This is a genomic window from Serratia sp. MMO-28, assembly GCF_037199905.1.
GTDB classification, from domain to species: Bacteria; Pseudomonadota; Gammaproteobacteria; order Enterobacterales; family Enterobacteriaceae; genus Chania; species Chania oryzae.
In genome coordinates, this window is the sequence record NZ_JBBCVB010000001.1 from 288,358 (window position 1) to 346,028 (window position 57,671).

The window sequence follows — 57,671 nt, forward strand, 5'->3', positions numbered from 1 at the left end:
TGGCTACCGCCCGAATGTTGGTATCGTAATCTGTAATCGTCAGGGGCAGGTCCTATGGGCCCGCCGTTACGGTCAGCACTCCTGGCAGTTTCCCCAAGGGGGAATAAACCCTGGCGAAACCCCCGAGCAAGCGATGTACCGTGAGCTGTTCGAAGAAGTGGGGTTGAACAAAAAGGATGTGCGTATCCTGGCTTCAACCCGTAACTGGTTGCGCTATAAATTGCCAAAACGTTTGGTGCGTTGGGACACAAAGCCGGTTTGTATCGGCCAAAAGCAGAAATGGTTTCTGTTGCAACTCATGTGCAATGATGCGGATATCAATATGCAGCGCAGCAGCACGCCGGAGTTTGACGGTTGGCGCTGGGTGAGCTTCTGGTATCCGGTGCGCCAGGTGGTGTCGTTCAAACGTGACGTGTATCGCCGGGTTATGAAAGAATTTGCCGTGACCGTCATGCCAATGCAGGAACTGGCGGCGCAGCGGCAGGTTCCCGCTTATCGCCGAAAGAGAGGTTAAGTCAAGCAGACTATGCTCACGCGCTTGCGAGAAATTGTTGAGAAAGTGGCCGCAGCGGCCAATCTGACAGACGCGCTGGATCTTTTGGTCAATGAAACCTGTCTGGCGATGGATACCGAAGTCTGTTCTATTTATCTGGCAGATAACGATCGCCGCTGCTACTACCTGATGGCGACGCGTGGGTTGAAAAAGCCGCGCGGGCGCACCATCGCGCTGGCTTTTGATGAGGGCGTGGTCGGGCTGGTGGGGCGTAGAGCGGAGCCGATCAACCTGGCAGATGCCCAGAGCCACCCCAGTTTCAAATATGTTCCGCAGGTGAAAGAGGACAAGTTCCGCTCTTTCCTCGGTGTGCCGATTATCCACCGCCGTCAACTGCTGGGTGTGCTGGTGGTACAGCAGCGGGAACTGCGCCAGTTCGACGAGAGTGAAGAGTCGTTTCTGGTGACCCTGGCCACGCAAATGGCCGGGATCCTTTCTCAATCACAGCTGAATGCTATTTTTGGTCAGTATCGCCAGACGCGTATCCGCGCGCTGGCCGCTTCCCCCGGGGTGGCCGTCGCCGAAGGCTGGCTGGACAGCAGCCAGCCTTCACTCGATCAGGTCTACAAAGCCTCAACGCTGGATACGGTCAGTGAGCGTGAACGCCTGATGCAGGCTCTCGAAGAGGCGGGAGCGGAATTCCGCCGTTTCAGCAAGCGCTTTTCTGCCAGTTCGCAGAAAGAGAGCGCGGCGATTTTCGATCTCTATTCCCACTTGCTGAACGACGCCCGCCTCAAGCGCGAGCTGTTTGCCGAAATCGATGCCGGTTCGGTAGCCGAATGGGCGGTCAAACAGGTGATTGAAGCCTTTGCCGCACAGTTTGCCACCTTACAGGATACCTATATGCGTGAGCGCGCCAGCGATCTGCGTGCGCTCGGCCAGCGCCTGTTATTTCACCTCGACGATACCACCCAGAGCACCACCCAGTGGCCTGCACGCTTTGTGCTGGTGACCGATGAACTGACTGCCACCCTGTTGGCAGAAGTGCCGCCGGATCGCCTGGCGGGCGTGGTGGTGCGCGATGGCGCGGCTAACTCCCACGCGGCGATCCTGGTGCGTGCGATGGGCGTACCGACGGTGATGGGGGCAGACATCCAGCCAGCACTGCTGGCGCAGCGGATGCTGATTGTTGACGGTTATCGTGGTGAACTGCTGGTAGATCCTGAACCGGTTCTGGTGCAGGAGTATCAGCGCCTGATCAGCGAAGAGCTGGAGCTCAGCAAGCTGGCGGAAGATGACGTTGAGCAACCGGCACAGTTGAAAACCGGTGAGCGCATTCAGGTCATGCTGAACGCAGGTCTGAGTCCAGAGCATGAACAACTGCTCGGCGGGCGCGTGGATGGCGTGGGTCTGTATCGGACCGAGATCCCGTTCATGCTGCAAAGCGGTTTCCCGTCGGAAGAGGAGCAGGTGTCACAATATCAAGGCATGTTGCAGCTTTACCCGAACAAACCGGTCACGCTGCGCACGCTGGATATTGGCTCAGATAAACAGCTGCCTTATATGCCGATCAGCGAAGAAAACCCCTGCCTGGGGTGGCGCGGCATCCGCGTGACGCTGGATCAGCCGGAAATTTTTCTCGTTCAGGTGCGTGCCATGCTGCGTGCAAATGCCAGCAGCGGTAATCTGGGGATTCTGCTGCCGATGATCTCCAGTCTGGAAGAGGTTGACGAGGCAAAACGCCTGATCGATCGCGCCGGGCGCGAAGTGGAAGAGGTGTTGGGATATGACATTCCCAAACCGCGGATCGGCGTGATGCTGGAAGTGCCGTCGATGATTTTCCTGATCCCTTACCTGGCTGGGCGTGTTGATTTTATCTCGGTAGGCACCAACGATCTGACTCAGTATCTGTTGGCGGTAGATCGCAATAATACTCGGGTGGCGTTGCTCTACGACAGCTTGCACCCCGCCATGCTGCAGGTGTTGAAGCTGATCATCGATCAGGGTTCGGCCGCCGGGCTGCAGGTTGGCCTGTGTGGCGAACTGGCAGGCGATCCGATGGGTGCTCTGCTGCTGGTGGGGATGGGATACCGTAATCTGAGCATGAATGGGCGCAGCGTAGCGCGGATTAAATACCTGCTGCGTAATATCGAGCTGTCCGATGCCGAAGGCTTGGTTCAGCGAGTGCTGGGTGCCCAGATGACCACTGAAGTGCGCCATCAGGTGGCGGCCTTTATGGAGCGGCGTGGTATGGGCGGGCTGATTCGCGGTGGCCGTTGAGTTGCGTTTTTACAGAACTTTTCCCTGTAGCCAAGCCCGGACGCCGTTAACCCTATGTTATGATGCGTGACTTGGCTGCAACTCGACATTCATCGGGAACCCTCCGATGCCGCGTTTGGCACCTGCCGCCCCCAGATGGGGAAGAATAACAGACATGTTGTGGTGATAGATGAGCAATAGCTATCTGGCGTTTCCTAAATTTGATCCGGTGATTTTTTCCATCGGCCCGGTATCCTTGCACTGGTACGGTCTGATGTACCTGGTAGGCTTTATTTTTGCCATGTGGCTGGCGGTACGCCGCGCCAACAAGCCCGGCAGCGGCTGGACCAAGGACGAAGCGGAAAACATGTTGTATGCCGGTTTCCTCGGCGTATTTATCGGTGGCCGCGTAGGTTACGTGTTGTTCTATAATCTGCCGCTGTTTCTGGATAATCCGCTGTACTTATTCAAGGTCTGGGACGGTGGGATGTCATTCCACGGCGGCCTGTTGGGGGTGATCCTGACGATGCTGTGGTTCGCCCGCCGCACCAAACGCACCTTCTTCCAGGTCTCTGATTTTATTGCGCCCCTGATCCCGTTTGGCCTGGGTGCTGGCCGTTTGGGTAACTTCATCAACGGTGAGCTTTGGGGGCGAGTGACCACGGATACGCCTTGGGCCATGTTGTTCCCCGGCTCTCGTAATGAAGATATCGCCATTGCCGCCGCCGATCCGAGCCTGTTACCAATACTGAACCAGTATGGTGTGTTGCCGCGCCATCCGTCGCAACTGTATGAAATGGTGCTGGAAGGCGTGGTGCTGTTTATCATTCTGAACCTGTTTATCCGCAAACCACGTCCGATGGGGGCGGTTTCTGGCCTGTTCCTGATTGGCTATGGCGTATTCCGCATTATCGTCGAGGCGTTCCGCCAACCGGATGCCCAGCTTGGTCTGTTTGATGGCGTGATCAGCATGGGGCAAATACTGTCCATACCGATGGTGGTGGCCGGTGTGATTATGATGATCTGGGCGTACCGTCGTCGCCCGCAGCAACAACTGTCGTGAGGAAAAATGAAACAGTATCTGGATTTGATGAATAAAGTGCTCGCCGAGGGCACCCCTAAAGCCGATCGTACCGGCACGGGCACGGTGTCGATTTTCGGCCACCAGATGCGTTTCAACCTGCAGGAAGGGTTTCCGCTGGTAACCACTAAAAAATGTCACCTGCGTTCGATTATTCATGAACTGCTGTGGTTCCTGAATGGTGAAACCAACGTGGCCTATCTGCGTGAAAATAAAGTCACGATCTGGGATGAGTGGGCCGACGAGAATGGCGATCTTGGCCCGGTCTATGGCAAGCAATGGCGTGCCTGGGGCGCGGCAGATGGCCGCCAGATCGATCAGCTCAGCAACGTGTTGCACCAGTTGAAACAGGATCCGAATTCACGCCGTATCATCGTTTCTGCGTGGAACGTGGGTGAACTGGATCAGATGGCGTTGGCACCCTGCCATGCTTTCTTCCAGTTTTACGTGGCCGACGGCAAGCTCTCCTGCCAACTGTATCAGCGCTCTTGCGATGTGTTCCTGGGGCTGCCGTTCAACATTGCCAGCTACGCGTTGCTGGTGCATATGATGGCGCAACAGTGCGATCTTGACGTAGGCGACTTCGTCTGGACCGGCGGGGATACCCACCTGTACAGCAATCACATGGAGCAGACCCAACTGCAATTGACGCTTGAGCCGCGCGCGCTGCCTAAGCTGGTGATTAAGCGTAAGCCAGAGTCGTTGTTTGACTATCGTTTCGAAGACTTCGAGATTGAAGGCTATGACCCGCACCCGGCGATCAAGGCACCCGTTGCCATCTGATATCCTTTGATAGCTGAAAGGGCTCAGTTGATTGATGACTGAGCCCTTATTCTTTATATCACTCACTTCTTCTCTCCTTCCTTCGCCAGCAATGCGAAGCCGCGCGCGTTTTTCGCGGTTTTCTTGTTAAGTGCATAAAAACTTTGCGTGGCATTTTCCAGCCTGAGTAAACGCTTGTGCAGCCGACAGTGCGGCACATTACACTCGCCAGATGAACCGATATCCATACCGCTATGGCCACCGCCAGCAGGGCCTGTCGCTGATTGAACTGCTGGTAGTGATGTTACTGGCTGGCATGTTGACCTCGTGGGGTGTCGGCCAGTGGCAGCTTTATCAACAGGCATTGCGGCTGGAACAGACGGCCCAGCAACTGCTGGCTTTCCTGACGCGCCTGCAGGCTGATGCCAACTGGCACAACCGTAATGCCTTGCTGTGGTTCAGGCAGGGGGAGCCTTGGTGTGTTGGGAGTGGAACAACGGCAACGCGCTGCGATTCTGCGCCTGGACGGGTGTTTACTCCGGTCGACATTGATGTGCAACTACAGGATTTCACCCAAAAAGAGATGGGTTTTTATGGGTTACGTAACAACGCGCAGGCCGGGCATATCTTGTTGAGCAATGGGGCAGGCCGCATCCGCCTGGTGCTGTCTGCCAGAGGGCGCCTGCGGTTGTGCAGTGAAGACACGGTTATTCGAGGGATCGCCCTGTGCCAGCCTTAGAACAAGGTTTTACTTTGCCAGAAGTGATGCTGGCGATGACGTTTGGCAGCCTGATTGCGCTCGCTGCGGCCAAGGCTTTGCCGGTATTGCGCCAGCAAACCGCCGACGCGGGTCGCCATTACCGCTTGGAACTGGTCTTGCGTCAGTTGGCTTTCGGTATTGAAAAAGATCTGCGCCGTGCTGGGTTTTGTGCCGGGCAGTGCCAGGGGCAGGCGTTTTTGATCGGCAATGCGGAGGGCGAAGTTCCAAACAGTTGCGTGATTGTCGCTTATGACCTTAATCAAAATGGCCGTTGGGAAAATAGCGGTGATGCCGAGTATTTCGCTTATCGCCTGCGAGCCGGTGCGTTGGAGGGGCAGCGTGGTGTTACCCACTGCCGGGGTAACGGCTGGGAACGCTTGCACGATCCGGAAGAGGTGCGCATTAACACCTTTTCCATCAGTGAAACTGCCGGTCATGACGGCAAGTCGTTGGTGTTGTTCAGCCTTGGGGGGGCGGTCAAGCGTGCGGGAAGATATTCAGCAGCGCCTGGAGTGGGTGGTCAGTATGGAGGCTCTCTGAGCATGCAGACACAGCAAGGTGGTAGCACGCTGGCAGCCGTGATGCTGCTGTTGGTGATGGGATTGATGCTGCTCAATGCCCAGCAGCGGCAACTGGACAGCGCCCTGTTGCTGGCGGTTGATCAGCAGCGTTATTTACGCGCCTACAATCAGGCGGCTTCTGCCTTGAGCTGGGGGCTGGTGCAGCATTGGCCCCGTGAGCAGCTCACTGCCACCAGATGGCAATGTCGTCAACAGCCTACCGATGCGCTGCAAGCCTGTGCTCGGCGATCTTCCCGGGCCGGTATCGTGGTAGTACGCGGCGCGGGAGTGCTCCCCGATGCCGAACCGCTGTGGTTATACCAACTGGCTAGCGAAACCAGTGCGGCAGGAGACATCCAACTGCAGGCGGAAAAAGGGGGCTGGCTGGATTTCTGCCCGGAGAAAAAAGAGAGTGACTGTGCCGACTAAAATCCCCCATCTACAGGGGCAGCAGGGGTTTAGCCTGCCTGAAGTATTGATTGCGGCATTGTTATTCGCGGTGTCGCTGCTGGGGCTGTTACAATATCAGCAGGTTTTGTTGCAGTCCTTTCAGCGGCAATGGCAATACCGACAAGCTTGGTCGCTGGCGCATCACCAATTGGAAATGTTTAACGCCGGGGCGCTGACGCAGGATAATACCGTGCCTTTACCTCCGAACTGGCAGCGTGAAATTGAAACCCTGCGGGTGGAAGCTCCTTGCCAGCGGCGCACGGTAAAAATACAAACGCCACTGCGGCAGCAGGTTGAACTTAGCCGATGGTATTGCCTTGATCGGTAATCAGAACGCCTAATTTATTCGGTTTAAAGGAGCAGCATGTTTAGGGTTTATCACTCCAATCAGTTGGACTTACTGAAAACGCTGACCAGTACGTTGATAACCAGAGAGCCCTTGGCCGATCCTTTTCAGCAGGAAGTGGTGCTGGTACAAAGCCCCGGTATGGCGCAGTGGCTGCAAATGCAACTGGCAGAACAGTTGGGGATCGCGGCGAATATCACTTTCCCTCTGCCCGCAACCTTTATCTGGGATATGTTCACCAAGGTTTTACCGGGGATCCCCAAAGAGAGCGCCTTCAGCAAAGATGCCATGACCTGGAAACTGATGTGGCTGCTGCCAGAGATGCTGGTGCAGCCCGAGTTTGCACCCTTGCAGCATTACCTGACTGATGATGGCGATAAGCGCAAGATCCACCAGCTTGCTGGCAGAGTGGCAGATCTGTTTGACCAGTACCTGGTTTATCGCCCGCAGTGGCTGGAAAGCTGGCAGCGCCAAGAGCTTGTTGAAGGTTTGGCGGAGGCCCAGCAATGGCAGGCAGCCTTGTGGCGCAGATTGGTTGAGTACACGGATGAACTGGGGCAGGCTGAGTGGCACCGCGCCAATTTATATCGGCGCTTTATCAGCGCGTTGGAAAATGCTGAACAATGCCCGGCCGGTTTGCCACCCCGCGTGTTTATCTGCGGTATCTCAGCTTTGCCACCGGTCTATCTGGAAGCACTACAGGCGCTTGGCAAGCATATTGATATCCACCTGATGTTTACCAACCCCTGCCGTTATTACTGGGGGGATATTCAGGATTATGCGTTCCTTGCCCGCCTGCAAAGCCGCAAACGCCGCCACTACCATCAGGCGCGGGAACAAGGGTTATTCCGCCAGCCAGAGCAGGCTGCACAGTTGTTTGATGCCGAAGGTGAGCAGCAACTGAGTAATCCGCTGCTCGCTTCATGGGGCAAACTGGGGCGTGACCATCTGTATTTGCTGTCGCAGATGGATACCGTGCAGGAAATTGATGCTTTTGTCGATATTCCACCAGACGGCCTGCTGCACGCCATCCAGCACGACATGCTGGAGCTGGAAGACCACGCGGTGATCGGCACCACGTTGGAAACCTTTGAATACAGCGGCCATAAACGCCTGTTGGATCCGCAGGATCGTTCGATCAGCCTGCACGCCTGCCACAGCCCGCAGCGTGAAGTTGAAGTGTTGCACGATCACCTGCTGGCTATGCTGACCGAAGATCCGCAACTGACTGCGCGCGATATCATCGTGATGGTGGCGGATATCGACAGCTATACCCCCTATATTCAGGCCGTTTTCGGCAATGCCTCTGCCGAGCGCTATCTGCCGTTTGCCATCTCCGATCGCAAAGCCCGCCAGGCGCATCCTGCTTTACAGGCTGTTATCTCATTGCTCGATCTGCCGCAGAGCCGTTTTACTTCCGAGCAGGTGTTGGCACTGCTGGAGGTGCCAGCATTGGCGGCCCGTTTTTCGATTCAGGAAGAGGGGTTGCGCCTGCTGCGCCATTGGGTGGGGGAGGCCGGTGTGCGTTGGGGGCTGGATGATGACAACGTGCGTGAACTGGCATTGCCAGCAACCGGCCAACACACCTGGCGGTTTGGCATTACCCGCATGCTGTTGGGATATGCGATGGACAGTAACGCAGGTGATTGGCAAGGCGTGCTGCCGTATGACGAATCGAGCGGATTGGTTGCCGAACTGGCCGGGCAACTGGCCGATCTGCTGTCTCAGCTCAGTGACTGGCGAAAGATCCTGAGTGAAGAGCGCTCGTTGAGCGAATGGTTACCCCTGTGCCGGCGCTTGCTTGATAGCTTCTTCCAAACCGACAGAGAAACAGAAGAAGCACTAGCACGCATTGAAGAGGACTGGCTAAAGATTATCGGTTACGGGTTGTCGGCACGCTATCCCGATACGGTGCCGTTGACGCTGCTGCGTAATGAACTGGCGGCCCGGCTCGATCAACAACGTATTAGCCAACGTTTTCTGGCCGGGCAGATCAACTTCTGTACCCTGATGCCGATGCGTTCCATTCCGTTCAAGGTGGTTTGCCTGTTGGGGATGAACGATGGGGTTTATCCACGCACCCTGCCGCCGTTGGGGTTTGACCTGATGGCTCAACAGGTGAAGCGTGGCGATCGCAGCCGCCGTGACGATGACCGCTATCTGTTCCTTGAGGCGATCCTTTCAGCCCAGCAACGGCTTTACATCAGCTTTATCGGCCGTTCGATCCAGGATAACAGCGCACGCTATCCTTCGGTGCTGGTGACCGAACTGCTGGAATATCTGGAGCAGAGCTATTGTTTGCCGGGTGATGAAGCCTGCGATGCCGATGCCAGTGCGCACCGGGTGGGGGAACATTTGCTTAAGTGGCACAGCCGGATGCCGTTTGCTGCCGAAAACTTCCAGCCAGGGAGTGAAACACAAAGTTATGCTGCAGAGTGGCTGCCCGCGGCAGATGGCCGTGGGGCGGCCTATCCGGCATTTAATCAGCCGCTGCAGGTTGAAGATAACGTACCGATCTCGCTGGATGAGTTGCTGCGTTTTTACCGCCATCCAATACGAGCGTTTTTCCAGCTCCGTCTTGGCGTTAACTTTATGCTGGAAGAGATCGACCTGCCGGAAGAAGAGCCTTTTACTCTGGATAACCTCAGCCGCTATCAATTTAACAGCCAACTGCTGAATACCCTGATAGAGCAAGAGGATACAGCGCGGTTATTCCAGCGGGTACGCGCTGCCGGCGCTTTACCCTATGGGGCATTTGGCGAGATCTACTGGCAAACGCAGCAGGAAGAGATGCATGAACTGGCAGAACGGGTGCGCAGTGAGCGGCAGGAAAACAACAGCCTGGAACTGGATATTGAGGTTGCAGGCACGCGTATCAGCGGCTGGTTGCATCAAGTTCAACAGGATGGCCTGCTGCGTTGGCGGCCTGCCACGCTTTCAGCCGTAGACGGTATTTTGCTTTGGTTGGAGCACCTGGTGTATTGCTGCGCCGGTGGTACGGGAACCAGCCGCATGTTCGGGCGCAAGGACTCCACCTGGCGCTTTGCAGCGCTTTCCGCCGAAGAGGCCCATGATCGTTTGGTGGAGTTGGTTGCCGGTTATCAGCGTGGGTTATCACAGCCTTTGATGCTGCTGAACAAAAGCGGTTGGGCTTGGTTGAGCCAGTGTTACCAGGCGGAAACGCAGCAGATTGATTGGGCTGAAGAAGTGCAAATCAAAGCGCGCGCCAAGCTGTTGCAAACCTGGCAGGGGGATCAGCGGATACCGGGAGAAGGGGCCGATCCCTATATCCAGCGCGTTTTCCGGCAGATGGATAACAACTATCTTGATCAAATTCTCTGCGAAACAGAACGTTACCTGCTACCGCTGGCGCGTAATAACCTCGGATGATAATCCTTGGGTGGTACTGGTGCAGTGGAGATGATAAAAAATAGCTGAGTTTATATTCAACCATTAGGGTTGTTTCCGGTCTTACATGGCGTACAGGCATAGACTCGCCGTCTTTTAGGCCGTGTAACATGAAATTTATTGGGCATCACTTTTCGTTGTGTTGTTTTGCAGAGTGTCGTTAGCGTCAAGGGAGTTGGCGTAATGGCAAAAGAATAGGGGTTTATTTTGGATATGCGTAAACAGTTGGCCCGCATTACCGGGTTAGTGTTGTTGGTTATGTTTTGGGTACCGTTAAGCTGGGCCACTCAAGGATGGCAACCGCTGGCGGAAAAGATCCACAAAAGCGAGCACGATCCGCGCCATTACCAGGCCATCAAATTGGCGAATGGGATGACGGTGCTGCTGGTTTCCGACGCGCAGGCCCCCAAATCACTGGCAGCGCTGGCGTTACCGGTCGGGTCGCTGGAAAACCCAGCCAGCCAGCTTGGATTGGCTCATTACCTTGAGCATATGGTCTTGATGGGATCCAAACGCTATCCAGAAGCGGAAAATCTTGCTGAATTCCTGAAAAAACACGGCGGTAGCCACAATGCGAGCACTGCGTCTTACCGCACCGCGTATTATCTGGAGGTGGAGAATAACGCATTGGAGCCCGCGGTGGATCGTATGGCCGATGCCATTGCCGAACCGCTGTTGGATCCGGTGAATGCCGATCGTGAACGCAATGCGGTGAATGCTGAATTGACGATGGCACGTTCTCGCGACGGCATGCGTATGGCCCAGGTTGGCGCCGAAACGCTGAACCCTGAGCACCCCAGTGCCCGTTTTGCCGGTGGTAATCTTGAGACTCTGAAGGACAAGCCAGGCAGTAAATTGCACGATGAACTGACCCGTTTTTACCAGCGCTATTATTCTGCCAACCTGATGATGGGGGTGTTATACAGCAACCAGCCATTGGCGGAAATGGCGGAGCTGGCCGCCAGAACCTTTGGCCGTATACCGAATCGTGAGGCGCAGGTGCCGCCGATCACCGTTCCTGCTGTCACCCCTGAGCAGCAGGGCATCATTATTCATTACGTGCCCGCGCAGCCGCGTAAACAATTGAAAGTTGAGTTTCGCATTGACAATAACAGCGCGGAATTTCGCAGTAAAACCGATACCTATATCAGCTACCTGATTGGTAACCGCAGCAAGAATACGCTTTCAGATTGGTTGCAGAAACAGGGGCTGGCCGATGCGATCAACGCCGGTGCCGATCCCATGGTGGACCGCAACGGGGGGATTTTCTCCATTAGCGTTTCGCTGACTGACAAAGGTCTGCAGGAGCGTGACAAGGTGGTTGCGGCCATCTTCAGCTATCTGAGTATGTTGCGCAGCGAAGGGATCAAACACAGCTATTTTGATGAGATTGCCAATGTTCTGAATCTGGATTTCCGCTATCCGTCGATTACCCGCAATATGGATTATATCGAGTGGTTGGTGGATACCATGCTGCGTGTGCCGATCGAGCATACGCTGGATGCCCCGTATCTGGCGGATCGTTTTGATCCGAAAGCGATAGCAGAGCGTTTGGACCAGATGACGCCGCAGAATGCGCGTATCTGGTTTATCAGCCCGGACGAAAAGCATAACAAGACGGCTTACTTCGTTGAAGCCCCTTATCAGGTGGATAAAATTACGCCGGAGCGTTTCGAAAAGTGGCAGCGCTTGAGCCAAGGGATCGCGCTGTCTCTGCCAACGTTGAACCCCTATATCCCAGATGATTTTACTCTGAACGCTCCGTTGCATGAATTTACCAAGCCGGAAATGGTGGTGAATCAGCCGGGCCTGCGCGTGTTGTATATGCCGAGCCGTTACTTTGCCGATGAGCCCAAGGCCGATGTCACCGTGGCCTTACGCAATCCCAAAACCATGGATTCTGCGCGTAATCAGGTGCTGTTTTCCCTGATGGATTATTTGGCTGGTCTGTCGCTCGATCAGTTGAGCTATCAGGCCTCCGTTGGTGGGCTGAGTTTCTCTACTTCGCCAAACAACGGCCTGATGTTTAATGCCAGCGGCTTTACCCAGCGTTTACCGCAGTTGCTGACCTCGCTGATTCAAGGTTATTCCAGCTTCACGCCAACGGAAGAACAGCTGGCGCAGGCTAAATCCTGGTATCTGGAGCAGTTGGATGCAGCCGAGAAGGGCAAAGCGTTTGAATTGGCGATCCAACCGGTGCAGATGCTTTCGCGCGTGCCGTATACCGAGCGCAGTGAACGGCGGGAAGTGCTGAAAACGCTGACGCTGAAGGATGTGCTGACCTACCGCGACAGCTTGATGACTGAAGCCACGCCAGAACTGCTGGTGGTCGGCAACATGAGCAAACAGCAGGTAGATACGCTGGCCTCTACGCTGAAACAGCACCTGGGTTGTACCGGTGTCACCTGGTGGCATGGTGAAAATGTGGTGGTTGCCAAGAATCAGTTGGCAAATCTGCAACGCCCTGGCAGCAGCACCGACTCGGCGCTGGCGGCGGTATATGTGCCTATCGGTTACGATGAAGTAGCCAGCATGGCTTATAGCTCGTTGCTGGGGCAGATCATCCAGCCTTGGTTCTACAGCCAGTTGCGCACCCAGGAGCAGCTCGGTTATGCCGTGTTCGCTTTTGCCACCTCGGTCGGCCGTCAGTGGGGGGTTGGCTTCCTGCTGCAAAGCAACAGCAAGCAGCCCGATCATCTCTATCAGCGTTATCAGGATTTCTATCCCAAGGCTGAAAAACGTTTGCGTGAGATGAGTGAGGCTGATTTCGCCCAGTACAAGCAGGCAATGATCAATGAACTGAAACAGCGGCCACAAACTTTGTCCGAGGAGGCGGGGCGCTTCAGTAATGATTTTGATCGCGGTAATTTCGCCTTCGATACCCGTCAGAAGCTGATTGAACAGATCGCGGCACTGACGCCGGCCAAATTGGCGGACTATTTCCATCAGGCGGTTATTCAGCCGCAAGGGTTGGCCGTGTTGTCACAGGTGAGTGGCAGCAGCCAGGAAAAGGCCGATTTTGCCGTGCCGGGTGAAGGCTGGGTGACTTACCCTAATACCTCCACTCTGCAACAAACGCTGCCACGTCAGGTGACGACACCATGACGACCGTTGTTCCCCAGAGGCTTGATGCGCTGACGTTACCGCTGTTTGGTGAGCGGCTGATCGAAGCTTCGGCAGGAACCGGCAAAACCTTTACCATTGGGGCGCTTTATCTGCGTTTGCTGCTTGGCCTGGGCCAGGCAGCGGCTTTTCATCGCCCTCTGACGGTAGAAGAAATTCTGGTGGTGACCTTTACCGAGGCGGCTACCGAGGAGTTGCGTGGCCGCATCCGCAGCAATATTCATGCATTGCGAATTGCCTGCGTGCGCGGGCGAAGTGACGATCCGCTATTTTCTTCACTGATGGCAGAAATTGGCGATCTGTCTGATGCGGCAGCGCAACTGCTGGCGGCAGAACGGCAGATGGACGAAGCGGCGATCTACACCATTCACGGCTTCTGTCAGCGAATGCTCACTCACAATGCCTTCGAGTCCGGCATGTTGTTTGAACAAACGCTGATACAGGATGAGCTACCGCTGCGCCGCCAGGCCTGCGCGGATTTCTGGCGGCGTCATTGCTACCCTTTGCCGTTGAACGTGGCAAGAGCCGTAAGCCAGGAGTGGAGCGGCCCGGAGGCGTTATTAAGCGATCTTGCCGGTTATTTGCAGGGGGAAGCCCCGGCATTGCGTCAGCCGCCGAGAGATGATGAAACGCTCTTGGTGCGCCATGAACAGATAGTGGCACGTATTGATGCCATCAAAACGCTGTGGCAGGCCAATGCGGGGGAACTGGAGGCGTTCATCAGCCAGTCGGGTGTCGATAAGCGCAGCTATAGCAGTAAACACTTGCCCAATTGGCTGAATAAGGTCGGTGAATGGGCCGGGCAGGTCACGCAGGATTATCAGTTGCCTAAAGAGTTGGAGAAATTCCGTCAGTCAGTATTGCTGGAGAAAACCAAAAAAGGGGAAGCGCCACGCCACACGCTGTTTGTGGCGATTGATGAACTGTTTGCTGAACCCTTAACGCTGCGCGACCTGATTATGGCTCGTGCATTAAGTGAGATACGCACTTCTATTGCGCAAGAAAAACGTCAGCGTGCCGAGCTGGGGTTTGATGATCTGCTCAGCAAGCTGGACGCGGCGCTGCAAAGTGCCGGTAGTGAACAACTGGCTCAGGCGATTCGCCAGCGTTATCCGGTAGCGATGATCGATGAGTTTCAGGATACCGATCCCCAGCAATACCGTATCTTTCAAAAACTTTATCTTGGCCAGCCAGATTGCGGTTTGCTGCTGATTGGCGACCCCAAACAGGCGATTTACGCTTTCCGCGGCGCGGATATTTTCACCTATATGCGTGCTCGTTCAGAAGTAAGTGCCCACTATACGCTTGAAACCAACTGGCGTTCATCACCGGCGATGGTGGGCAGTGTGAACAAGCTGTTTGCTCAGGTGGAAAACCCTTTTCTGTTCAAACAGATCCCATTTATTGATGTGGCTGCCGCGCAAAAAAATCAGGGGCTGGTGTTTGAATGGCAGAACAAGCCACAACCGGCTATGCAGTTTTGGTTGCAGCAAGGGGAAGGGGTTGGAGTAAGCGATTACCAACAATTGATGGCGCGCTGGTGCGCGATGCAGATCCGCGACTGGCTCAGCGCCGGGCAGGCCGGAGAGGCCTGGTTGGTGCAGGGTGATAAGCGCCGTAGCGTACAGGCGTCGGATATCACTATTCTGGTGCGTAGCCGTGCCGAGGCGGCGTTGGTGCGCGATGCGCTCAGCGCGTTAGCCATTCCCTCGGTTTACCTTTCCAATCGCGACAGCGTATTTGATACACCAGAAGCCAAAGATTTGCTGTGGTTACTGCAGGCGGTGCTGGCACCCGAGCAGGAACGCACTTTGCGCAGCGCAATGGCGACCGGGTTGCTTGGGCTGGATGCGTTGGCGCTGGATAACCTGAATCAGAATGAGCAGGCTTGGGACGCGCTGGTCAACGAGTTTGATGCCTATCGCACCCACTGGCAGCGGCGCGGCGTTTTGCCGATGCTGCGTGAGGTTATGGCCCAGCGTCATCTGGCTGAAAACCTGTTGGCCAGCCCCGGCGGTGAGCGGCGTTTGACGGATGTGATGCATTTAGGCGAACTGTTGCAGGAAGCGGCGGCGCAGCAGGATAGTGAACATGCGTTGGTACGCTGGCTGGCACAACAGATCGCTCAGCCAAATCGCCAATCGGATAATCAGCAACTGCGGCTGGAAAGCGATCGCCATCTGGTGCAGGTGATTACCATCCACAAGTCAAAAGGGCTGGAGTTCGAGCTGGTATGGTTGCCTTTTGTCGGTAACTTCCGCCAACAGCAGCAGGCGTTGTACCACGATCGCCAAACTTTTCAGGCGCTGCTGGATCTCAACGCTGATGATGAGAGCATGGGCTGGGCCGAAGAAGAACGGCTGGCGGAAGACCTGCGCCTGCTGTACGTGGCGCTGACCCGCTCGGTATATCACTGCAGTATCGGTATCGCACCGCTGTTTTTGGGCACGCGCAAAAAACAGGGGGAGACGGATCTGCACCGCAGTGCGCTGGGGTATCTGGTGCAGGGCGGGCAGGCCGGTGATGCCGCCTACCTGAAAGAGTGTCTGCAACGGCTGGCGACGGATGGCATTAGACTCGCTCTGGTGGAGGTGCCCGATCAGCAGCCTTGGCAGCCTCAAACAACGGCAATGGCTGAATTGGCGGCAAAACACTTTTCGCGGCGGATGCAGGATTTCTGGCGCGTGACCAGCTATACCGGGTTGCAGCAGGGGGCGGCAGGCATGCAGGAACTGTTGCCGCGGTTGGACGTTGATGCTGCGGGTGAACAGGCGGCCGAACAGGCACCGCAACTGACCCCGCACACTTTCCCACGTGGTGCAGCGCCAGGAACCTTCTTGCACAGCCTGTTTGAAACCTTGGATTTTACGCAGCTGGTTGATGAAAAAACCTTGTTGGAACAGCTGCAGCAGCAGGGGTTTGAGGAGCGTTGGTTGCCGGTGTTGCAAGAGTGGATGCAGGTGTTGCTGAATACGCCGCTTAATGACAGCGGGGTCGCTCTTTCCGATCTCACTCCGCAATTCAAGCAGGCGGAAATGCAGTTTTACTTGCCGATCAACGGGCTGTTGCAGGCTCAAGATCTGGATCGACTGGTAAAGCGTTACGATCCGCTTTCTGCTCGTTGCCCTGAGCTGAACTTCCAGCAGGTGCAGGGCATGTTGAAAGGCTTTATCGACCTGGTGTTCTGCTGGCAGGGTAAATTCTATCTGCTGGATTACAAATCCAACTGGCTGGGTGAAGACAGCAGTGCTTATACCCAGCAGGCTATGGAACAGGCAATGGCGGAGCATCGCTACGATCTGCAGTATCAGCTTTATACTTTGGCGTTGCACCGCTATTTGGGGCATCGCTTGGCGGATTATGATTACGGCCGCCATTTTGGCGGCGTGATCTATCTGTTTCTACGCGGCGTTGATGCTGAACATCCAAGGAATGGGATTTTTACCTGTCGGCCGGAGGAAGCACTGGTGCAAGGGATGGATCGTCTGTTTAGCGGCACTGCCAGCAGCGTAGAGGAGGGGCAATGATTGAGATCCTGAATCAGGCGCTGATGTTGGGCGCATTGCGCCCGTTGGATGTGCATTTTGCCCAGATTGTTGCCGGTCATGATGAGCCGGAGCTCCTGCTGGCAGCGGCCTGTCTGAGCGCAGAGGCGGGAGCCGGTCACGTTTGCCTGCTGTTGGATCAGTTGTCACCGGAAAACCTGTTCAACGGCCGCCAGCCAGAGCTGGCATTGGCCGCATGGCAGGCCGCGGGGCAACCGGATTTGGCTCGTTGGCAACAACGCCTGGCGTCATCGGCAGCGGTAAGTGATGGCAACTCAGCCACGCCGATGGTGCTGCAGCAGCAACGGCTGTATTTACAGCGCATGTGGCAAAGCGAGGGGGAAGTTGCGGCTTTTATCAGTCGCGATGCGGTGCCACAAGCCGTTGAAGAGGGGCAGCTACGCGCGATCCTCGATCAGCTGTTTGGCGAGGCGGCAGATGAAGCGGACTGGCAGAAGATCGCTGCGGCCGTGGCGGCGACCCGCCGCATTGCCGTTATTTCTGGCGGGCCGGGTACCGGTAAAACTACCACCGTAGCCAAATTACTGGCGGCACTGGTACAACTTGGCGGCGATACGCGCTTGCGTATCCAGCTTGCTGCACCAACGGGTAAAGCGGCGGCACGGTTGACGGAATCATTGGGCACCGCCAGCCGCCAACTCCCTTTGACGCCGGAGCAGCGGGCACTTTTCCCTGTGGAAGCCGCCACTTTGCATCGTCTGCTGGGAGCGCAGCCCAACAGCCAGCGGATGCGCTATCACCGTGGGAATCCGCTGCATCTGGACGTATTGGTGGTGGATGAGGCATCAATGGTGGATTTACCGATGATGGCACGGCTGATTGCCGCTTTGCCACCTGAAGCGCGGGTGATATTCCTCGGTGACCGCGATCAGTTGGCTTCGGTGGAAGCAGGGGCGGTGCTAGGGGATATCTGTCGTTTTGCCGAACAGGGCTACAGCGCAGAGCGAGCCGCGCAGTTGGCTCGCTTGACGGGTTATGCGCTACAGGGGCAGCCTGTGGGGGCTGCCGTGCGCGACAGCCTGTGCCTGCTGCGCAAGAGCTATCGGTTTGATGCCAAATCCGGCATTGGCCAGTTAGCCTTGGCCGTGAATGCGGGGGATGGCAAGCAGGCGATGGCGGCGTTAAATGGCCGCTATGCGGATGTGGCTGGTTATCCACTGGCAGAAACCGAGGATTATCAGCAACTGCTGGATGCCTGTGTGGTGGGATACCGTGATTATCTCAAACGGGTCGCCGCAGGGGCTGATGCTGCGACAGTACTGGAAGCCTTTGGCCGTTTTCAGGTGCTGTGTGCTTTGCGTGAAGGGCCATTTGGCGTCGCCGGGTTGAATGAACGCATTGAAAGCGGGTTGCAGCGCGCGGGGTTGATCCGCCGTAACCCTGGCCCCGCAGGGCGTTGGTATTTGGGGCGGCCGGTGATGATTGGCCGTAACGATAGCGCACTGGGGTTGTTCAACGGTGATATCGGTATCGCCTTGCCCGGTGCTGAAGGTGAGCTGCGGGTGCATTTCCAGCTACCGGACGGCAGTATTAAATCGGTGCAGCCGAGCCGTTTACCGGCACATGAAACCGCGTATGCGATGACGGTGCATAAATCGCAGGGATCGGAGTTTGACCATACGCTGCTGGTGCTGCCGAATCATTATCTGCCAGTGCTGACCCGTGAGCTGGTGTATACCGCCATTACCCGTGCACGCCAGCAGCTTTCACTTTACGCTACGGACAAGGTTTTGCTGAGCGCCATTCGCACCCCGACGCAGCGCCGTAGCGGGCTGGCGGAACGGTTGCAGGCAGGAGAGTAGGGCGCTGTGATACAGCGCCCATAAAACGGTTACAGATCGGCCAGCAGGATCTTTGAACGGCGCTGATAGTTATACAGCGCCTGTTTCTGCATCGGCAGCACGTCCACTTCGGCTGGGGTAAAGCCACGTTCCTGGAACCAGTGAATGCTGCGCGTGGTCAACACAAATAACTTCTGCAAGCCCATTTGCCGCGCCTGGCTTTCCACCCTCTGCAGCAGTAATTCGCCGCGCGACGAGCTGCGGTAATCCGGGTGGACGGCCACGCAGGCCATCTCACCAATTTTTTCTTCTGGGAATGGATAGAGTGCCGCGCAGGCGATCGTCAGGTTATCGCGCTCGATAATCGTAAACTTGTCGATCTCCATCTCCAACTGTTCCCGCGAGCGGCGCACCAGAATACCTTGCTGTTCTAGCGGGCGGATCAGCTCGAGTATCCCGCCGATGTCGTTGATCGTTGCACGGCGCACCTGCTCGGCGCTCTCCATAACGATCTGAGTGCCGATACCGTCACGTGAAAACAGTTCCTGTACCAGCGCTCCGTCTTCCTGATAGCTGATCAGGTGGCTGCGGCGCACGCCACTGCGGCAGGCTTTGACCGCACCGCGCAGGAAGCGCACGGTGCCGGAATAGTAATCGCCGTTTGCTTCCAGTTGTTCAATGCGCTTTTGCGCATCGTTGGGGAACAGCTCGGGCGCGATTTCCCCCTCCGCATTGGTTACCCCCTGCGATGAGCAGAAACCGATCATTTTCTCTGCCTTCAGCTTGATGGCCAGCTGAGTTGCCACTTCTTCTGAGGTCAGATTGAAGCTTTCACCGGTGACAGAAACCGCCACCGGGCCAATCAGTACGATCGCATTGCTGTCGAGCTGGCGATGGATAGCCTCTTCGTCGATGCGGCGAATACGGCCGCTGTGGCAATAGTCAACGCCATCATCTACACCGAGCGGTTGGGCAATGATAAAGTTGCCACTGACCACATTGATGTGCGCCCCTTGCAGCGGCGTATTGTTCAGGCTCATCGAAAGCCGTGCGGTAATATCCAGTTGCAACAACCCTGCGGCCTGTTTGACAAGCTCCAGCGTGTGGGCGTCGGTAACGCGGGTATGCTTGTGGTAAATCGGCTCATAGTTGTGCTGTGCCAGATTGCTGTCAATCTGTGGGCGTGCGCCATACACCACTACCAAACGGATCCCCAAACTGTGCAATAGCCCTATATCGTTGACGATATTGGAGAAATTTGCATGTTCGATGGCTTCACCACCCAGCATGATGACAAACGTCTTGCCGCGGTGAGCATTAATATAGGGAACTGAGTGACGGAATCCTTGGACCAGCTCTGTGCTACGTTCCTTCACGGCAAAACCTCTTTTGCATATTTATACGGTATTTTTGTATTTTTATTCTTTTATTGCCCTGATGGCAAGCAGGAATTTGCGTCGAATTCTTGGCTAACTCAGTTAATTCATTAATAAATTGAAAAAACATAAAAAGATTTCCTGATGACAGCCCCGGATGTATTGGTTAAAGTTTTTGTCATTCTTACTTTTTGGTGTTTTTTTTAACTCGTTATACCCAAAATAATTCGAGTTGTTTGTAGGCGGCAAACGTGTAAATCCCTAGGAGCATAGCGAACTATGTGACTAGGTTGAGCACGTGCAGCCAACACCCAGGCAACTTGAAGTATGAAGGGGATATCATCGCTGGAGCCGTATGCCTAACGCTAATCACAATCTGGGTCGCCGTCGTTTGTTACAAGGGGTGGCCGCAACCTGGTTGCTGAGCGTGAGTCGCGTAGGTTTCGCTGCTGCTTCGCACGTGATTGCCGTTCGTATCTGGCCTTCTTCGACCTACACCCGCGTGACGTTGGAATCCAACGTGCCTCTCAAGTACCAACAGTTTGCATTGAGCGATCCCGATCGTATTGTGATCGACGTTGAAGGTGTTCACCTCAATAGCGTACTTAAAGGGCTGGTTCGGCAGGTACGCAAGGAGGATCCTTACCTGAAGCTGGTGCGCGTTGGCCAGTTTGATAGAAATACCGTCAGATTGGTGTTGGAACTTAAGCAAAGCGTCAGCCCAAATATGTTTACCCTGGCTCCGGTGGCTGAATACCGCAATAGGTTGGTGGTGGATCTCTATCCTACCCAAGGTGGGACGGGGGAAGAGTATGATCCGCTGCTGGCATTGCTGGAGGATTACAACAAAGGGGATCTGGAGCGATCGTTACCGGCGCAAGCCCCCCAGGCCGGTAAGGCGGGGCGCGATCGGCCGATGGTGATCATGCTGGATCCGGGGCATGGTGGCGAAGACCCTGGTGCTATCGGTAAGAATAAAACGCGTGAAAAGGATGTGGTGCTGCAGATTGCGCGCCGTCTCAGCACGCTGATCAAACGTGAGCCGAACATGAAAGTGTTTATGACGCGTAATGAAGACGTGTTTATTCCACTGAAAGTGCGGGTAGCGAAAGCGCGTAAGCAGCGCGCCGATCTGTTTGTTTCCATCCATGCCGATGCGTTTACCAACCGTACTGCGCGAGGCTCTTCGGTTTTCGCCCTGTCGACCAAAGGTGCGACCAGCAATACCGCCAAATTTCTGGCACAGACGCAAAACGCCGCCGATGAGATTGGTGGCGTAAGTAAGAGTGGGGATCGCTATCTGGATCATACGCTGTTTGATTTGCTGCAAACCGCCACCATTAATGACAGCCTTAAATTCGGCAAGGAAGTGCTCAGCCGAATGGGTAAAATTAACCCTTTGCATAAAAAAAGTGTCGATCAGGCCGGTTTTGCCGTGTTAAAGGCCCCGGATATCCCGTCAATCCTGGTTGAAACGGCGTTTATCAGCAACGTTGAGGAAGAGCGCAAACTGCGTACCAGCCATTTTCAACAGCAGGTTGCGGAATCTATTCTGGCAGGGATTAAGGCTTACTTTGCCAACGGTGGAGCGCAGGCTCGCCGTTAAGCCGCAGGCAAGGATGCCTACCTGATAGCGGTTTCACCAATTTTAGAAACAAAAAAACACCCGTTAAGGTGCTTGTTCGCTGTTATCAAGATTGGTTGCGGAGGCCGGATTTGAACCGACGACCTTCGGGTTATGAGCCCGACGAGCTACCAGGCTGCTCCACCCCGCGTCCGTCTTGATACTGGTATTATCGAAACCTACTTTCATATGATACCGCTGGTACAGTATCGGTTGGTTGCGGGGGCCGGATTTGAACCGACGACCTTCGGGTTATGAGCCCGACGAGCTACCAGGCTGCTCCACCCCGCGTCCGTATAATACCTGTTTTTCCATCGAATCCAACCTTTTATCTGATACCGCTGCTGCAGTATCGGTTGGTTGCGGAGGCCGGATTTGAACCGACGACCTTCGGGTTATGAGCCCGACGAGCTACCAGGCTGCTCCACCCCGCGTCCGATGGAAGCGCACTATACTCTCCATGCGTTTTGTTGCAACCCTTTTTGCAAATAATCCCCTTAAAGCCATTTTTATGCTGAATTAGTCCTCAAGTTGGTTTTTTTTTCATCATAGTTACTTGGCGGGGAATTTTAGGCGGCAAAGATTCCTTTATTGGTAGCCGTTTGTTATCGTTCTGGCGATAGAACATATCAGTCTGAGAGAGCTTGTAATGAAAGGACGTTGGGGCAAATATCTGCTGGGTGGATTAGTGATTGCCGTACTGGCGGGGTGTTCATCAAGGCCAACCGACCAGGGGCAGCAATATAAGGATGGCCGTCTGGATCAGGCGTTGGAACTGGTGGATCAACCTAATGCCAGAGGCGTTCCGGTCAATGCCAAAGATTACTCCGATCAGTTGATGCAGATTAAGAATGCTTCTCCCGCTCTGTTTAGCCGCAATACTACTACTTACCAAGCGGTACAAAACTGGATGGCCTCGGGGGCGGACACGCGTCAACTGAGCCAGTTCGGCCTCAGCGCCTACCAGATGGAAGGTATGGACAACTACGGTAACGTTCAGTTTACCGGTTATTACACCCCGGTTGTGCAAGCCCGCTATACCCAACAGGGTGAGTTCCGCTATCCGTTATACCGTATGCCAAACAAAGGCAAACGCCGCTTGCCGGATCGCGCGGCTATTTACTCCGGCGCGCTCGATAGCCGTTACATCATTGCTTACACCAATTCGCTGATGGATAACTTTATGATGGAAGTCCAAGGCAGCGGCTATGTCGATTTTGGTAACGGCCAACCGTTGGTGTTCTTTGGCTATAGCGGCAAAAATGGTCATGCTTATCGCAGTATCGGCAAGGTGCTGATCGATCGTGGCGAAGTCGCTAAAGCTGACATGTCGATGCAGGCTATCCGCCAATGGGCGGAGAATCACAGTGAAGCTGAAGTGCGCGAACTGCTGGAGCAAAACCCTTCCTTCGTGTTCTTCCATCCGCAACCTTTCGCCTTGGTGAAGGGGGCCAGTGCCGTACCGCTGGTGGCCAAAGCGTCGGTGGCATCTGACCGTTCGTTGATCCCCGCAGGTACTACGCTGCTGGCAGAAGTGCCGCTGCTGGACAACCGGGGTAAATTCACGGGAAAATATGAAATGCGTCTGATGGTCGCTCTGGATGTAGGCGGTGCGATTAAAGGCCAGCATTTCGACATGTATCAAGGCATCGGCCCTGAAGCGGGCCATTCGGCGGGTTACTATAACCACTATGGCCGCGTGTGGGTGCTGAAGGGAGCCAGCAGCGGTACGCCGCTGTTCAGCGCTTACCAGCAATCGTCTAATTCGGGCGGTTCCCAACTGGTCACGCGTTGAAAGTAAAGCGCGCAGAGTTTGACCCGCACGGGCCGGATCTTCCGGCCCTTATCATTTGCAAGATTAAGGTAAAGCGAGATGAGTACCCCCTATTCAGAGGCCTATTTGCAGCGTTTTGGCGGCACTGCGCGTTTGTACGGCCAGTCTGCGCTGGCGCTGTTTGCCCAGGCGCACGTTTGCGTGATCGGCATCGGCGGAGTAGGCTCCTGGGCGGCGGAGGCACTGGCCAGAACCGGCATCGGTGCCATCACGTTGATTGATCTGGATGATGTGTGCGTCACCAATACTAATCGTCAGATCCATGCGTTACGCCAGCATGTTGGCCAGTCAAAAACCGAGGTGATGGCGGAGCGCATTCTGGCCATTAACCCGGAGTGCCGGGTCACCTGTGTGGATGACTTCATTACGCCGGACAACGTCGCTGAGTTGCTGAACCACAATTTCAGCTATGTGATTGACGCCATTGACAGCGTGCGGCCAAAGGCGGCGCTGTTGGCCTATTGCCGCCGTTTCAAAATCCCGGTGGTGACGACCGGGGGGGCCGGTGGGCAGATCGATCCGACGCGGATTGAAGTGGCCGATCTGGCAAAGACCATTCAGGATCCGCTGGCGGCGAAGCTGCGTGAAAGGCTGAAAAATGACTTCAACGTGGTGAAAAACAGCAAAGGCAAGCTGGGGATTGACTGTGTGTTTTCCAGCGAACCGCTGGTTTATCCACAGCCGGACGGTACAGTCTGTGCTTCCCGCAGCACGGCGGAAGGGCCGAAGAAGATGGATTGCAGCGCAGGTTTTGGGGCGGCAACCATGGTTACCGCCACCTTCGGCTTCGTTGCCGTTTCACATGCATTGAAAAAGATGGTCGCCAAAGCGGCGCGTCAGGCGTAGCGTGCGGCAATATCTTTGACGGCGGCAGCCAGCGCTTGCAGGCCGCTGGCGCGAGTGGCGCTGAGTTGGCTACGCAGCGTCAGGCGATCGAACAACGCTAAGGGATCCTCAGCCAGGATCTGTTGCGGTGTTTTACCTTCCACGGCGGTCAGCAGGATCGCCAACAGACCACGAACGATACGGCCTTCGCTGTCGCCATAAAAGTGCAATCTACCCTCCTCCAGCATTTGGTGCCCTAGCCAGACTCGATTTTCGCAACCGCTCAGTTCCATTTCCGTTTGCCTGAGCGCTTCCGGCAATGGCGGCAACTGTTTTGCCAGCACGATCAACTGACGATAGCGATCTTCCCACTGTTTCAGCACGTTAAATTTAGCTGTCAGCATCTCGGCGGTAATGTCACTGCCAAAAGGATGGGGGGCAAGCAGGTTCATCTTATTCCGCCAGCAATTCGATGGCGCTTTCCAGCGCGTTGACCAAGGCGTCGACGTCTTCGGGCCGGTTGTAGGGCGCGAAGGAGGCGCGCAGCGTGCCGCTGACCCCCAAGGCGGCCATCAGTGGTTGAGCACAGTGCTGGCCTGCGCGTAGCGCGATGCCTTGTTCGGCCAGAAGAGTGACGATGTCGCTGTGGTGAATCCCGGCAATGTCAAACGCCAACAGGCTGGAGCCGGAGCAGCGGAAACTGCGGAACCCCGGTAAATGAGCCAGGCGCTGTTCGGCACTGTGCGCTAAATCGCGGCTATATTGTTCGGCGGTCAGCATATCTTGGGTGCTTATCCACGCCAGTGCCGCCGCTAGCCCAAGCACACCGGCGATATTGGGGGTACCCGCTTCAAAACAGTGCGGCGGTTGCTGCGCGGTAAAACCGCTGAAAGAAGCCTGCGTCAGCATTTTGCCACCGCCTTGCCATGGGCTCATTTCTGCCAGCAGCGCAGTGTTGCCATACAGTGCACCGATGCCGGTCGGGCCATAGAGTTTGTGCCCTGAGAACGCATAAAAATCGATATTGAGCCGCTGAACGTCCGCCGGGCAGTGGACGATGCCCTGCGCACCGTCGATCATCACCACGGCACCGGCGGCGTGTGCCTGCTCGATCGCCAGAGCCAGGTCCGGGCAACCTCCGGTTACGTTAGACATCTGCCCTAATGCCAGAACCCGCGTTCTGTCATTGAGCAGAGTGGGCAGCAGCGCCAAATCCGGCAACCGATCGCGGCCCAGCGGCAGTTTCACCACCTGAGCACCGGTTTGCTCTGCCACCATCAACCAGGGGATCAGGTTGGCATGGTGTTCAGCTTCGCTAACCAGAATCTGATCGCCAGGCTGCAGCCGCGGGCGGGCATAGCTCTGCGCGACCAGGTTGATCGCTTCCGTCGTGCCGCGAACCCAGACGATGTCGTCCGCTTGCGGAGCATTAATCAACGTCGCCACCTGTTGACGCGCCCGCTCGAAACGGGCCGTCAGATCCTGAGCTGCGCGGTGCTGGCTGCGATGAACCGTGGCGGCATCTGCACTGTAAAAGCGTTGTGTGGCATCGATTACTGCCTGTGGCTTGAGTGCGGTGGCGGCACTGTCCAGATAAATCCCTGCCTGTTTGAGAGCTGGAAACTGCTGGCGGAAATCGGTGGGGTTGAAAGTTGTCATAAGCGGGTTATCACTGGCTGCGTCAGGGCATGATCCTGTCCTATTTTTTCGGCTGAGACAAGTTATCCTGAATAATTCGATTTGCGAGGAATTGCGCAATGACGAGCAAAAAAAAGCACCGCAAATCTTGCGGTGCTGCATAAAATCACTATGGACAGACAGGGTAAATGTACAGGAAGTGAAAAAACAGTAGCTTAGCTACCATGTCTGGATTGCCAGACAATTTGCAAACACAACATCACAACCACAAAGCCAAAAGTTCATCGGCGTTTTAGACACCCAATTCCTTTTCGTTCCGGCTCAGGAAGTGGTGTCACTATAGGTATTTACTGGCGCAGGCTCAACGGACAATTTATAATGTCTCGGATTAAAAAAACTAATGAAAATGGTGCACTCCGGCAGGCTCATTGCGTTATAGATAACGCTGCCTGATTTCTTATGCCGAATCATTCGGAAAATTGTTACACAAAAGTAGCTAATTCATGTCTAAACGCTTACCACCGCTTAATGCGCTACGGGTTTTTGACGCGGCAGCCCGTCATCTGAGTTTTACCAAAGCGGCAGAGGAACTGTTTGTGACCCAGGCTGCGGTAAGCCACCAGATCAAATCGCTGGAGGATTTTCTTGGGCTGAAACTGTTTCGGCGGCGTAATCGTTCGCTGCTGTTGACTGAGGAAGGGCAAAGCTATTACCTCGATATCAAAGAGATTTTCTCTTCGATCAATGAGGCAACGCGTAAGCTTCAGGCGCGTAGCGCCAAGGGGGCCCTGACGGTGAGCCTGCCCCCCAGTTTTGCCATTCAGTGGCTGGTGCCGCGCCTTTCTGGCTTTAATTCAGCTTATCCGGGGATCGATGTCCGTATACAGGCCATTGACCGTGAAGAGGATAAACTGGCGGACGACGTTGATGTTGCGATCTTCTATGGCCGCGGCAACTGGCCGGGGGTACGTGCCGAGCGTCTGTATGCGGAATATCTGCTGCCGGTCTGTTCGCCAACGCTGCTGACGGGTGAACACGCGCTGAAAGTGCCGGACGATCTGGCTTATCATACGCTTCTGCATGATACTTCACGCCGCGACTGGCTGGCCTATACCCGGCAGTTAGGTTTGCAGCACATTAACGTGCAGCAGGGGCCCATTTTTAGCCACAGTGCGATGGTGGTGCAGGCGGCGGTGCACGGCCAAGGCATTGCGTTGGTCAATAACGTTATGGCGCAAACCGAAATCGAAGCCGGCCGTTTGGTGTGCCCGTTCAACGATGTGCTGGTCAGTAAAAATGCTTTTTATCTGGTATGTCATGACAGCCAGGCAGAACTGGGTAAAATAGCCGCCTTCCGCCAATGGATCCTGGCGCGTGCAGCCAGCGAGCAGGAAAAGTTCCGCTTTCGCTATGAACAGTAAGGCCGGTTAACCTTATACAAGGTGAATAACGATGAGTAGTCGTTCTATGCTGATTTTTGCCGCTATCAGCGGCTTTTTATTTGTTGCTTTGGGGGCGTTTGGTGCGCACGTATTGAGCAATACGTTAGGGGCCAACGAAATGGCCTGGATACGCACCGGGCTTGAATATCAGGGCTTCCACACCTTGGCCATTCTGGCTTTGGCTGTTGCGATGTTGCGCCAGGTCAGCCTGTGGTTTTACTGGAGTGGCGCGCTGTTGGCGTTAGGTATTCTGTTTTTCAGCGGCAGCTTGTATTGCCTGGCGCTATCTCACCTGAAGTTTTGGGTTTATGTTACCCCGGTTGGTGGCATGTGTTTTCTGATCGGTTGGGTATTGATGTTGATCGGCGCTTTGCGTCTGAGGAAAAAGGCCGAGCGCCATGAATAAGATTGCGTTGTACTGCCGCCCCGGCTTTGAAAAAGAGTGTGCGGCAGAAATTACCGATAAGGCCGCCCAGTTGGAAGTCTTCGGCTTTGCGCGGGTCAAAGAGAACAGTGGTTATGTGCTGTTTGAATGCTATCAGCCGGACGATGCCGATCGTCTTGCCAGAGAGATCGTATTCCGTGAGCTGATTTTTGCCCGTCAGATGATCGTAGTGGGTGAACTGCTGCGTGATTTACCGCCGGAGGATCGTGTCTCTCCGATTGTTGGCATGCTGATGGGCGTGGTCGATCGCGGTGGTGAACTGCGGGTGGAAGTGCCAGACACTAACGAAAGCAAAGAGCTGATGAAGTTTTGCCGCAAACTGACGGTGCCGCTGCGTGCCGCCATGCGTGAGCAAAAGGTGCTGATGGCGCGTGAAAACCCGACTCGCCCGGTGGTGCACGTATTCTTTATCGCTCCGGGCTGCTGCTATGTGGGCTATTCCTACAGCAACAACAACTCCCCATTCTATATGGGCATCCCGCGCCTGAAGTTCCCGGCAGATGCGCCGAGCCGTTCTACGCTGAAGCTGGAAGAAGCCTTCCACGTATTTATTCCTGCCGACGAATGGGATGAGCGTTTAGCCAGCGGTATGCATGCGGTCGATCTGGGCGCCTGCCCTGGAGGCTGGACCTACCAACTGGTGAAACGCAGCATGATGGTGCATTCGGTCGATAATGGCCCGATGGCGCCAAGCCTGATGGAGACCGGGCAGGTGACCCATCACCGCGCTGACGGTTTTAAATTTGAACCGACCAGCAGCAAAATCTACTGGCTGGTGTGCGATATGGTGGAAAAACCGGCGCGTGTCACCAGCCTGATGATCAACTGGCTGCTCAAAGGCTGGTGCCGCGAGGCGATCTTCAACCTGAAGCTGCCGATGAAGAAGCGCTATGAAGAGGTTTCTCAGAACCTGCAGAGCATTCGGGAAGCCTTAGCTGCCGCGGATATCAGCGCAGAAGTTCATGCCAAGCAGCTGTACCACGATCGGGAAGAGATCACCGTACACGTGCGCCGCATGTGGTCGGCGATTCCGGGCCGCCGCGACGAGCGTTGATTGCACTTCTCCCCTTGGCTGTCTGTTGCGCCAAGGGGCTTAACGTACCGGTAACCGCAGTTGCTGCAGGTTGCCGGCCAAGATCAGGTCGGTGCGCAATGTGGCTACCTGTTTACTGATATAAGCCATCTCGCGGTGCTGTTGCAGTTTGTCGCGCCATTTCTCTGGCACCTGTTGCAGGTTGGCGAACAGGGCGTCGAGGCTACCTGCCTGTTGTAACAGCAAGACCGCCGTTTTAGGCCCGATGCCTGCAACGCCGGGGATCTTGCTGCTGCTGATCCCCGCCAATCCCCAATAGTCTGGTAGCTGCTGCGGCAGCACGCCGAACTCATGTTGCACAAACGGCAGATCCAGCCAGCGTTTCTGAAAGTAATCACGGATTTGTATATTTGGCGCCAGTAACTGGCAATAGCCTTTATCGGTAGAAACGATAGTGACCTGATAGCCGCCGTTTGCCACCTTGGTTGCCAGCGTGGCGGCCAGATCGTCAGCCTCATTACCTGCCGAATGCCAGCAAGCGACGCCTAATGCGGCAAACGCCTGGCGCAGCAACGGCATTTCCTGCTGCAGGTTTTCCGGCATCGCTGAACGCCCGGCCTTGTAATCGGGCAGGGCTTGGTGACGCCAGCTTTCATGGCGATCGTCTTCGTCGAACACGGCGACCGCATGGGTGGGCTGGCTGTGCTGGAGCAGTTGCTGCAATGCGTTCTGACAGGCATTCAGGCATGGGGAACCCTGAGCTGCATGGATACGGCGAATCAGGTTCAGTGCGTCAACGATCAGTAAGTGTATTGGCATGGAGAGTAACAACGTCAGGAAAAAGAAGGGCGGCTGTCACACCGCCCAGGATTGATGATCAGGCCACAATCTCGTAGCAGGGAACATAAGCCGTTCCCGGCAGCTTCATGCGGTGCTGAGCGACAAAGCCCTGCAGCAGGCTATCCATCTGCTTCATCATCTGCGTATCACCGTGCAGCTTGTAGGGGCCAAACTGCTCAATGGCATGAATGCCATTTTCCTTCACATTACCTGCCACGATCCCGGAGAACGCCCGGCGCAGCGCGGCAGCCAGCTGTTCTGCGGGTTGATTCGGATACAGGTTAAGGTTGGCCATGTTTTCATGGGTTGGCTCAAACGGCAGTTGCAGATCCGGTGCAATACGGATCGACCAGTTGAAGCTGTAAGCATCACCGCTATTACGGCGGTTCTCTTTCACCAGCGGCATCGCTTTCTTCATCTGGCGGGCAACTTCGGCCGGATCGTCAATGATGATGGTGTAATGACGGCGCGCTTCATCACCCAGCGTGTTCATAATGAACTCGTCGAGCACGCGGAAGTAGTCGGCGCTTTCTTTCGGCCCGGTGAGGATCAGCGGCAGCACTTGCTCGCTGTTTTCCGGGTTCATCAGAATACCCAGCAGATACAGCAGTTCTTCCGCGGTGCCGACCCCGCCAGGGAAGATGATGATGCCGTGGGCGATACGCACAAAGGCTTCCAGACGTTTCTCGATGTCCGGCATGATCACCAGCTCGTTGACCAGTGGATTAGGCGGCTCTGCGGCGATGATGGAAGGCTCGGTCATACCGATAAAGCGGCTGTTACGGTAACGCTGTTGCGCGTGGCCGACGGCGGCCCCTTTCATCGGTGCCTCCATGGCTCCCGGCCCACAGCCGGTGCAGATATTCAGCTCGCGCAGGCCCAATTGGCTGCCGACCTTGCGGGCATACAGGTACTCATTTTCGTTGATCGAGTGACCTCCCCAACACACTACCAGGTTGGGATCTTCATCAAGGTGCAGCGTGCGGGCATTACGCAGAATAGAGAACACCAGGTTGGTGATATGGATGGAGTCTTCCTGAAAATGCTTGGCGCTGACGAGTTGACCATGCACGAACAGAATGTCGCGCAAAACGGCAAACAGGTTAGCCTGCAGTGAACGGATGATACGGCCATCGACGAAAGCATCTTCCGGCGGGTTGACCAGTTCCAGCTTCACCCCGCGCTCACGGCGCAGCACGTTGATGTCAAAAGTCTCATAGCGGGACAGCAACTGTTTACTGCTGTCAGTCTGGCTGCCGGAGTTCAACACCGCCAGGGAACAATTGCGGAATAAGCGGTAGAGATCGCTGCTGGCGGTGCGTTTTAGCATGTCGACTTCTAGCTGCGACAACAGATCCATCGAGCCCAGTGGGCTGATATGTGTAATCAAGGTCACTCCTTTACGCCCATCTAGGGGCGGTAATAATTCATACCGCAGCAGAACAGTTTGTGTATTCCCTTTTTGCACGTTGCGGTAAGAATTTTGAATTTCCTGCCAGAATGCCAAGCCAAATGGCGGACATTAGTGATTTAACCTTACCGCCGTCCCCAGGTTTTTACCAATAAAAACCACTCGTTAGCTCAGTTGTTGAGCACTGCCTCGCATTATTGGCGGGCTAGACGGCCACGAGCAGGTTCGAAGGGCACGTTGCTGCGCCATGGGTTGATATCCAGCCCGCCACGCCGGGTATAGCGAGCATAAACGCTCAGCTGTTGCGGTTGGCAGAAACGCAGCAGATCGTTAAAAATGCGTTCAACGCATTGCTCGTGAAATTCGTTGTGATGGCGGAACGAAACCAGGTAACGCAGCAGCGCTTCACGGTTGATCTGTGGGCCACGATAGCGGATTTGCACAGACCCCCAATCCGGCTGATGGGTGATCAGGCAGTTGGATTTCAACAGATGGCTGACCAGCGTTTCTTCTACCTGTTGCTCGCCGGTGGCATTTTGCAGATAGCCAGCATTGAATTCATAGTCGTCGATATTGATATCTTGCGCATCGATACATTCGCCAGCGAAATGGGCGATCGACGAACCGGCGATCTGGTCGACATGGCATAAGGTAACGCTGGCTTCCCCCTGTGCGCAGGCTGATAGATCGCGCTGCAGCGTATTGCGCACCGTTTCCCAATCAGGAAAGCGGGTCTGGTTAAAACTGTTGAGGTAGAGTTTAAAGCTTTTGGATTCGATCAGGTTGATGCTGCCCGCATCCAGGCTGATTTCGCCCACCGCGACCTGCGGCAGGCCTTTGGCGTTCAGCCAGGAAAGCTCATACAGTGTCCAGATATCTGCGCCGTGGAACGGCAAGTTTTCAGGATACAGACCCAAGGGCTCACGGTTCATACTGCGCGGAACCGCCTGCAATAACGCGGCATCGTAGTGATCCTGGTAAGCGGTCGGTTTACCCAGCGTCAGCGCTGACAGAGCCTGATGGTCTTGATAGGAGGACATAAGCTGTCACCTTGGTGTGAGAAAGGTACAATGGCCGCCAGTTTACCGTATGCGAGAAAAAATATGGACTATGATGTATCGCACGCATTGCGTGAATTTACCCAGCGTTATATCGAATTGTGGCAGCAGCAGCGCGGTCATGCCCCCGCAAGCCAGGAACTGTATGGCGTGGCCTCACCCTGTATTGTAGAAAACCGCGATGATGAGGTGTTGTGGCTACCGCAGCCGTTTCTTCCTGCAGCCACTTTGGTGAAGGTGGAAAACGCACTGGAGTTGCAATTGCGGCCGGATATCCACACTTTCTATACCCAGCAATATGCAGGAGATATGGGCGCACAGTTTGAATCGCAGCAAATGACGTTGCTACAGGTATGGAGCGAGGATGACTTTATCCGTTTACAGGAGAATCTGATTGGGCATCTGGTTACGCAAAAGCGTCTCAAGCTTTCCCCAACGTTGTTCTTGGCAACAACGGAATCGGAAATGACGGTGGTGTCGCTGTGTAACGTCAGTGGTAGTGTGGTGCTTGAACAATTTGGTAGCGATAAACGCACCGTTTTATCCCATTCGTTAACTCATTTCCTCAGTATGTTACGTCCAATGCTGAATTAGTTTTCCTTTTTGTATCGGGCGCTTGTGAGATATCTCTTACAAAGGCTGTAAGAGATCGCTTTTAATTTTTTCTGATGCTTGGCTTATATTGGACTTATTACCATCCAGATCAATCAGTTAAAATGTACTTAGGATAAAACTTCAATAAAGTTTGCTGTAATCCGTCTTACATAGCCTTGTGAAGCCGGAGGAATTAAGCGATCTTATGTCTACCGGATAGGAACGGTTTGGAGCAGGAAAGCATCAGGATGATGCGGCTTCAGGAAGAAGAAATGGATGCGCTCAGGAAGAGCGAACAAGGATTGGCGTCAGGACGATGCTCAGGATGTTTCAGGATTGAAACCAAGGACACCTCCAGGACGGAGATTGAGAGCTGGCATAGGATGGCTGGTGGGTCAGGAAGACTTAGGAATCGCGTCAGGAAGATGCTACAGGATATAGCAAGGATTGTTTGGTCAGGATGGCCGAAGGAAAAGTTTTCAGGGATTGAGCAGGGAGCACACTGTTTAGCTGGATTGCTATAAAACGAACCGGGGGCACTGTTAACGCAGTGCCCCCAACTTTTTCCCCGTTAGTCGATGCTCAACAATGTTTAACGTTGTTGAGCATTAACCTCCGTGATTAACCGATCGCCCCCAAGACATCGCCCGTACTTTGCTTCTTCGGCAGCAGGAATAAGGTGGCGTAAATATCCAACAGATAAATACCCGCCAGCAGGCTGATGGCTGCCGTAAAGGAAACCTGAGTCACCAGTACGCCAATCACTAGCGGCCCAAGCCCACCAACGCCACGCCCCAGGTTGAACAGGATATTTTGCGCCGTAGCACGCGCCTGTACCGGGTAAGTGTCGGAAATCAAGGCACCGTAGCCGCCAATCATGCCGTTAACAAATACCCCCATCAGTGCACCGGCAAACAGCATCAAGGTTGGATCGCTGAGCTGGGCATAGCAAATGACCATCACGACGGCACCAATCTGGTAGCTGACGAAGATTTTCCAGCGTGGGAAGCGGTCAGCCAATACCCCAAACAGCCAAATGCCAAAGGTCATGCCGAGCACCGTGACAGCGGTCCAGATACCGGACTTGGTCAGCGAAAAACCAAAGTTTTTTGCCAGATACGTTGGCATCCAAATCATCAACCCGTAATAACCGAAATTCTGTACCGAACACAGGATGAAGATCCCCAAGCTGGCCTTCCCTGTTGCACGATCCTTGAACAGCAATTTTACGCGTTGCGTGAAGGACAGATGTTGTTCACCAGCCAACTGTTGGGCAAATTCTTTGGGTTCGCCCATGGTGCGCCGGATAAAGAAAGAGACCAGCGCTGGCAGCAGGCCAACCAGGAACATCCCGCGCCAGCCGATATAAGGCAGTAATAGCGGGGTGAGGAAGGCGGCGGCCAGCACGCCAAGCTGCCAACCCATGCCGACGTAGGCTGAAGCGCGATTGCGTTTCTCTGCCGGCCAGGCTTCGGCGATCAGCGCCATGCCGATACCAAATTCACCGCCCAGCCCGATGCCGGCTAACGTACGGTAAGCGAGCAGATCCCAGTAACCGACTGCGATAGCGCACAGGCCGGTAAACAGGGAAAACATCAAAATGGTGAGGGTCAGAATGCGGATGCGGCCGAAACGGTCGCTGAGGTGGCCGAAGATCACACCACCAATCACTGCGCCGATTAGCGTCCAAGTGACCAGTGAACCGGCTTCCGATGAGGTCAGGCCCAATTCAGAGGTGATCACCGGCAGCATAAAGCCGAGTATCAGCAAATCGAAGCCATCCATTGCATAACCGGTAACCGAAGCCAACATGGCTTTACCGGGTGTCGCGTGATTTTTAGTTGATGAGATTGCGGACATGTCTTTCATCTGTGTGGTTTTGAGTGGGCGTATTGTGCCGTGTCAGGTGCGGTGCCACCAGATAAAATGTGCAGATATCGTCAACTCAGCGGAGTTGGGCGCCGCATGGCTTAAATGCTATGCTTTCGCGCTGATAATCAGGGCCACAGAGTTTGGGAATGTCGATGAATAGAGAAAACCAGGTTCGCCAAAGTTTACAGGCGATTGAACAAGCCATGCAGGATTTGGCGCTGTGGCAGGCGGCACCGCCTGAACCTGAGGCCTTTTCCAGCACGGAACCTTTCTGCGTAGACAGCATGCGGGCAGAAGAGTGGCTGCAGTGGGTATTGCTGCCGCGGATGATGGCGTTGCTGGATGCCGGAGCAGCATTACCAACGCGTTTTATGATCGCACCTTATTTTGAAGAGGCACTGAAGGATAAACAGCCAAACTGCATGCCGCTGCTGGCGTTGCTGCAGCATCTGGATTCGTTGCTGAACAATCCACCAGGGTAATTTGCGTAGTGCCTCGACTTTTTGCCATCGGTTATAACACCAGTGGGGAAATCCTGCTGAAAAATGCAGCTAAATTTCTTGATGGCAGATAGACTGAATAGTCAGCTTATTTCGTTGCATTTATTCGTTTGCACGGCGGTTGTATTTAACACGTGAATTAAAGCGTTAGGCTATTTTCCGGGTGTTGATCCAGGATCATAAGGTGCTGCAATAATGGATTTATTAAGGTTCATCCTTCGTCTGCCTTTTACTTTGGTAAAAGGCGTGTTTCGCCTGCTGGCTTTTATTCTGGGATTGCTGAGGCGGCTGTTCAAACCGCTAATTGGCAATGTGAGCTGGAGTGCTCCCGCCTGGATGATGGTGCTGTCGGGCGGCCTGAAGCGCGTTTTTCTGCGTTTGGAAAGCGGGGTGGATAAATATCCGAAAGCCATTGGCCTGGCGCTGGTGGTGTTATTGTGTGCAGCCGGTGGTGCGTTCTACGGCTGGAACTGGTGGCTGAACCGGCCGCAGCCGATTGAGCCGGCACCGATGGTATATCAGGAAACCAGCGTGAAGGTTTCCGATCCTGAACTCATTAATTATGCACTCGCGAAGTCCACACCGCAGGAAGTGGTGCTTGCTTTCCGCAATTCTGTCGCACCGCTGACCGATGTGGGTAAAGTAGTGGAAAAAGGGGTGACGCTTAGCCCGGCCATCGAGGGCCAGTGGCAATGGCGCAATGCCTGGACTTTGGTCTTTACGCCGAAAAATCCGTTGCCGATGGGCGCTAAATACGAGATTAAGCTCGATCCTGCCGTGCTGCTGGCCCCGCAAATTAAGCTTAATAACACCCGTTACAGCTTCAACGTACCGGCGTTCGGCTATCAGTTGGGGCAGGCTGAATATTATCAAGATCCGCAGGATCCACAAAAGCGCAGCGCTATCTTTAACGTAAAATTCAATGCGCCCGTGGATGTGGCCAGTTTCGAAAAACAGATCGCGCTGGGGCTGACGGAAGCCAAGGCCAAATCGGAAAAGAAACTGAATTTCTCTTTGGTCTATGACGAGAAAAAATTGAATGCCTGGGTGCATTCAGAACCGCTGAAAGCACTGGATCACGGTGGTTCGGTGCATCTGACGATTGGTCAGGGGGTTAAATCGGTGGTGCCAGCCAATGCCACCGCGGAAACCAAGGATAACTGGGTCTCGGTGCCGACGCTGTATAGCCTGGTGGTGAAAGATGCCAGTGCGCAGGTGGTGGATGCCGATGGCGCTAAAGGCCAGCGTGCGCTGATTGTCGCCTTCAGCGATGCGGTGAAAGATAGCGATGTTGGCCGTGCGGTCAAAGCCTGGCTGCTGCCGCAGCACGGCCTTGATGAGACAGAGGCCGAGCAGGATCCGAACCAGTTTTATCGCTGGAGTGTCCAGAGCGTCGATAAGAAGGTGCTGGCGCAGTCAACGCCGCTGAATCTTACGCTCAACGAGGCGGAAGAAAGCTATCAGCCGCAGTTCAGCTTCAAGTTTGAGGCGCCCGCACACCGGTTTATGCTGATCGAAATTGATGATCTGATGACCTCATCCGGTGGCTATAAAATGCCGGAAAAGGTTTATCGCATCGTCGAAGTGCCAGATTATCCAAAATCCTTGCAGTTTATGTCGCAAGGCTCGCTGCTGTCGGTCAACGGTGACAAGCAAATCAGCGTAGCGGCTCGCAACGTGCCGGGCCTGCGTCTGGATATCAAGCGGGTGATCCCAAGCCAGTTACAACACATTGTCTCTTTTAAAAGCCAGGAATACTCGTCGGCGCAGTTTAATCAGCTTAATGACGAGTATTTTACCGAGCACTTCCAATACCAGACGGTGATCAATAATGCTCAACCGGGTGAAGTGAACTATCAGGGTATCGATCTCTCACGTTATCTCTCTACCAGCCCCGATTCCCATCGCGGCGTATTTTTATTAACGCTGTCGGAATGGCAACCGGAAAAGAAAAAACAGCCGCAGGCTGCGGAAGAAGAGGACAGTGAGCAGAGTGAAGAAGAAAACGATAATGCGCCAAGCGTAGGGGACTCGCGCTTTGTCGTGGTGACCGATCTGGGGATTATTGCCAAACGTTCTCAGGATAAAACGCGCGACGTCTTTGTGCAGTCGATCCACAGTGGGGCACCGGTCAGTAATGCCAAAGTGTCGGTGATCGCCAAAAACGGTGTGGCACTGCTCAGCCAAACGACGGATGCCAACGGGCATATCCGCTTCCCGGCGTTGGATGTGTATACCAACGAGCGTAAGCCGGTGATGTTCCTGGTGGAAAAAGAAGGTGATGTCTCCTTCCTGCCAACCGGTGACTATAACGATCGCGGGCTGGACTTCTCGCGTTTTGATATTGCAGGGGAAGAAACGCCGGTCGATCCGCGCACGTTGAACAGCTACCTGTTCTCCGATCGGGGTGTTTACCGGCCGGGGGATACTTTTAATATCGGTTTGATTACCCGCGCTGCCGACTGGGGCGTTGCTTTGGCCGGTGTGCCGGTGCGTGCCGAGATCCGTGATCCGCGCGATAAGCTGATGACCACGGTGCCGTTGACTCTCGGCAACAGCGGTTTCAACGAACTGAGTTATACCACCGATGAGAACGCACCGACGGGGGAATGGAACGTCTACCTGTACCTGATCGGCAAGAATAATGACACCACGACATTACTCGGCCATACCGCCGTGAACGTGAAGGAGTTCGAGCCCGATCAGTTGAAGGTGAAGCTGGAACTGACGCCGAATCGCCAGCAAGGGTGGGTGAAACCCTCCGAGCTGCAGGCGAACATTGATGTGCAGAACCTGTTTGGCACGCCAGCGCAAGATCGGCGGGTCACCTCAAAACTGACGCTGCGGCCGATGTATCCGAGTTTTGATCAGTTCCCAGATTACACTTTCTACGAGAATCGCCAGAACAGCGATGGTTTTGAAACTGAACTGGAAGACAGAACCACCAATGAACAGGGTATGGCGAATATTCCGCTGGATCTGAAATCCTATGCGGATGCCACTTACCAACTGCAGTTGCTGTCTGAAGCCTTTGTTGCCGGTGGCGGGCGTTCTGTTGCCGCCACTGCCCGGGTGCTGGTGTCACCTTATGATTATCTGATCGGCGTGAAGCCGGACGGGGATTTAGGCTACATCAGCCGTGACGCGGTTCGTCACCTGAACGTGATCGCTGTCGATCCTGCGTTGAAGCAGATTGCATTACCCGATCTGAAGCTGGTGCTGATCGAACAACGCTATATCTCGGTGCTTACCAAACAGAATTCCGGGGTTTACAAATACCAGTCGAAGATGAAGGAAGTTCAGCTTTCCGAGCAGCCGCTGGCGCTCACTGAACAGGGTAACGATCTGGCGCTGGCGACTGATAAGCCCGGCGACTTTGTGCTGGTGATTGAAGATGCACAAGGCAAAGTGCTCAATCGCATTGCCTATAGCGTGGCTGGCAATGCTAACCTCAGCCGTTCACTGGATCGCAATGCCGAACTGAAGCTGAAACTGAACCAGGCAGAATATCAGCCAGAGGAGGAGATCGAAGTCTCGATCAACGCCCCATATACCGGCAGCGGTTTGATTACTATCGAGAAAGATCGGGTGTACGGCTGGCAGTGGTTCCATAGTGATACCACCAGTTCGGTACAAAAAATCCGCGTCCCTGCCGGGATGGAAGGTAACGGTTATGTCAACGTGCAGTTTGTGCGTGACGTGAATTCCAGCGAAATCTTTATGAGCCCGCTGAGCTATGGCGTGATGCCATTTAAAATCAGCACGCGTGCCCGCCAGAACAACCTCGAAGTGTCGGCTCCAGCGGTCATCAAGCCGGGTGAGAATCTGGTAATGACGGTGAAAACCGACGGCCCGCAGCAGGTGGCGTTGTTCGCCGTAGATGAGGGTATTTTGCAGGTGGCGCGCTATCGCCTGAAAGATCCGCTGGAGTACTTCTTCCGCAAGCGGGAACTGAGGGTGGAAAGCTCGCAAATCCTCGATTTGATCCTGCCGGAATTCAGCAAACTGATGGCGCTGACGGCGGCACCGGGCGGTGACGCCGGTGAGGGGCTGGATCTCAACCTGAATCCGTTCAAGCGCAAGCGCGATAAGCCGGTGGCCTACTGGTCAGGGATTACCGAAGTGAACGGTGAGAAACAGTTCGACTATCCAGTACCGGATTACTTCAACGGTAAAATCCGCGTGATGGCGATTTCGGTCACGCCGAACAAAATCGGTAAAGCGCAAACCTCCGCAACGGTGCGGGATAACTTTATCATGACGCCGAATGTACCTTCGATGGTGGCTCCGGGGGATGAATTTGATGTCAGCGTGGGGGTCAGCAACAACCTTGAAGGGCTGAATGGCCAAGCCGTGGCGGTGAGCATTCATCTAACGCCGCCACCGCAACTGGAAGTGGTTGGTAACGCAGAGCAAAGCCTGTCGTTGGCTGAAAAGCGCGAAGGGGTGGTCAGCTTCCGCCTGCGTGCCAAGTCTGCACTCGGTGATGCGCCATTGGTGTTTGATGCGCGCTATGGCGACAAAGCCAGCCGCCGTACCATCAGCACTTCGGTGCGCCCAGCGATGCCTTACCGCACGCAGTCGGTGATGGGCCGGATGAACGGCAGTAGCCAGAATGTCGACAATCTGCGTCAGATGTTTGATGCCTATGCGCAGCGCAGAGCGGCGGTTTCTTACTCGCCACTGGTGCTGACCAGCGGCTTGGCGCAATATCTGGCGGACTACCCGTATTACTGCTCTGAACAGATTGTCAGCCGTTCAATTCCGCTGATGCTGCAAGGCCAGCACCCTGAAATGAACAGCAGTCTGAGCCAGGCGGAAGTCAGTAAGCAGTTGAAGAACCTGCTTGGCGTACTGCGTTCCCGCCAGAATGACAGAGGGGCTATCGGTGCCTGGCGTTCATCGCCGGATGCCGATCCTTTTGTGACGCCGTATGTGGTGCAATATCTGCTGGAGGTTAAAGCGGCGGGTTATGCGTTACCGGCCGGTATGCTGGAGGAGGCTAACGGTGCCTTGCGTGAACTGGCCGCTAGCCGTTACGACGATCTCTATGACCTGCGCCTGCGTGCCTGGGCGGTTTACCTGCTGACGCTGCAGGGGGAAATTACCACTAACTCCCTGGCCTCGGTGCAGGATACGCTGCAGAAACTCTATCCAGAGAGTTGGAAAACCGATCTGAGCGCGCTGTATCTGGCTTCGTCTTACCGTCTGTTAAAAATGGATGATGAGGCCAATGCTCTGTTGCAACCAAGCTGGAATCAGCTCAGCAAAGCTTATGACAAGGCCTGGTGGACGCAGAATTATTTCGATCCGTTAGTGCAGGACGCCACGCGGTTGTATCTGATTACCCGTCACTTCCCGGAAAAAGTGTCGGCTATACCTGCGCAGGTGCTGGAGAACATGGTCAGGGCGCTGAGAGAAGAGCGTTATACCACTTACTCTTCTGCCATGAGCATTCTGGCGCTGGAGAGTTATTCGGCACAGGTAACGGCGCAGTCTGCCTCGGCGGATACGCTGAAAATCGCGCAAACCAGCAAGCGTAGCGGTGTCGATCCTCAGATCATTTCAGCGCTGGAGGGGCGGTTTATCAAAGGGCAGTTTACTGCGGATGCGCAAGCGATCCACATTGAAAATACCCGCGATGCACCAGCCTGGTATGTGGTAACGCAGGCCGGTTACGATCTGGCTGCGCCACAGAAGGCAATTTCGCGTGGCCTGGAGATCGCTCGCGATTACACCGATGAACAAGGTAAACCGCTAACGCAGGTGACGCTGGGGCAAAAAATCAATGTGCATCTGAAAATCCGCGCCAACTCGAAAGAGGGGCAAGATAATCTGGCGATTGTCGATCTGCTCCCGGGTGGGTTTGAGGTCGTGCAGCAAACGCCTCCGCCGCCGGAAACAGAAGGCGAGGGCGCGGGGAATAATGATGCTGACGCTGGCTGGCAGTCGCCGCTGGCGGCATCAGGCTCCACTTGGGCACCGGATTACAGCGATATTCGCGAAGATCGGGTAATCATTTACGGCAGCGCCACGACCGATGTGCAGGAGTTTGTTTATCAGATCAAAGCCACCAACACCGGAAGTTTTGTGATCCCGCCTGCTTATGGCGAAGCCATGTACGATCGTGAAGTACAGGCGCTATCGGTCAGTAACGGTAAATTGGTTGTTGTACCAGCGAAAAACTAATAAACCACCATTCCCCCACCGTGTGGCAACGGCGGGGGAGGGGGCTGAGTGGTAAATGAAAATCCTTCCTGATTTCTCAGCGGCAGTTAAACGCGGGTTGCAGAATATTTTGATGGCGATCGTGCTGTTGGCGCTGCTGTTCCTTGGCATGCGGCTCTGGCCGCACCCGCCGCTTTCCCAAGGTGTGCCTCTCTCTTCGGTGTATTACGATCGCCAGGGTGTGCTGATGCGTATCACGCTGGCGAATGACGATCGCTACCGTTTGTGGACACCGTTGGAGCAGATCTCTCCGCTGGCAGTGCGTGGCATTTTGCTGCATGAAGATCGCTGGTTCTATTACAACCCTGGTTTTAACCCCGTCAGCCTGGTGCGTGGTTTCTGGCGCAGCTATGTGGCCGGGGGCAAAATGCAGGGGGGCTCAACCATCACCATGCAACTGGCGCGAATGCATTGGCATCTGAATACCCGCACACCGAGCGGTAAATTGATGCAGATAGTGCGCGCCGTGCAGTTAGAGCTCAGCTACTCCAAGCTCGATATTTTGGAAGCCTATCTGAATTATGCCCCTTATGGCCGCAATATTGAAAGCATCGGTGCCGCCAGCCTGATTTACTTTGCCAAGGCACCACAAGACCTGACGTTACCGGAAGCGCTGACGCTCTCCGTTTTGCCACAGTCGCCCAGTTACCGCGTTGACCCGAAAACCGGCGTGCTGGGCAGTGCCCTAACGCAGGCACGTAATCGCCTGTTCCAGCGCTGGCAGGGGATTTATGCCACCGACAGCAGTCAGCAAGCCTTGTTCCAGTTGCCATTCGCGCTGCGCCAACCGGAGCAGATGCCATATATTGCTCCGCATTTTATTGAACAACTGCGCCAACAGAATCAGCAACTGGTTCAGCGCAATACCCGTATCGACACCACGTTGGATACGGGCCTACAGCGGTTGATTGAAAAGCAGGTGAGCGCGTTCATTGCCCGTAATCAGAGCCGGGGGATCCATAACGCCTCGGTATTGCTGGTGGATAGCCGCGACATGGGGGTGCGCGCGCTGGTGGGGTCTGGCGATTATTACAACCCTGAGATCCAGGGACAGGTGAACGGCACCAACGCCAAGCGCTCGCCGGGCTCCACGCTTAAGCCGTTTATTTATGCGCTGGGTATTGAACAGGGGGTATTGCACCCGATGACCATTCTGAAAGACGTGCCTTCGTCATTTGGTGCTTATGCACCGGAGAACTTTGATCGGCGCTTTCTGGGGCCGGTCACCGCGACGGATGCGCTGAATTTCAGCCGCAATATTCCAGCGGTGTATGTGGCTTCGCAGCTGCGGCAGCCGACGTTCTATCAGTTTTTACGTTTGTCCGGTGTGGCTAACATGGCCAGTGAGAACCACTACGGGCTGTCGCTGGTGTTGGGCGGTGGCGAAGTCACTTCACAAGAACTGGCAAAATTGTATGCGTTATTGGCAAATCGTGGCGTACTGCGCCCGTTACGAATGCAGAAAAGTGATGTTTCCCCCCAACCGGTGCGGCTGCTGAGTGAAGAGGCCAGTTTTATTACTTTGGATATGCTAAGGCAGCACCGCCGGCCAGGTGATACGCTGGCGCAGCGTTCTTCTTCGCTGCCGGTTTATTGGAAAACCGGCACCTCCTGGGGATTTCGTGACGCCTGGAGCGTAGGTGTTTTCGGGCCTTACGTGCTGGTGGTCTGGGAGGGGAATTTTGACGGCAAAGGCAACAACGTGTTTGTCGGCGCTGACGCCGCCGCCCCGCTGTTTTTCAATATTATCGACAGTGTGACGGCCAGCTACCCAGCGTTGCAGGAGCCGAAATACCCGCTGCCAAAACAGCTTAAGCGGGTGGATATCTGTTTGGCCAGCGGTAATTTGCCTACGCCGTGGTGTCAGCAAAAAGGGAAAACCTGGTTTATCCCCGGCAAGTCACCGATTAAGGTAGATACGGTGTATCGCCCGGTAGTGTTGGACAACCAAAGCGGTGAAGTGGCTTGCCCGCCCTATGATGAAACACAAACCCATACCGAGGTGTTTGAGTTCTGGCCTTCCGATCTGGCAAACGTATTCGCGCAGGCAGGTTTACCAAAACGCGCTCCTCCGGTGAACCGCTGTAAGGATAACGGCGTTGCCGTCAGCGGCAATCCACCGCGCATTACTTCACCGCTGAAAAATACCACCTATACCTTACGGCAGTCGCAACAGGGGCGCGACAAAATCGCTTTTAATGCCGTGACCGATGCCGACAGTAAAACGGTGTACTGGTTTGTGGATGATATTTATCTTGGCAGCAGCGCCAGCAAAACCGCAATCGACTGGCGCCCGATCAATAACGGTCAGTATCGCATCAGGGCGGTGGACGAGCGTGGGCGGGCGGATAGCCGGATGATAACGATTGAACTGGTGAACTGACCGGGGCAGCGCAAGAGAAATCACTACTACGGCATCCCTCTTGCGCGCTAGCGCTATATGCAGAGCACGCCAGCTTTCTGCGCCATGCTTTGCAGGTGCCCAAACACATTGCCGACACGCAAACCGTTGTGCTCATATTCATTGGTGATCCAGGGGGTCAGATTCCCCACTTGCTGCGCGGTTTCCAGCGACAGCCGCACATCGACATACATATCGCTGAAGTACACGGCAGCGAATACCGGTACCTGATTTTCGAGCAAGCGTTTGCTGTTATACAGTGGTGACCAGACCCGGCGTTCGGCCAATAGCTTGACGGCACCGTTGAAAGGGCGCAGTGCTGCGATGTCGGTAAACATCCACGGGTAGATCATCTCACCGGTCAGATAGAGAGGCCGACGATCTTCAGAGAAGGCATAAAAATTATGCCGCAGGCGCTGTGCCGCCCAATTGGTGGCCTTATCTTGTGCGTAGATACTTTCATGCAGCACGGCAAACAGCGGATTTTCCGCATAGCTGGTGAGTGTCATGACCTGTGACAGGAAAGTATCGCTGAACTGCCCGTCGGGATTAAAGGCCTCGTCGAACAGCCACAACAGCCGCTCATAACCTTCGCTCATGCCAAGATCGATGCCTAGGCTCTGCAAGCGCTTAACGGTCAGGCGATCGCCATCGGGCAGCAAGACTTCCTGTTGTTCAAGCCGATCGGCGATGCGGCCTACCAGTTCTTCAAGGTGTGGATAGCGCTGATAGAAAATCCGGTTTTTCGCCACCACCTGCGGATAGGTATGTGCATAAACCTCATCGGCATCCGGCTGCAGGCTGGCAAGGCCACCGGTCATAAAACAGGTGTGCAATCCTTCAGGTGCCTGGGAAAGGTAAGTCAAGGTAATAAAGCCGCCGTAACTTTGCCCAAGCGTGCTCCAGGGGCGATCGCCAAAGCAGTTTTTACGCAGATATTCTGCATCAGCCACAATCGAATCTGCCCGGAAGCAGGAGAGATAATCGGCTGCCTGCACGTCAGTGAGCCCGGCGATACTCTTGCCTTCAATCCGGCTGCTGCGCCCGGTTCCGCGCTGATCGAGCAAGATCACGCGGTAGGTTTTCAGCGCTTCGGCGATCCAACTGCTGCGCGCGGTGGGGCGGGGGCCTTTCCCACCAGGGCCCCCCTGGAGAAACAGCAGGCAGGGTAGCTGTTCTTCACGACGTGTAGGATCCACCAATTCGCGAGCAAAAACCTCAATGGTGCGTGTATCCTGGTTGTCGAACCATTTTAACGGGACTTGGATGATATGTTCCCGCACCCAAATCGCAGGTAGCAAATATTCTCGTTCAACAGTCATGTTATCTCCTTCCCTATATCTATCCTTTTCTCACTTTTCAGTCGTTTTACACTGCAAACGGTGTTTCACGAAGAGGATGTCGGCTTGCGTTATCTCATTGGTTCAACATGCTCTTTTGCCGGTAGCAATCAGGGTAGAAACTGCAGAGGCTTTTTTTTGAAACCACTGATATGCCTGACCGAAAAGTCAGTTTTACTCGGTTTGCAACATGTTTGGTTTTACCTACAGGTGGGAACAGGGTTTTATCAAACGGCTATGAACATGAAGTATGAACATAACTCGCGAAGATGGATCTGTGCTAGTAGGTTAATGCGATGTAAAACGATCGCCATCACAATATTGATGAATCAGCCTTTTTACTGCCGTAGGTAAACAGGATAGAGCCTGTGTGATGGGGTGACATAAAACGGCCATTGGTCATCACCGTTATTGTTTCGTGGTTACTCTCTTTATAAGATAAACTACTCACTGTGAATGACGATTTTTCAATAAGTTAAATAGCTACTTACTATTTCAAGGAAGTGTTATGGCATTTACTGTACTTCGTACTCTGGCTTTGTTGAGTGCTCTATTTCTGAGCGCCTGTTCCAGCCCGCAGAGTAGCCCTGAGCGCCATGCCAAGCGTGCTGTTTATCAGTTGGATCAGGCACATTTTGATCCCAATACGCGTATGCATATTTCAGACTCGATCAAACGGGCTATACCCTTCTTTGAGCAATTCTATCAGGCAGGAAAAGCCGATCGCGCAAAGGGGCTTACACGCCAGCAGGCGGAGCAACAAGAGGCATACTTTCGCAGCGCTGAATTCCTGCAGGAATCGGAACAGAAAAGTACATTTATGAACCACCTGTATTCGGCAGACAACCCGCAGAAACAGCGTCAGATTTTGCTGAATGCGGCCATTGCTGCCTACTGGGATGGTTACGAAGGCAGGACTTAATCTATGATGGTTTTGTATCAGGATGAACACCTGATTGCGGTAAACAAACCTGCGGGCTGGTTGGTGCATCGCAGTTGGTTGGATCGCCATGAAACGCAGTTTGTGATGCAAACCGTGCGCGATCAGATTGGCCAGCATGTGTTTACTGTACATCGCCTCGATCGCCCGACTTCTGGCGTATTGCTGATGGCGCTGTCCAGCGACGTTGCGCGCATGTTGTCACAACAGTTTGAACGGCATGAAGTACAGAAAACCTACCATGCGGTGGTGCGGGGCTATGTGCTGGAGGGGGGGACGATCGATTATGCGCTGACGGAAGAGCTGGACAAACTGGCAGATAAGCATGCCGATCCAGATAAAGGTCCAAAACCGGCGGTGAGCCATTACCGGCCTTTGGCGACGGTGGAAATGCCGGTGGCGATTGGCCGCTATGCCACTTCGCGCTACAGCCTGGTTGAACTGAAGCCGGAAACCGGCCGTAAGCATCAGTTGCGCCGTCATATGGTGCATATCCGCCATCCCATTATTGGGGATACCACCCATGGCGATCTGCGCCAGAACCGCGGTATGGCGCAGCACTTTGCCTGTCCGCGCCTGATGCTCCACGCCAGTCATCTGCAGCTCCAGCATCCTGTCACGGGGGAACAGTTGCATATTTCCGCCCCTTGGGACGCAACCTGGCAAGGTTTGATGTCACAGTTTGGCTGGCTCGGCGTTATCCCTGAGCTTGCTGGGGTTGAGTTTCCTATGGCTAACCCTCAGGATAACTGAGCGTTTTTTAAAGCCTATTCAAAAGAAATCGTCAAAGGAGCAGGAGCTATGGCTCAGGTTGGTATTTTTGTAGGAACCATCTACGGTAATTCATTGCTGGTAGCGGAAGAAGCGGAAAACATCCTTAAAGAGCAGGGGCATGAGGTCAAGCTGTTTGAAGAGGGGACGTTGGAAGCTTGGCAGCTTTATCGCCAGCATTACGTATTGGTGGTGACTTCTACCACTGGGCAAGGTGACCTGCCAGACAGCATTGCGCCGCTGTTTCACGCCTTGCGCGATCGGGTCGGTTATCAGCCAGACCTGCATTATGGATTGATTGCGCTTGGTGATAGCAGTTACGACCATTTCTGCGGTGCCGGGCGTGCTTTTGATGCACTGCTGCAGGAGCAGGGGGCAACGCGGGTGGGGGGTGTTTTGGAGATCGATGCGCAGGAGCAACCAGAACCGGAAGTTGCATCTTGTCCTTGGGTCGAACAGTGGGGTTTGTTACTGAAATAGTAAACCCCAGGCCAGTTTGCCGCCGTGTTGCTCTGCGCCGATTAGCGCAGGTGATTTTCATTAAGTAACTGGGCTGCATCGAAATCGGCAAACAGGGTGCATGCCGGGTGCAAACGCAGTATCGAGGCCGGTAGATCCTCCGTCAGAGGTCCTTCCAGCGCCTGTTTGAGGATTAGCGCTTTTTTCTCTCCGCTGACCAGCAGCAGGATATTCTTGGCTTGCATGATGGTTTTGATCCCGAAAGAGAAATACGCGTCAGGCACTAATTCTTTGGCACCAACTTCGTTTGCCAGCGCGGCGATCAAAGCCGGGTTGTTACGATCAACGCTGATTCGGCGTGCTTCGCTGTCAAACGGGGTGCCGGGCAGGTTAGCGGCGATGTGCCCATCGCGGCCAAGTCCCAGAATCAGTAAATCTATGCCTCCATCCGCTTCTATCTGCCGGTCCGATTGAGCATAATTGCTGCCGTTTAGTGCATGGATCCGCTCATCAGGCACCCCGGCTGGGGCGAACAGATGGCGTTGTAAGTGGTGATAAATGGCACCTTTATCGTTCTCAAACGGATGAAAGGGCACTTCGTCCTGCGTGTAGTAATGCACATGGTGGTATTGCGGGTTATCGCGCAGATGTGGGGTTAATGATTGATACAACGCCAAGGGAGTTGATCCACCGGTTGGGGCAAAGTTAAAGCGTGAGCGTTCTCGCATGGCCTGTAAAATGTCATTGACCGCCTGCGTGGTAAGTAACTCTTGGTTGGGGAATAATTCAATTCTCATCTGTTTTCCTAGTCTGACTTCTATTATCGGGTTTACGGGGCAAAAAAAAACCTAACCCCTTAACTGCTCCCCAAGCTAACGCGCGGGAAACGTTAAAGAGTTAGGTTTTGCCTGCTGAGCAGTAACAATCCTATCGTGATGACAGCTTAACCCTACCACACCGGGAGCGGTCAAAATGTGAACTCAGTAACAGGCGGGTCAATGTTCTGCCACCGAGGTTATTTACCGCGCGTCAGTTTCTCCAGATCGGATTCAATCTCGGCAATCTTGTGGGAAACCACGTTTTCCAGATGGCGCAGGTCATCAAGAATTTTACGTTTCAAATCCACTTCTATCTGATCGCGTTGGCATAGCTGATCCAATTCGTCGATCACGTAACGCAGATTCGGGTTAATTTCATGAATTTCTTTGTAACCCTGACCAGCATTGTCTGCTACCACGGTCTTGCGCTGACGCGGATATTTGAACTTAACGCTTTTGGCAAAGAACTCGCCTTTATCTTTGCGGAAGTAAATCTTGAGAATGTCGTTGTTGGCCTCCTGACGCAGGCTATAACGATCGACATCTTCCGGTTGATTGATGCCTAAGCTTTTCAGGTTGTCATACATAATCGCGCCACCTTTTAATGGGTTTTACACCGGTTTTATTTCAATCTGCAGCGTTGTCAGCTGCAAATTCAATACTGTAAGGGGTATTCCACTGTCAGAGATTATGGCGAAAACCGCCGCCAGAGACTGTGACGGTTCGCGTATTGAAGGCAAAAAAATAGCGGGTGACTCACCCGCTATTCAATATTAGTCGATGGTGCGCAATAACTCATTAATCCCGACTTTACCGCGCGTTTTGGCGTCGACTTTTTTCACGATCACCGCGCAGTAGAGGCTATATGAGCCGTCTTTGGAAGGCAGGTTGCCGGAAACCACCACTGAACCCGCCGGGACGCGGCCATAATGCACTTCACCGGTTTCACGGTCATAGATGCGGGTGCTTTGGCCGAGATAAACGCCCATGGAGATCACCGAACCTTCTTCCACGATCACCCCTTCCACCACTTCGGAGCGCGCACCGATGAAGCAGTTGTCTTCGATGATGGTTGGGTTAGCCTGCAATGGTTCCAGCACGCCACCGATGCCGACGCCGCCGGACAGGTGAACGTTTTTACCGATTTGCGCGCAAGATCCCACGGTGGCCCAGGTATCAACCATGGTGCCTTCATCTACGTAGGCACCGATGTTGACGTAAGACGGCATCAGCACGGTATTACGAGCGATAAACGCGCCCTGACGGACGGTGGCCGGTGGCACCACGCGGAAGCCTTCTTTCTGGAAGCGTGCTTCGTCGTAATTGGCGAATTTCATTGGCACTTTGTCGTAGTAACGGGTTTCAGCACCGTCCATCACCTGGTTGTCGTTGATGCGGAAAGAAAGCAGCACGGCTTTTTTCAGCCACTGGTGGGTGACCCATTGACCGTCGATCTTCTCGGCAACGCGCAGAGCGCCGCTGTCCAGCAAGGCGATCACTTGGTTTACCGCTTCACGCGTTACGGTGTCTACGTTGGCCGGGGTGATATCTGCGCGGCGTTCGAAGGCGCTTTCAATAACGTTCTGTAATTGCTGCATGCTGTTCTCTGTCCTGGTTTTAGTTACGAAAGGTTACTTGTATACCCTAAATAATTCGAGTTGCAGGACAAAAACGCAATGCGTTTTTGAACAGCACTGGTGCTGGCCCCAAAGGGGCGAGGCTCAGACTTGGGCCGAGTAATGCGGCAAGCGAGCGAATCCCTAGGAGCCTACTTAGGTAGGTGACTAGGGTGAGCTCGCGTAGCCAACACACCTGCAACTTGAAGTATGCCGGGTATATCACATTTTATCGTTTGGATTGAGTGCCTCTGTCAACCGTTGTTCCAACTTTCTGCGTGTTTCTGGATTCAGAGCACGCCGATCGCTGTCGGCTAAAATAAACAAGTCCTCCACCCGTTCGCCGATGGTGGAAATGCGTGCGCCGTGCAGCGAAAGCCCAAGCGCGGCAAACACTTCACCGACCCGCGCCAGCAGGCCGGGTTGATCGAGAGCGATCAATTCCAGATAGCTGCGGCGATCGGTGTGGGTCGGCAGGAAATTGACCTCGGTCGGTACGCTGAAATGACGCAGCTTGGAAGAAGGGCGGCGTGCGCGCGGTGGTTGATATTCCCGCTGGGTGATCGCCTGCTCCAGCGCATGGCGGATCGCGGCATGACGATCCTGTGCCAGCGGGCTGCCGTCTGGCTCCAGCACGATAAAGGTGTCCATGGCGATCCCATCGCGGTTGGTGAAGATCTGGGCGTCATGCACGCTGAGGTTGCGCCGATCGAGTTCACCGACCACGGCGGCAAACAGGTAAGGGCGATCCGGGCTCCAGATAAAGATCTCGGTACCGCCACGCGTTGCCTGGCGGCTGACCAGCACCAACGGCTTGGTTGAATCATGCACCAGCAGGTGACGGGCATGCCACGCCAACTGATTCGGTGAATGGCGCAGGAAGTAATCGGCGCGGCAACGGCTCCAGATATGGTGCAGTGCCTCTTCATTGATATTGTCCATACGCAGCAACGCCAGCGCTTGCAGGCGGTGATGGCGCACACGTTCGCGCAGATCCGGGCTGTTCTGCATGCCGCGACGCAACTGTTTTTCAGTCGCGAAGTACAGTTCGCGCAATAGGCTCTGCTTCCAACTGTTCCACAGGGTTTCGTTGGTGGCGCAGATATCTGCGACCGTCAGGCACACCAGATAGCGCAGACGAGTCTCGCTCTGCACTTCGCTGCTGAACTGCTGGATAACGTTAGGATCTTGGATATCGCGCCGTTGAGCGGTAACGGACATCAGCAGGTGGCAGCGCACCAACCAGGCAACCAACTGCGTTTCGCGCGAGTTCAGACCGTGCAGCTCCGCAAATTCCAGTGCGTCCTGCGCGCCAAGAATGGAGTGATCGCCCCCGCGCCCTTTGGCGATATCGTGAAAGAGCGCTGCCAACAACAGCAACTCAGGGTGTGGCAAGCGTGGATATAACTCCACGCACAGCGGATGGCGCGGGCGCGTTTCCTCATCGGCGAAGCTTTCCAGCTTTTGCAGGACGCGCACGGTGTGTTCGTCAACGGTGTAAGCATGGAACAGGTCAAACTGCATCTGCCCGACGATGTTGCCCCACTGCGGCATATAAGCCCAGAGCACGCTGTGGCGATGCATTGGCACCAGAGCGCGCGAAACTGCGCCAGGATGGCGCAGAATGGCCATGAACAGATCGCGGGCTTCAGGAATATTGCACAGCGGCTGTTCCAGGTGGCGGCGTGCGTGGCGTAACTGGCGCACCGTGGTGGAGTAAATACCCCTGATTTCGCGGTTACGCACCATCAGGTAGAACATGCGCATGATGGCTTCCGGCTGGCGCATAAACAGCGTTTCATCGCGTAGATCGATCAGATCGCCGCGCAGTTGGAAATCGTCATTCAGCGGGCGTGGTTTTTCTGTGGCATCCAGCGCCAGAATCGCTTCATCAAACAACTGCAATAACATGTGGTTGAGTTCGCTGACGCGGCGCGTCATGCGGTAGAAATCTTTCATCATGTGCTCTACCGGCTCATTACCTTCACCCTGATAGCGCAGCAATTGGGCGACGTTGAGCTGGCGATCAAACAGCAGGCGGTTGTCGTAGCGCGGCAGCACCAGGTGTAGCGCAAAACGGATGCGCCACAGAAAGCTCTGGCACTCTTTCAGTTCATTGCGCTCGGCCTGCGTCAGGAAGCCGAAACCGACCATTTCATCCAAGGAGGTGGCACCGAAGTGACGCCGGGCCACCCACAGCAAAGTGTGAATATCGCGCAGGCCGCCAGGGCTGCTCTTGATATCGGGTTCCAGGTTGTAGCTGGTGCCATGATAACGCTGGTGGCGCTCCTGTTGTTCCAGCACTTTGGCGTGGAAAAATTCTGGCGATGGCCAGAAACCGTCGCTGAAAATGTGTTTCTGCATTTGCAGGAACAGGGCGACGTCACCGCAAATCATGCGTGATTCGATCAGGTTAGTGGCGACGGTCAGATCGGCCAGCCCTTCCAGCAGGCACTCTTCCAGCGTACGTACGCTGTGGCCGACTTCCAGTTTCAGATCCCACAAGAGAGTAATGAACTCGCCGATGCGGGTGGCCTGTTCATCGCTCAGGCGCTGCTGGCTAAGCACCAGCACGTCGATATCGGAAAGCGGGTGCAGCTCGCCGCGGCCATAACCACCGACGGCAACCAGCGCGGTTTCCGGGATCGCGGTAAAACCGTAGAACTCCCACAAGCGGCGCAGCAGCCGATCGATGAACTCACTGCGGGCAGCCACCAGGCTTTCAGCGCTGGAACCGGCATTGAAGGCCGTGGCCAGCCATTGCTGGAACTGTTCCAGGCGTTGTTTGAGTGCCACGCAGTTGAGCTCTTCATCGCCATAGGCGTTAGGAGACTCAGGCTGCTTTGGCATGGCCTGTGACGGAATGACCGATGTGTCGAATTCACGATGGTTTTCAGACATGATGTGCAGCCCATAAAAAAAGCCGGCATCAGCCGGCTTGTGACCAGAAACAGCAGTGCTTACTGCTGTTCGTGCGTAATGATGTTGGGGATGGTGTCATCCTTGCGCAACGTCATTATCTCGCAGCCGTTATCAGTGACCACAATAGTATGCTCATACTGTGCCGACAAGCTGCGATCTTTGGTTTTTACCGTCCAACCGTCCTTCATGGTGCGGATACGGAAATCACCGGCATTCACCATGGGTTCGATGGTGAAGGCCATACCGGCTTGCAGCACTACGCCGCCGTCATCAGCATCGTAATGCAGTACCTGGGGTTCTTCGTGGAAGACTTCACCAATACCATGGCCGCAATATTCGCGCACGACGGAAAATCTCTCGGCCTCGACATACTGCTGGATGGCTTTACCCAAAGTACGCAGGCGGATACCCGGTTTGACCATTTTCAACGCCAGATAAAGGCTTTCCTGCGTAACGCGGCACAGGCGCTCACCCAGAATCGTGGGGGTGCCGACGATAAACATTTTGGAAGTATCGCCGTGGAAACCGTCTTTGATCACGGTGACGTCGATGTTGACGATATCGCCATCTTTCAACACTTTCTCGTCACTCGGGATACCGTGGCACACCACTTCATTCACCGAGATACAGACGGATTTCGGGAAGCCGTGATAACCCAGGCAGGCTGAAATGGCCTGCTGTTCGTTGGTGATGTAGTCGTGACAGATTCTATCCAGTTCGCCGGTGGTCACGCCAGGTTTGACGTGAGGCTCAATGATCTCCAGCACTTCAGCGGCCAGGCGGCCAGCAACGCGCATTTTCTGGATATCATCAGGTGTTTTAATTGAGATTGCCATCAAGTTAGTCCGCAGGTGTCGTTATTATCGACAGTATGTAAGAAAGAAGGGCATTGACTTATGGTATCAGCCCGGCCAGAGGCTGCCAAATTTGATTTCGAAACGGCGGTACAGATGCAACAAATGTTGGTGTCGGGGGCCGGTTTATGGTATAAAGCGCGCCGGCAGATCCGTACTTCATCCTTACAAGTTGTGCGGAAATGGCCGAAATACTTTAACTGCACTCACATTGTGTAAATAACACACACGTATCGACACATCCGCCGGGGTGCCTTGAGATGGCTTAGGCCATTGTCCGGGTCGGCGTTATGGGATACGTGGAGGCATAACCCCAATCAATCTATAGAGGTTTAATCATGGCAACTGTTTCCATGCGCGACATGCTCCAGGCTGGTGTACACTTTGGTCACCAGACCCGTTACTGGAACCCGAAAATGAAGCCTTTCATCTTCGGCGCTCGTAACAAGGTTCACATCATCAACCTGGAAAAAACTGTACCAATGGCCAACGCAGCATTGGCTGAACTGACCAAGATCTCTTCCCGTAAAGGTAAGATCCTGTTCGTTGGTACCAAGCGCGCAGCAAGCGAAGCGGTAAAAGAATATGCCAACAGCTGCGATCAGTTCTTCGTGAACCATCGCTGGTTGGGCGGCATGCTGACTAACTGGAAAACCGTTCGTCAGTCAATCAAACGTTTGAAAGATCTGGAAATCCAGTCCCAAGACGGCACCTTTGACAAGCTGACCAAGAAAGAAGCGCTGATGCGTACTCGTGAATTGGAAAAGCTGGAAAACTCACTGGGTGGTATCAAGGACATGGGTGGTCTGCCAGACGCTCTGTTTGTTATCGATGCCGATCACGAACACATCGCGATCAAAGAAGCCAACAACCTGGGTATCCCGGTATTCTCTATCGTTGATACCAACTCCGATCCAGACGGCGTTGACTTCATTATCCCTGGTAACGACGATGCAATCCGTGCAATCAAATTGTACCTGACTGCTGTTGCTACCGCCGTCCGTGAAGGTCGTTCTCAAGATCTGGCCGTTCAGGCGGAAGAAAGCTTCGTAGAAGCTGAATAATAAGGTCGAGCCCTTATTAACCAGGTATTGACATATGTTGGTTAGGGGGGCCTTTAAAGGCCCCCTTTGCTTATCTGAATGAGAACTGTCTCCACGTGAGATAACCGAGGAAAAAGAAATGGCTGATATTACCGCTGCCCTGGTAAAAGAACTGCGTGAACGTACTGCCGCAGGTATGATGGAATGTAAGAAGGCGCTGGTTGAATCTAACGGCGACATCGAGCTGGCTATCGAAAACATGCGTAAGTCTGGTGCGATCAAAGCAGCGAAAAAAGCAGGCAACGTAGCTGCTGACGGCGTGATCAAAACCAAGATCGAAGGCAACTACGGTGTGATCCTGGAAGTTAACTGCCAGACCGACTTCGTCGCTAAAGATGCTGGTTTCCAGGCGTTTGCCAACAAAGTGCTGGATGCAGCTGTTGCTGGCAAAATCACTGATGTTGATGTTCTGAAAGCGCAGTTCGAAGAAGAGCGCGTAGCGCTGGTGGCAAAAATTGGTGAGAACATCAATATTCGCCGCGTAGCTGCTCTGGAAGGCGATGTGCTGGGTAGCTACCTGCACGGCGCGCGCATCGGTGTATTGGTGGCGGCTAAAGGCGCGGACGAAGAGCTGGTTAAACAGCTGGCGATGCACGTTGCGGCGAGCAAGCCTGAGTTCGTCAAGCCTGAAGATGTGTCTGCTGAAGTGGTAGAAAAAGAGTACCAGGTTCAGTTAGACATCGCCATGCAGTCTGGCAAGCCGAAAGAAATCGCAGAGAAAATGGTTGAAGGCCGCATGAAGAAATTCACCGGTGAAGTGTCTCTGACCGGTCAACCTTTCGTGATGGACCCAGCTAAAACCGTTGCTCAACTGTTGAAAGAGCACGGTGCTGAAGTGATTAACTTCATCCGCTTTGAAGTGGGTGAGGGTATTGAGAAAGTTGAAACCGATTTCGCTGCTGAAGTTGCAGCAATGAGCAAACAGTCTTAATGCCTGTTAATGGAGCCGCCGTCAGGCGGTTCCATTTTATCCAGCCAGAGATAATCCGATGGCGGGCCTGGTGCGGCTATACTCAGCACAGGTACAACGTATCGGCCCAAACCCCCAATACTATTACTGCTTCTTAGGACAGAACACCATGGCAACCAATGCAAAACCCGTTTATCAGCGTATCCTGCTCAAACTGAGCGGCGAAGCCCTGCAAGGTGCAGAAGGCTTTGGGATCGACGCTAGCGTTTTGGATCGCATGGCTCAGGAAGTAAAAGAGCTGGTCGAGCTGGGCATTCAGGTCGGTGTAGTTATTGGCGGTGGTAACCTTTTCCGCGGTGCGGGCCTGGCACAAGCCGGCATGAACCGCGTAGTGGGCGACCACATGGGAATGCTGGCGACCGTGATGAACGGCCTGGCTATGCGTGATGCACTGCACCGCGCCTATGTGAACGCCCGTCTGATGTCCGCAATCCCACTGAACGGTGTGTGTGACAACTACAGTTGGGCTGAGGCGATCAGCCTGCTGCGTAATAACCGTGTAGTGATTTTCTCAGCCGGTACCGGCAATCCGTTCTTCACCACCGATTCTGCCGCCTGCCTGCGTGGGATCGAAATTGAAGCCGATGTGGTATTGAAAGCGACTAAAGTGGATGGTGTATACTCCGCTGATCCGGTGAAAAATCCGGATGCAACGCTGTACGAACAGTTAACCTATCAAGACGTGCTGGAACGCGAATTAAAAGTGATGGATCTGGCCGCATTTACGCTGGCGCGCGACCATGGCTTGCCTATCCGCGTATTCAACATGAATAAGCCGGGCGCACTGCGCCGTGTAGTGATGGGTGAGAACGAAGGCACGCTGATCACCAAATAAAGGGTGGTTAGTCAAATTTAGCGGGGCGGATAACGCGGGGCGTTGGCCGTTCCTTGAGTAACATTCACGGGCAATACCTGTGGTATTGCCTGCCAAGTAACCAGCTTCCAAGGGTTTGCAACGTGATTAATGAAATCAGAAAAGATGCTGATTCACGCATGGAAAAAAGCGTCGAAGCATTCAAAAACCAAATCAGCAAGATCCGCACCGGCCGTGCTTCTCCAAGCATTCTGGACGGTATCATGGTGGAATACTACGGTTCGGCCACGCCACTGCGTCAGTTGGCCAACGTGACCGTAGAAGATTCCCGTACTCTAGCGATCAACCTGTTTGATCGTTCTCTCGGGTCGGCTGTAGAAAAAGCCATTATGTCATCCGATCTTGGCCTGAATCCAAACTCGGCCGGTAGCGTAATTCGTGTGCCACTTCCACCGCTGACTGAAGAACGCCGTAAGGATCTGATCAAGGTCGTGCGTGGTGAAGCCGAGCAGGGGCGTGTCGCCGTGCGTAACATTCGCCGTGATGCCAACGACAAAGTGAAAGCGCTGCTGAAAGACAAAGAAATCAGCGAAGATGAAGATCGTCGCTCACAAGAAGACATTCAGAAAATGACCGATGCCTACATCAAGCTGCTTGATGCCGCATTGGCAGACAAAGAAAAAGAGCTGATGGATTTCTAATCAGCATCGCGCAGAAAGAAAGCGTCGCCTGGGCGGCGCTTTCTTTTTTGTGGCACAGATCCCGTTTTATCGTACTGAAAGATCATAGACAAGCAGTGGCTCAGGTTACACACTGGGGGCACTTCCGATCTCATCAGACAGTGATTCAGAGCAAATTCATGAAGCAACTGACTATTCTGGGCTCCACGGGTTCTGTGGGTGCCAGCACCCTGGCCGTGGTCAGGGAGAATCCCGACCTTTTCGCGATTAAAGCCTTGGTCGCCGGCCGCAATGTCGCGGTGATGGCGCAGCAGTGTATAGAGTTCCGCCCTGCCTATGCGTCAATGGCCGATGAAAGCGCCGCGCGTGAATTGCGGGCCATTTTGGCGGAAAACGCGGTGAAAACCGAGGTGTTGGCGGGAGAGCAGTCAGCCTGTGAATTGGCCGCACTGAGCGACGTCGATCAGGTGACGGCTGCCATCGTGGGGGCCGCTGGGTTACTGCCTACCTTGGCCGCTGTCCGTGCCGGTAAACAGGTACTGCTGGCGAATAAAGAGTCGCTAGTAACCTGTGGCCGCCTGTTTATGGATGCAGTGCAACAAAGTCAGGCACAATTGTTGCCGTTGGACAGCGAGCATAATGCCATTTTTCAGAGCTTGCCTGAGGGCATTCAG

The 57,671-nt window shown here is 54.5% G+C and carries 43 protein-coding genes, 3 tRNA genes and 1 pseudogene (2 of these 47 only partly in view); 30 read left to right on the forward strand and 17 right to left on the reverse strand.

All coding sequences use genetic code 11. The features are described 5' to 3' along the window. The 4 genes from rppH to thyA all read left to right on the forward strand — a co-directional run. Positions 1–514 carry the 3' portion of an RNA pyrophosphohydrolase gene (rppH, locus tag WG891_RS01295; RefSeq protein WP_076943657.1) on the forward strand. Its footprint begins 14 nt before the window's first position, so the window shows 514 of its 528 coding nt (coding positions 15–528); the start codon falls outside the window, past its left edge; its stop codon occupies positions 512–514. 12 nt (positions 515–526) lie between these two features. Next, entirely contained in the window at positions 527–2,773 is a 2,247-nt protein-coding gene (gene ptsP, locus WG891_RS01300; protein ID WP_337261302.1) for a phosphoenolpyruvate--protein phosphotransferase, read from the forward strand. A 169-nt stretch (positions 2,774–2,942) separates the two neighbouring features. After that, positions 2,943–3,815, forward strand: coding sequence for a prolipoprotein diacylglyceryl transferase (gene lgt, locus WG891_RS01305; protein ID WP_337261303.1), 873 nt, complete (start codon positions 2,943–2,945; stop codon positions 3,813–3,815). Between the two features lie 6 nt (positions 3,816–3,821). Beyond that, on the forward strand, positions 3,822–4,616 hold the full coding sequence (gene thyA / locus WG891_RS01310; RefSeq protein WP_337261304.1) for a thymidylate synthase: 795 nt from the start codon (positions 3,822–3,824) through the stop codon (positions 4,614–4,616). A gap of 62 nt (positions 4,617–4,678) precedes the next feature. Here the strand turns inward: thyA and WG891_RS01315 are convergent, their stop codons facing one another. Beyond that, complete coding sequence (locus tag WG891_RS01315; protein ID WP_158069131.1) at positions 4,679–4,843, reverse strand: hypothetical protein; 165 nt, start codon at positions 4,841–4,843, stop codon at positions 4,679–4,681. On the opposite strand from WG891_RS01315, the gene WG891_RS01320 reads away from it, so the two are divergent. The 8 genes and pseudogenes from WG891_RS01320 to recD all read left to right on the forward strand — a co-directional run bounded on the left by WG891_RS01320 (position 4,828) and on the right by recD (position 18,610). Further along, positions 4,828–5,334, forward strand: a complete 507-nt coding sequence (locus WG891_RS01320; RefSeq protein ID WP_337261305.1) for a prepilin peptidase-dependent protein — start codon at positions 4,828–4,830, stop codon at positions 5,332–5,334. The genes WG891_RS01315 and WG891_RS01320 overlap by 16 nt on opposite strands. 26 nt (positions 5,335–5,360) lie before the next feature. Continuing rightward, positions 5,361–5,780: pseudogene (locus tag WG891_RS01325) on the forward strand (prepilin peptidase-dependent protein); the annotation flags it as partial. Between the two features lie 111 nt (positions 5,781–5,891). Beyond that, positions 5,892–6,344 carry a YgdB family protein gene (locus WG891_RS01330; protein WP_076943731.1) on the forward strand — a complete coding sequence of 151 codons (453 nt, stop codon included), beginning with the start codon at positions 5,892–5,894 and terminating at the stop codon, positions 6,342–6,344. Next, complete coding sequence (locus WG891_RS01335; RefSeq protein ID WP_337261306.1) at positions 6,334–6,693, forward strand: prepilin-type N-terminal cleavage/methylation domain-containing protein; 360 nt, start codon at positions 6,334–6,336, stop codon at positions 6,691–6,693. The genes WG891_RS01330 and WG891_RS01335 overlap by 11 nt, the downstream gene beginning before the upstream one ends. Before the next feature lie 36 nt (positions 6,694–6,729). Further along, complete coding sequence (gene recC, locus WG891_RS01340) at positions 6,730–10,101, forward strand: exodeoxyribonuclease V subunit gamma (RefSeq protein WP_337261307.1); 3,372 nt, start codon at positions 6,730–6,732, stop codon at positions 10,099–10,101. Positions 10,102–10,332: 231 nt separating this feature from the next. Continuing rightward, the gene (gene ptrA / locus WG891_RS01345) at positions 10,333–13,224 is read left to right on the forward strand and encodes a pitrilysin (protein WP_337261360.1); all 2,892 of its coding nucleotides are present in this window, start codon (positions 10,333–10,335) and stop codon (positions 13,222–13,224) included. Continuing rightward, positions 13,221–16,769, forward strand: coding sequence for an exodeoxyribonuclease V subunit beta (recB, locus tag WG891_RS01350; RefSeq protein ID WP_337261308.1), 3,549 nt, complete (start codon positions 13,221–13,223; stop codon positions 16,767–16,769). Before ptrA ends, recB begins: the two co-directional genes overlap by 4 nt. After that, a complete protein-coding gene (gene recD, locus WG891_RS01355; RefSeq protein ID WP_337261309.1) occupies positions 16,766–18,610 on the forward strand; it encodes an exodeoxyribonuclease V subunit alpha in 1,845 nt (614 codons plus the stop codon). Before recB ends, recD begins: the two co-directional genes overlap by 4 nt. A gap of 29 nt (positions 18,611–18,639) precedes the next feature. Here the strand turns inward: recD and argA are convergent, their stop codons facing one another. After that, the gene (gene argA, locus WG891_RS01360; RefSeq protein WP_337261310.1) at positions 18,640–19,965 is read right to left on the reverse strand and encodes an amino-acid N-acetyltransferase; all 1,326 of its coding nucleotides are present in this window, start codon (positions 19,963–19,965) and stop codon (positions 18,640–18,642) included. Between the two features lie 355 nt (positions 19,966–20,320). On the opposite strand from argA, the gene amiC reads away from it, so the two are divergent. Next, positions 20,321–21,571: an N-acetylmuramoyl-L-alanine amidase AmiC gene (amiC, locus tag WG891_RS01365; RefSeq protein WP_337261311.1), complete on the forward strand. Its 1,251-nt coding sequence runs from the start codon at positions 20,321–20,323 to the stop codon at positions 21,569–21,571. 92 nt (positions 21,572–21,663) lie between these two features. On the opposite strand, the gene WG891_RS01370 is transcribed toward amiC, so the two are convergent. The 3 genes from WG891_RS01370 to WG891_RS01380 all read right to left on the reverse strand — a co-directional run bounded on the left by WG891_RS01370 (position 21,664) and on the right by WG891_RS01380 (position 22,023). Beyond that, positions 21,664–21,740, reverse strand: a tRNA-Met gene (locus WG891_RS01370). Positions 21,741–21,803: 63 nt separating this feature from the next. Beyond that, positions 21,804–21,880, reverse strand: a tRNA-Met gene (locus tag WG891_RS01375). A 66-nt stretch (positions 21,881–21,946) separates the two neighbouring features. After that, positions 21,947–22,023 (reverse strand) — tRNA-Met (locus WG891_RS01380). 215 nt (positions 22,024–22,238) lie between these two features. Here WG891_RS01380 and mltA point away from each other — a divergent pair. Together mltA and tcdA are read left to right on the forward strand one after the other, a co-directional pair. Beyond that, complete coding sequence (gene mltA, locus WG891_RS01385; RefSeq protein WP_076943670.1) at positions 22,239–23,384, forward strand: murein transglycosylase A; 1,146 nt, start codon at positions 22,239–22,241, stop codon at positions 23,382–23,384. A gap of 78 nt (positions 23,385–23,462) precedes the next feature. After that, entirely contained in the window at positions 23,463–24,269 is an 807-nt protein-coding gene (gene tcdA / locus WG891_RS01390) for a tRNA cyclic N6-threonylcarbamoyladenosine(37) synthase TcdA (RefSeq protein ID WP_076943671.1), read from the forward strand. On the opposite strand, the gene csdE is transcribed toward tcdA, so the two are convergent. After that, entirely contained in the window at positions 24,260–24,694 is a 435-nt protein-coding gene (csdE, locus tag WG891_RS01395) for a cysteine desulfurase sulfur acceptor subunit CsdE (protein ID WP_337261361.1), read from the reverse strand. The genes tcdA and csdE overlap by 10 nt on opposite strands. Positions 24,695–24,701: 7 nt before the next feature. Beyond that, entirely contained in the window at positions 24,702–25,907 is a 1,206-nt protein-coding gene (csdA, locus tag WG891_RS01400; RefSeq protein WP_337261312.1) for a cysteine desulfurase CsdA, read from the reverse strand. Positions 25,908–26,389: 482 nt separating this feature from the next. Here csdA and WG891_RS01405 point away from each other — a divergent pair, with 482 nt between their 5' ends. Genes WG891_RS01405 through rlmM form a run of 3 tightly spaced genes read left to right on the forward strand, consistent with a single transcriptional unit; the run spans position 26,390 to position 28,827 of the window. Continuing rightward, positions 26,390–27,307: a transcriptional regulator GcvA gene (locus WG891_RS01405; RefSeq protein WP_076943674.1), complete on the forward strand. Its 918-nt coding sequence runs from the start codon at positions 26,390–26,392 to the stop codon at positions 27,305–27,307. A 31-nt stretch (positions 27,308–27,338) separates the two neighbouring features. Next, positions 27,339–27,734 carry a DUF423 domain-containing protein gene (locus WG891_RS01410; protein ID WP_095996159.1) on the forward strand — a complete coding sequence of 132 codons (396 nt, stop codon included), beginning with the start codon at positions 27,339–27,341 and terminating at the stop codon, positions 27,732–27,734. Next, a complete protein-coding gene (rlmM, locus tag WG891_RS01415; protein ID WP_337261313.1) occupies positions 27,727–28,827 on the forward strand; it encodes a 23S rRNA (cytidine(2498)-2'-O)-methyltransferase RlmM in 1,101 nt (366 codons plus the stop codon). Before WG891_RS01410 ends, rlmM begins: the two co-directional genes overlap by 8 nt. Before the next feature lie 39 nt (positions 28,828–28,866). On the opposite strand, the gene xni is transcribed toward rlmM, so the two are convergent. The 3 genes from xni to queF all read right to left on the reverse strand — a co-directional run bounded on the left by xni (position 28,867) and on the right by queF (position 32,097). Further along, on the reverse strand, positions 28,867–29,625 hold the full coding sequence (gene xni / locus WG891_RS01420) for a flap endonuclease Xni (RefSeq protein WP_337261314.1): 759 nt from the start codon (positions 29,623–29,625) through the stop codon (positions 28,867–28,869). Between the two features lie 58 nt (positions 29,626–29,683). Beyond that, a complete protein-coding gene (gene ppnN / locus WG891_RS01425) occupies positions 29,684–31,036 on the reverse strand; it encodes a nucleotide 5'-monophosphate nucleosidase PpnN (RefSeq protein ID WP_337261315.1) in 1,353 nt (450 codons plus the stop codon). Between the two features lie 215 nt (positions 31,037–31,251). Next, positions 31,252–32,097: an NADPH-dependent 7-cyano-7-deazaguanine reductase QueF gene (gene queF, locus WG891_RS01430; RefSeq protein ID WP_337261316.1), complete on the reverse strand. Its 846-nt coding sequence runs from the start codon at positions 32,095–32,097 to the stop codon at positions 31,252–31,254. A gap of 63 nt (positions 32,098–32,160) precedes the next feature. On the opposite strand from queF, the gene syd reads away from it, so the two are divergent. Then, entirely contained in the window at positions 32,161–32,709 is a 549-nt protein-coding gene (gene syd, locus WG891_RS01435) for a SecY-interacting protein (protein WP_337261317.1), read from the forward strand. A 621-nt stretch (positions 32,710–33,330) separates the two neighbouring features. On the opposite strand, the gene WG891_RS01440 is transcribed toward syd, so the two are convergent. Next, positions 33,331–34,569: an MFS transporter gene (locus WG891_RS01440; RefSeq protein ID WP_076943733.1), complete on the reverse strand. Its 1,239-nt coding sequence runs from the start codon at positions 34,567–34,569 to the stop codon at positions 33,331–33,333. A 164-nt stretch (positions 34,570–34,733) separates the two neighbouring features. On the opposite strand from WG891_RS01440, the gene WG891_RS01445 reads away from it, so the two are divergent. The 3 genes from WG891_RS01445 to pbpC all read left to right on the forward strand — a co-directional run bounded on the left by WG891_RS01445 (position 34,734) and on the right by pbpC (position 43,692). Continuing rightward, positions 34,734–35,063 carry a YqcC family protein gene (locus WG891_RS01445; protein WP_337261318.1) on the forward strand — a complete coding sequence of 110 codons (330 nt, stop codon included), beginning with the start codon at positions 34,734–34,736 and terminating at the stop codon, positions 35,061–35,063. Positions 35,064–35,276: 213 nt separating this feature from the next. Further along, positions 35,277–41,270: an alpha-2-macroglobulin family protein gene (locus WG891_RS01450; protein ID WP_337261319.1), complete on the forward strand. Its 5,994-nt coding sequence runs from the start codon at positions 35,277–35,279 to the stop codon at positions 41,268–41,270. Between the two features lie 55 nt (positions 41,271–41,325). Continuing rightward, the gene (pbpC, locus tag WG891_RS01455; protein ID WP_337261320.1) at positions 41,326–43,692 is read left to right on the forward strand and encodes a penicillin-binding protein 1C; all 2,367 of its coding nucleotides are present in this window, start codon (positions 41,326–41,328) and stop codon (positions 43,690–43,692) included. Between the two features lie 53 nt (positions 43,693–43,745). On the opposite strand, the gene WG891_RS01460 is transcribed toward pbpC, so the two are convergent. Next, positions 43,746–45,032: an alpha/beta fold hydrolase gene (locus WG891_RS01460; protein ID WP_337261321.1), complete on the reverse strand. Its 1,287-nt coding sequence runs from the start codon at positions 45,030–45,032 to the stop codon at positions 43,746–43,748. A 526-nt stretch (positions 45,033–45,558) separates the two neighbouring features. On the opposite strand from WG891_RS01460, the gene WG891_RS01465 reads away from it, so the two are divergent. The 3 genes from WG891_RS01465 to WG891_RS01475 are packed head-to-tail and all read left to right on the forward strand — an operon-like array spanning position 45,559 to position 47,241. Beyond that, positions 45,559–45,972, forward strand: a complete 414-nt coding sequence (locus WG891_RS01465) for an Exc2 family lipoprotein (RefSeq protein WP_337261322.1) — start codon at positions 45,559–45,561, stop codon at positions 45,970–45,972. A 3-nt stretch (positions 45,973–45,975) separates the two neighbouring features. Beyond that, positions 45,976–46,743, forward strand: a complete 768-nt coding sequence (truC, locus tag WG891_RS01470) for a tRNA pseudouridine(65) synthase TruC (protein WP_337261323.1) — start codon at positions 45,976–45,978, stop codon at positions 46,741–46,743. A 48-nt stretch (positions 46,744–46,791) separates the two neighbouring features. Further along, positions 46,792–47,241, forward strand: coding sequence for a flavodoxin (locus WG891_RS01475; protein WP_337261324.1), 450 nt, complete (start codon positions 46,792–46,794; stop codon positions 47,239–47,241). A 41-nt stretch (positions 47,242–47,282) separates the two neighbouring features. On the opposite strand, the gene WG891_RS01480 is transcribed toward WG891_RS01475, so the two are convergent. The 5 genes from WG891_RS01480 to map form a co-directional block, all read right to left on the reverse strand. Further along, a complete protein-coding gene (locus WG891_RS01480; protein WP_337261325.1) occupies positions 47,283–48,017 on the reverse strand; it encodes a 6-phosphogluconolactonase in 735 nt (244 codons plus the stop codon). Between the two features lie 218 nt (positions 48,018–48,235). Beyond that, positions 48,236–48,625 carry a DUF3461 family protein gene (locus WG891_RS01485; RefSeq protein WP_037403741.1) on the reverse strand — a complete coding sequence of 130 codons (390 nt, stop codon included), beginning with the start codon at positions 48,623–48,625 and terminating at the stop codon, positions 48,236–48,238. A gap of 186 nt (positions 48,626–48,811) precedes the next feature. Beyond that, on the reverse strand, positions 48,812–49,636 hold the full coding sequence (dapD, locus tag WG891_RS01490) for a 2,3,4,5-tetrahydropyridine-2,6-dicarboxylate N-succinyltransferase (protein WP_076943691.1): 825 nt from the start codon (positions 49,634–49,636) through the stop codon (positions 48,812–48,814). Between the two features lie 240 nt (positions 49,637–49,876). Further along, the gene (glnD, locus tag WG891_RS01495; protein WP_443006009.1) at positions 49,877–52,504 is read right to left on the reverse strand and encodes a bifunctional uridylyltransferase/uridylyl-removing protein GlnD; all 2,628 of its coding nucleotides are present in this window, start codon (positions 52,502–52,504) and stop codon (positions 49,877–49,879) included. A 110-nt stretch (positions 52,505–52,614) separates the two neighbouring features. Further along, positions 52,615–53,412, reverse strand: coding sequence for a type I methionyl aminopeptidase (map, locus tag WG891_RS01500; RefSeq protein ID WP_337261327.1), 798 nt, complete (start codon positions 53,410–53,412; stop codon positions 52,615–52,617). A gap of 356 nt (positions 53,413–53,768) precedes the next feature. Here map and rpsB point away from each other — a divergent pair, with 356 nt between their 5' ends. The 5 genes from rpsB to ispC all read left to right on the forward strand — a co-directional run. Continuing rightward, on the forward strand, positions 53,769–54,494 hold the full coding sequence (gene rpsB / locus WG891_RS01505; RefSeq protein WP_037403746.1) for a 30S ribosomal protein S2: 726 nt from the start codon (positions 53,769–53,771) through the stop codon (positions 54,492–54,494). Between the two features lie 118 nt (positions 54,495–54,612). Beyond that, positions 54,613–55,464, forward strand: a complete 852-nt coding sequence (tsf, locus tag WG891_RS01510) for a translation elongation factor Ts (protein WP_337261328.1) — start codon at positions 54,613–54,615, stop codon at positions 55,462–55,464. Between the two features lie 148 nt (positions 55,465–55,612). Continuing rightward, complete coding sequence (gene pyrH, locus WG891_RS01515; protein ID WP_337261329.1) at positions 55,613–56,338, forward strand: UMP kinase; 726 nt, start codon at positions 55,613–55,615, stop codon at positions 56,336–56,338. Between the two features lie 122 nt (positions 56,339–56,460). Next, entirely contained in the window at positions 56,461–57,018 is a 558-nt protein-coding gene (gene frr, locus WG891_RS01520) for a ribosome recycling factor (protein ID WP_076943697.1), read from the forward strand. Between the two features lie 158 nt (positions 57,019–57,176). Then, positions 57,177–57,671 carry the 5' end (the start) of a 1-deoxy-D-xylulose-5-phosphate reductoisomerase gene (gene ispC, locus WG891_RS01525; RefSeq protein WP_337261330.1) on the forward strand. The gene runs 702 nt beyond the window's last position, so only the first 495 of its 1,197 coding nucleotides appear in the window; it begins with the start codon at positions 57,177–57,179; the stop codon falls past the right edge of the window.

Coding starts and splice junctions, on each gene's coding strand:
- ptsP (WP_337261302.1), top strand. CDS start 527: ATGCTCACGCGCTTGCGAGAAATTGTTGAGAAAGTGGCCGCAGCGGCC.
- lgt (WP_337261303.1), top strand. CDS start 2,943: ATGAGCAATAGCTATCTGGCGTTTCCTAAATTTGATCCGGTGATTTTT.
- thyA (WP_337261304.1), top strand. CDS start 3,822: ATGAAACAGTATCTGGATTTGATGAATAAAGTGCTCGCCGAGGGCACC.
- WG891_RS01320 (WP_337261305.1), top strand. CDS start 4,828: ATGAACCGATATCCATACCGCTATGGCCACCGCCAGCAGGGCCTGTCG.
- WG891_RS01315 (WP_158069131.1), bottom strand. CDS start 4,843: ATGGATATCGGTTCATCTGGCGAGTGTAATGTGCCGCACTGTCGGCTG.
- recC (WP_337261307.1), top strand. CDS start 6,730: ATGTTTAGGGTTTATCACTCCAATCAGTTGGACTTACTGAAAACGCTG.
- ptrA (WP_337261360.1), top strand. CDS start 10,333: ATGCGTAAACAGTTGGCCCGCATTACCGGGTTAGTGTTGTTGGTTATG.
- recB (WP_337261308.1), top strand. CDS start 13,221: ATGACGACCGTTGTTCCCCAGAGGCTTGATGCGCTGACGTTACCGCTG.
- recD (WP_337261309.1), top strand. CDS start 16,766: ATGATTGAGATCCTGAATCAGGCGCTGATGTTGGGCGCATTGCGCCCG.
- amiC (WP_337261311.1), top strand. CDS start 20,321: ATGCCTAACGCTAATCACAATCTGGGTCGCCGTCGTTTGTTACAAGGG.
- mltA (WP_076943670.1), top strand. CDS start 22,239: ATGAAAGGACGTTGGGGCAAATATCTGCTGGGTGGATTAGTGATTGCC.
- tcdA (WP_076943671.1), top strand. CDS start 23,463: ATGAGTACCCCCTATTCAGAGGCCTATTTGCAGCGTTTTGGCGGCACT.
- csdA (WP_337261312.1), bottom strand. CDS start 25,907: ATGACAACTTTCAACCCCACCGATTTCCGCCAGCAGTTTCCAGCTCTC.
- WG891_RS01405 (WP_076943674.1), top strand. CDS start 26,390: ATGTCTAAACGCTTACCACCGCTTAATGCGCTACGGGTTTTTGACGCG.
- WG891_RS01410 (WP_095996159.1), top strand. CDS start 27,339: ATGAGTAGTCGTTCTATGCTGATTTTTGCCGCTATCAGCGGCTTTTTA.
- rlmM (WP_337261313.1), top strand. CDS start 27,727: ATGAATAAGATTGCGTTGTACTGCCGCCCCGGCTTTGAAAAAGAGTGT.
- xni (WP_337261314.1), bottom strand. CDS start 29,625: ATGCCAATACACTTACTGATCGTTGACGCACTGAACCTGATTCGCCGT.
- queF (WP_337261316.1), bottom strand. CDS start 32,097: ATGTCCTCCTATCAAGACCATCAGGCTCTGTCAGCGCTGACGCTGGGT.
- syd (WP_337261317.1), top strand. CDS start 32,161: ATGGACTATGATGTATCGCACGCATTGCGTGAATTTACCCAGCGTTAT.
- WG891_RS01440 (WP_076943733.1), bottom strand. CDS start 34,569: ATGTCCGCAATCTCATCAACTAAAAATCACGCGACACCCGGTAAAGCC.
- WG891_RS01445 (WP_337261318.1), top strand. CDS start 34,734: ATGAATAGAGAAAACCAGGTTCGCCAAAGTTTACAGGCGATTGAACAA.
- WG891_RS01450 (WP_337261319.1), top strand. CDS start 35,277: ATGGATTTATTAAGGTTCATCCTTCGTCTGCCTTTTACTTTGGTAAAA.
- pbpC (WP_337261320.1), top strand. CDS start 41,326: ATGAAAATCCTTCCTGATTTCTCAGCGGCAGTTAAACGCGGGTTGCAG.
- WG891_RS01460 (WP_337261321.1), bottom strand. CDS start 45,032: ATGACTGTTGAACGAGAATATTTGCTACCTGCGATTTGGGTGCGGGAA.
- WG891_RS01465 (WP_337261322.1), top strand. CDS start 45,559: ATGGCATTTACTGTACTTCGTACTCTGGCTTTGTTGAGTGCTCTATTT.
- truC (WP_337261323.1), top strand. CDS start 45,976: ATGATGGTTTTGTATCAGGATGAACACCTGATTGCGGTAAACAAACCT.
- WG891_RS01475 (WP_337261324.1), top strand. CDS start 46,792: ATGGCTCAGGTTGGTATTTTTGTAGGAACCATCTACGGTAATTCATTG.
- WG891_RS01480 (WP_337261325.1), bottom strand. CDS start 48,017: ATGAGAATTGAATTATTCCCCAACCAAGAGTTACTTACCACGCAGGCG.
- WG891_RS01485 (WP_037403741.1), bottom strand. CDS start 48,625: ATGTATGACAACCTGAAAAGCTTAGGCATCAATCAACCGGAAGATGTC.
- dapD (WP_076943691.1), bottom strand. CDS start 49,636: ATGCAGCAATTACAGAACGTTATTGAAAGCGCCTTCGAACGCCGCGCA.
- glnD (WP_443006009.1), bottom strand. CDS start 52,504: ATGCCAAAGCAGCCTGAGTCTCCTAACGCCTATGGCGATGAAGAGCTC.
- map (WP_337261327.1), bottom strand. CDS start 53,412: ATGGCAATCTCAATTAAAACACCTGATGATATCCAGAAAATGCGCGTT.
- rpsB (WP_037403746.1), top strand. CDS start 53,769: ATGGCAACTGTTTCCATGCGCGACATGCTCCAGGCTGGTGTACACTTT.
- tsf (WP_337261328.1), top strand. CDS start 54,613: ATGGCTGATATTACCGCTGCCCTGGTAAAAGAACTGCGTGAACGTACT.
- pyrH (WP_337261329.1), top strand. CDS start 55,613: ATGGCAACCAATGCAAAACCCGTTTATCAGCGTATCCTGCTCAAACTG.